This window comes from Domibacillus aminovorans (assembly GCF_001643235.1).
Classification (GTDB): Bacteria; Bacillota; Bacilli; order Bacillales; family Domibacillaceae; genus Domibacillus; species Domibacillus aminovorans.
In genome coordinates, this window is the sequence record NZ_LQWY01000021.1 from 57,672 (window position 1) to 115,342 (window position 57,671).

Consider the following 57,671-nt stretch of genomic DNA (forward strand, 5'->3'; position numbering starts at 1 on the left):
ACAAAGATGAGTGAAAATCCGCTTAACAATATTGTATTTAAGAGGAGGACCAGTAATATTTTATTGCGAAACGGCATTTTCAAAAAGCTCTTATTCATCACATTCTTCCTTATCTCCTACTGTTCAATAGATTGATCTCTGAACGGATATATTGTTTTTCCTTTTCTGTATACATCGGACCAAATGGAGCCAGATTGTATACTCCATCTTTTTCATTCAATACGACTTTCCCCTGAGGGATCCCGTCCTCACTAAAGAAGTCTTTCATCACAGCAATATACGCCTGTGGAACATCATTTAAGACACTCGTTAACACGTGTTCTTCACCCATATAGGATTGATCATCCAAATAACCGATCACAAAAGTGTTTTTCTCTTTTGCATAATCAATCACATTTCGATTATAGCCATTCCCTTTGGTAAAGATCACATCGACACCTTGATCCATCATTTCTTTCATCAATTCCACCGCTTTTTCCCCGTCATCCCTGCTATTCACAACGCTATAGTATAATATGGCTTCCGGTTTATACTGCTTCATCCCTTGTTCAAACCCGGGGAGCCTCTTTCTCGCTTCATATGCATCTAGTATACCGATCTTATTGCTTTTTGTTTTCAGAACGGCTGCCAAAGCCGCCATGTATTCAATCTTATTTTGATCAAACGTGTAAACGGTTTGATTCGGGTGTTTTGAGGTCCCATGAATCGTGACAAAATGAATGTCAGGATAAGTAGTTGCGATTTTTGTAAAAAAGCTTGAAAACTCGCGGCCGTGGCCAATGATCACCTTAGAGTCTGCTGCAACAGCTTTCGTTATTGTGTCCTCCATCTGTTCCTCTGTTTTGATCTCACTAAATAATTCAGCGGATACTGGGAATTGCTCCTCTATTTTCATCTTGCCCTTATAAGCGAGACTTCCCCAGCTTTGATCTTCAATGACATCAGAAGTTATAATCGTCATCTTTGTTTTTTCTATTTGACTATTTGTTTCAGCATTGTCTAAAATCGTCTCTGTTTTAAACAAAATAATAGAGATAAACGTGAATATAACGATTACGGTTACCCATAACAGTAATTTACTCTGATTCTTTTGTGGCATTACAGCTCCCCTATCAAAAAAGTATTTCTACTACACCTTAAAAAAGTATACGTATCGACTAGGATTTCACAAATATCAACCAGCAAGTAATATTATCGATATTTATTAGTATCATTTGCTAAAAAGATAAACAGAAGAATTTGTTTCAATTCTTACAAAATCATACATATGCATCATGAATAAGTGATTGCTTTTGTTGACGTACCAAATCCTTCATTATAAGTATTATACTCTCTATAATATATTAAAAAAAGAGGAGACTAGAAACTGTTCGTTCAAATTAATCAATTATTTACTATCTGTAGTCACTGTGCTGCTGGCAAGGATTCCGTTTCATTACTCATGGACACTTTTTCCTTTTTAGACTGATTTATATACATTACATAATTTTTCACCAATCAATCATGACCCTGACGGTATGCCTAGGACTTTTTTATATAAACAGATGCAGGCTTTACAGCGATTCATCTATTGTTTCACCAGTTCTAGCGCAGTACTTTTCATTCGGAAATTTCTTCCATATGACTCAAACCATTTTTATTGGGTAGCCTATTCTTGTAGCTTTTTTCATTTTTTCTAAAGAGGAAATGAAAAAGACCTTATCAATACGCAAGGTAAAGGACTGAAAAATATGTTAACAGAAGATCAGCTAGCCCATTTTCGTACAGAGTTAATGAACAGGAAGACTGAATTAGCCTCTCATTTTGAGGATAATGATCATTTCGATTTAAAAAGAAGCCTATCTGATTCCATAAGTGAATTATCCGTATACGACAACCACCCGGCGGATGTAGGTTCAGAGTTATTTGAAAGAGGGAAAGATGTAGCGCTCAATGAACACGCTGAGCTAGAACTGCAAAGTATCGATAAAGCATTAGAAGCGATGAAGGATGGAACGTACGGCATATGTGAAACGTGCAAAGAAGAAATACCTGTTGATCGTTTAGAAGCCTTGCCAACAGCCCTGTACTGCATTGATCATTCTCTGGACCAGAAAATTTCCCGCGATCGACCTATTGAAGAAAGCGTATTAACTTCGTTTGGAAAGTTTGATATAGATACAAAAGATGAAAATGTCGCCTATGATGCGGAAGATTCGTGGCAAGATGTTGCACAATATGGAACGTCCGAGTCACCATCTGATTTTGCTAATCCACCGGAAAATTACGACGACATGTACGTCGAATCGGAGGAAAATGTTGGGTACGTGGAAGATTACGAAAACTTTGTCGGGGTGGACATTACCGGGAAAAATATTACGGTCTATCCGAATAAACAACATGAACATTATGAAGATGGATTAGATGAAGAAGGTATAATGACTGAATTTGGTGACTTACCAGCATCGGAGCAAGATCCTTATACGAAGAAGAAATGATGGAATCAGGCAGCTGGAGTCCCTAGGATAATGGAATCCAGCTGTCCCTTTTCTTTTGTAAACGCTAGTCATAACCAAAGTTATTTTTATTTTCCGGAATTTGCGATATCTGATATGTTTTTTCCAGCCAAACGTTCGGCCCTTCTTACATCCATCTTTCGCTGCTGCAAACACTTCGCAATTTGAACGTGTAATCCTCTACTCGGTTGCTTCATTCCGCTTATCCCTCCTTTCCTGTTTTTATTATTTCCACATATGGCGTTGCTACTCTGTCTCAAACCACTCCCAGTAAATTGGATTAAAGGTGCCATACGCCTGGAATTGATCATTTTTGTGAAACTCCATAAACCCATACCGTTCTAACCAGCGGTAGGCACTTTTTCGTTTCTCGTCATCAAAAACGACAAACAAATATTCATTTCGTTTTAAGCGATATCTGAACTGAAGAATGATGTCGATTGCTTTTTTCAGACCTTCCAGCCCACATTCTCCGGTTGACATGTCTTTTTGGCCTTTCAGACTGTGATTTTTCCAATAATTCGCCTTTTTTCGGGTGTCGGTAATGATTATCCCGACATTCCATACATATACGATTTGATTTGAAATACTCTGTTTTTCACGCCAAAAGTAAATATGAAGTGCTTGGCCATTGCTTAATGGTTGGCAATATCGAACTTCACTTTTTCTCTTCTTCACTAGGTCACGCAGCACAATCACCTCTCCGTTATCTACGTTTTTTAAAGCAAAGAAAAAAGTACCCAAAAGAAGAGTACTTTACAAGCATTATTTCCATTTTGACCATTCATCTTTCATTTCTAGTTTGTTTTAAATGTATTTTTCTCTAAAAATTCCATCCCCGGCAATGTGAGGGAGAAGTCGTCATCCGTAAAGTAACCCATTATTTCTTTTCCTGCTTCAGTTCTTTTCACATTAATGCCTGTTGCTAAGTTATTTGAATCGATATACTGAAGAGCTTCCCCGAACTTTTCTAATCCAACTCCATAATCGTTCCAGTCTGGCTTCATTCCCATTTTAATGTTTCCAAGAATGTTGACTGCTAATTTTTCTACTTGCATCACCTGACCTCCTTATCATTTCAAGAAATTTTCACTAAATGCAATAGTCTACTCTACCCTTTTTTCGTCCCCCATATTCAAAAATGATCAGTTTGGTTCCTTTCCTTTCATTCAGCTCATACTAAGAAAAAAATGGGGTGATGAAAATGATTAAGATGGATCAATATGTAGAACATATCCAAAAGCATGCTGTTCGTTTTATCAATGCAGCCGATTTAGAGCCGTTAATAAAAGACGCAAGTCACGCTCAGTATGTCTTGCTTGGAGAGGCTTCTCACGGGACATCCGAGTTTTACACGACCCGTGCTGAAATCACAAAAAAACTGATTGAAGAACATGGTTTTTCTTTTGTTGCGGTGGAAGGAGATTGGCCGGCTTGCTTTGAAGTTAATCGCTATATTAAAGGACATACCCCTGAGTATACGAATGCAGAGGCAGTATTACATTCCTTCAACCGGTGGCCTGCCTGGATGTGGGCCAATGAGGAAGTCGCACATCTTGTTGATTGGCTTCGTGCTTTTAATGAAAACCAAAAAACCGCAGATAAACTCGTCGGATTTTATGGATTGGATGTGTATAGCCTGTGGGAGTCGATGGAAGCCATCATTCATTACTTGGAAAAGACCAAATCTCCTGATGTAGAAAAAGCGAAGCAGGTGTTTGAATGCTTTGAACCGTTTCATCGACAAGCGGAACAGTATGGCATTTCGGCTGCTTTTTATGGCGAAAGTTGTATACAAGAAATCATGGGCCTTCTTCAAACGATCCACCAAAACAAACATTCATATGGCGGCGATCTTGAGTCCGCCCTTAATATGCAGGTAAACGCTCTCGTTGCAAGCAATGCAGAGGCTTACTACCATGCCATGGTTACAAACGGAAATGAGTCATGGAATATTCGGGACCGGCATATGGTCGAAGCCCTTGACTATATCGGACATTATTACGGAAAAGAAGCAAAAGGGATCATTTGGGAACATAACACCCATATTGGAGATGCCCGCGCTACAGATATGGCAAACGACGGAACGGTCAATGTCGGCCAGCTCACCCGTGAAAAATATGGGCAAGAAAACGTGTATGCGATCGGTTTCGGCACGCACCATGGCAACGTGATAGCCGCCCAGAAGTGGGGAGATGCGGCAGAAGTAATGACAGTTCCAAAAGCGGAGAAAGAAAGCTGGGAGGACTTAGTTCATCAAGCAGGGCCTTATAATAAATACATCCTATTTACGGAAGAAAACCAGCATGTGTTTCGAGATACACTAGGACACCGTGCCATTGGCGTCGTGTATCATCCTGAAAGGGAACAGCTTGGTAATTACGTCCCTTCCCGCCTCTCAGAAAGATATAATGCCTTTATCCATATAGAGAAAACAAAAGCATTATCTCCCTTCACCTTTTAACGAAAACGAGCAGAGGCTAAAATGAATGGAATATTTTATTGAAAATATGGGAATCGTAGAGAGAGGTTACAAGGATTCTCCTTGTTTCAAGAAATTGCCGATCTATACTATACTGAGGAGGGCAAATGGTGACAAAAGATCAATCCAATCGTGACAATCAAAAAACGAATGTTGAAAATGAAGACACATTGACAAACAGACAGGGACATCCAGTTACGAATAATCAAAACATCCGAACAGTCGGAAATCGCGGCCCTGCTGCGTTAGAAAACTATGATTTCATCGAAAAAATTAGCCATTTTGATCGAGAGCGTATTCCTGAACGTGTGGTTCATGCACGCGGTGCTGGTGCGCACGGTTATTTCGAAGCCTATGGAACAGCTGGAGACGAGCCTGTTTCGAAATATACACGCGCGAAATTATTTCAGGAAAAAGGGAAACAAACACCTGTTTTCGTTCGTTTTTCATCGGTTATCCACGGTGGTCATTCGCCAGAAACGCTTCGTGACCCGCGTGGATTTGCCGTTAAATTTTATACAGAAGACGGAAACTGGGATTTAGTTGGAAACAACTTAAAAATTTTCTTTATCCGTGATGCAATGAAATTCCCTGACATGATCCATGCCTTTAAACCGGATCCCATTACGAATCTTCAAGATGGAGAACGATTTTTCGACTTTTGCGCAAGTTCCCCTGAATCCTTCCATATGGTGACGTTTGTTTATTCACCGTGGGGCATTCCGGCGAACTACCGCATGATGCAAGGCTCTGGCGTGAATACGTATAAATGGGTCAACAGCAAAGGCGAAGCCGTACTTGTTAAATATCACTGGGAACCAAAGCAAGGCATTAAAAACTTGACGCAAAAAGAAGCGAGCGAAATTCAAGCGACCAATTTTAATCATGCGACTCAAGATTTGTATGATGCCATTGAGCGCGGCGATTATCCGGAATGGGAACTGCTCGTCCAAGTCATGAGCGATGATGAGCATCCGGAACTAGATTTTGATCCGCTTGATGATACGAAACTGTGGCCAGAAGATAAGTTCCCGTGGCTACCTGTCGGTAAAATGACCTTAAATAAAAACCCGGAAGATTACTTTACCGAAGTGGAACAATCCGCATTCGGTACAGGCGTCCTCGTTGACGGTCTCGATTTTTCGGATGACAAAATGCTTCAAGGTCGGACGTTTTCATATTCAGACACGCAGCGCCATCGCGTAGGTGCGAATTATTTGCAGCTGCCGATTAATGCGCCGAAAAAACGGGTTGCGACGAATCAAAGCGGGGGACAAATGCAATATAAAGTAGACCGTGCCCCTGGTCAAAACCCTCATATTAACTATGAGCCATCGATTTTGGGCGGACTAAAAGAAGCAAAACAAGCCGGGAAAGAACATACACCACACGTTGAAGGCAAACTAGTGCGTGAGTCCATCGACCGGCAAAGCAATACGAAACAAGCGGGCGAAACATACCGCAATTTTGAAGACTGGGAAAAAGATGAATTAATTTCAAACCTTGTCGGAGACCTTTCTAAATGCGATCAACGACTTCAAGATAAAATGATCGCTCTGGCAGAAGAAGCAGACGAAGAATATGGCCGCCGCTTAAGAGAAGGCTTGGCGAATGCCTCAAAAGACGGATCTAGCCAAAAACCACTTGGCAACAAAGACGGTGATCAAGCACCGGAAAAAGCAGTGAAAAAAGGGCACGACGCTGAACCATACTGATGTCACATTATACTATTCAAAATAACCGGCAGCGGAATTTCCGCTCCGGTTATTATTTGTTATTTTGCTAAATTTTGCAATCTTGTCATTCGTTTCTTCATCTTTTCCCATCCTTCTATTCCTATTATTTAGTTCAGAAAGAGTATAGCCGATTCATAGAGGCAAAACAATGCATTTTGTCATGTAACTGTCCATGTCAAGCACACATAAAAACTCCGATTGCACATACACACAATCGGAGTTTTTATGATTTTCCAAAAAATGAACAGACGTTATCTATTCGGCAGCGAGAGCGATGCCCATGTGTTTTCAAGCCACTTATTAAAGTCGGCTCCCATTTCCCCTTCGTACGTATCGTACACATCGAGTCTCATTTTTTTAAACTTCTCTTCAAATTCTTTAAACGTATGATCTTCCGGTAAACTTTTCTTAATTCGCACCAAGATTTTCATGACGTCTTTAATCGCGTCACTTTTTTTCTTGGGCGGTAATTGAACATCTTCGCCTAACTTTTTAAGCTGACGGAAAGCAGCCTCTTGCACTTTATACACGGTATCGGTCATCATCATACGCGTTAGCAGCTTAATGGTTTGTTCGTTTTTCCACTGTCCTAACTCTTCAACAGTGTCTAAACGTTCTCTCCAATTAGACGTTCGATTGGCTGATTTTTTTAATTCTTTAAAATGTGGAGGTAACTCACTTTTTGCTTCTTTATTATTCAAACGATTTAATCCCCTTCTATTTCAACATCTTTTTAATAAAATAAAACTTCATTCCAATCCGTATTGTACCATGATCTGTTGAAACACGTACTCTTTTTCAGCGTTTTACACTTCAATGATAATTGGAACAATCATGGGCCGTCTTTTTGTTTCCGTATATAAAAATTTCCCGACCGATTCTTTTACGCTTTTTTTGATGACTTTCCATTGGTTTACTTTTGCGCCTTGTAAGTTGTGAACGGTCGTTGTCACGAGCTGATTCACGTCATTTAAAAGCTCTTCCGAATGGCGAGCATGGACGAACCCACGGGAAATTGTATCCGGACCCGAAACAATTTTGCCTTCCGTTTTGCTAAGATGAATCACGATGATGAGCATCCCTTCCTCAGACAGTTGTTTTCGGTCACGTAATACAATGTTTCCAACATCCCCAATACCCAATCCATCTACAAAAATGTTCCCTGAAGGTATTTTCCGCGTCTGACGGGCCACTGCGTTGTGAATATCGACCACATCCCCATTGTTTACAATAAAAATGTTTTCTTGCTCGACTCCAACAGATTCGGCTAATAAGCGGTGCTGATGCAGCATTCTATATTCACCGTGAATAGGAATAAAGTATTTCGGTTTCATTAACGTAAGCATTAATTTTAATTCTTCTTGACTCGCATGTCCGGAAACGTGCAGACCCGTTACACTTCCCGATCCATAAATCACTTTCGCTCCGAGAAGAAATAAATTATCGATAATCCGTGCCACATTCCGTTCATTCCCTGGTATTGGGCTTGAAGATAATATAACCGTATCTCCCGGCATAATTTCTACTTGCCGATATTTCGAACTAGATAGACGGGATAAAGCGGCCATCGGCTCCCCTTGGCTTCCGGTACAAAGAATCGCCACCCTCTCGGGAGCCATTTGATTCACTTCATTCGCGTCAATTAACATGCCATCAGGGATCGTTAAATAACCAAGTTCCAATGCAACCGATACGACGTTCACCATACTTCGGCCAAGTAAGGCAAGCTTTCGATTGGTCTTTATCGCAGCATCTACGACTTGCTGAACGCGATGAACGTTTGATGCGAAAGTAGAGATAAACACTTTCCCCTGCGCTTTGTTGAACGCTTCTTCAATGTGCTCGCCTACAAATCTTTCAGACGGCGTAAACCCCGGACGTTCCGCATTCGTACTTTCTGATAATAGAGCTAACACACCATTTTTACCGAGGTTGGCCATTTTATGAATATCCGGATATTGATCATTTACCGGCGTTAAATCGAACTTGAAGTCACCCGTATGGACGACTGTCCCTTCAGGTGTATGAAAAGCAACGCCTAGACAATCGGGAATACTATGGTTTGTTTTAAAAAAAGTTAAACGAATCGTTCCTAACTCAATACTCGAATCAGAGTCAATCGTGATAAGCTGCGTTTCCCGAAGAAGCCTATGTTCTTTGAGCTTCACTTCGATTAAACCTAACGTTAATCGTGTTGCATATATCGGCATATCTAATTGTTTTAATATGTATGGGATAGCCCCAATATGATCTTCATGTCCATGCGTCACAACTAAAGCTCGAATCTTCTCCTTGTTTTCCTGTAAGTAGGCAATATCCGGGATAATCAAATCAATGCCTAATAAACTTTCATCTGGAAATTTGGATCCACAGTCGATGACCACAATATCGTCTGCATATTGTACCGCATACATATTTTTCCCAATTTCATTAACGCCACCTAAAGCAACGATCGATAATGTATTTTCTGCTGCGTTCAACATTCGATTCCTCCCACTTTACATCATTATGCAAAGTGTGCCCTTTTAACATCTTTTTATGCTTGACCATAAAGTTTCACATATCGGGCATAAAACATGATGTAAAGTTTTCATCCGTTACTATGCCGGCTGAAGCGTAACGCAAATCAGGGCAGTACAATTTCTGATTTATTCCAATTTTATGTAATTGTATCGTTTAAAGGAGAAAAAAGATTGTCAGCACATTTCACTGACAATTTTGATTAGTCTATGCTCTTAAAAGCTTTGCGTTAATTGCAACAATTAATCAATTTCAATTGTACAAGCACTTGAGGCAAAACTTTCTCCTACAAGAAAGCCGTGTTCATCAGTATAATCAATTTGCGTTTCTATATCTACATAACGTTTTGTAAAATGGTCCATTCGAATGTGAATTCCATCATATTCAATAACCGTATCGTTTCGTCGTGGTTCATCAAAAACAAGCGTAAATTTAACAGACAGCCCGCATCCGCCAGCTACATCGGCGTCAATACGGGGTGACTGTTCCTCCTTGAAGACCATTGCTTTTAGCTTGTCCAATGCCGCTTCTGTTAGTGTGATAACCATTGAACGCTCTCCTTCCCGTCAATATCCTATTATTCATGATCATACATTTGATTTTGCTGCACGGACCTGTTCATCAGCATGGTAGGAAGAGCGAACAAGTGGACCTGATTCACAATGGCTAAACCCTTTGGACAAGGCTATTTCCTTTAATTCGTTAAACTCCTGTGGACTCCAATATTTTTGTACTTTTAAATGGTGTTTCGTTGGCTGTAAATATTGACCGATTGTCATGATATCCACATCATTGTCGCGGAGGTCCACCATCGTTTCTATAATCTCTTCTTTTGTTTCTCCAAGACCAATCATAATACTTGATTTCGTTGGAATGTTGGGATTTAATTCTTTCGCTCGTTTTAAAAACCCAAGGGAACGTTCATATGTTGCTCGTGCACGAACTCTCGGTGTTAAACGTCTCACTGTTTCAATGTTATGGTTTAAAATGTCTGGTCTTGCATCCATTAATGTTTTTAAGTTGTCACATTCCCCATTCATATCGGATGGAAGAACTTCAATGCTGCAAAATGGATTGAGACGCCGCACTGCTCGTACCGTCTCCGCGAATACCCCCGCTCCGCCGTCTTTTAGGTCATCACGAGCAACAGCGGTAATGACGACATGCTTTAAGCCCATTTGCTCCACTGATTCTGCCACACGTACTGGCTCTTCCCAATCAAGCTCTGTCGGAAGCCCTGTTTGAACAGCACAGAATCGGCAGGCACGTGTACATACACTTCCTAAAATCATAAAGGTTGCCGTTTTGCGTACAGCCCAGCATTCATGAATGTTAGGGCATTTCGCTTCTTCACAGACCGTATGAAGTTTTTTTTCGCGCATCATTTTTTTTAAGCCTGTATACTGTTCATTCGTATTTAATTTAATTTTGAGCCATTCTGGTTTACGCACATACTCAATAGTCATATCATTCACTCCTATAAATGGACTGAAACCAGTCACAATCTTGATATATATCCAGTATTGATGTTCATTTATTGAAAACCGCCAAGATTGAAATAGTGAAAAAGTACATGCTCACTTTACTTTCATTCCCGGCGGTTCATTTTCAATCCTGAAATTAATTTATGATTTTACGATTTCTTTATCTATCTCCACCGCTTCCTCTTTTGTATAACGCAATATTGGCTGTCTAGCTGCTTGTACTTCATCCAATCGGCCAATGACCGTTGTATGCGGCGACTCTAATACAACGTCTGGATTGTTTTCTACTTCTTTGGCGATTTGAATCATCACATCAGCAAAGGCATCCATTGTTTCTTTTGACTCTGTTTCTGTCGGCTCAATCATCAAGCATTCTTCTACATTTAGCGGGAAATAGATAGTCGGCGGATGGTAGCCGAAATCCAGCAGACGTTTTGCCATATCAAGTGTTCTTACACCAAGTTTTTTCTGTTTGGATCCTGATAAAACAAATTCATGCTTACAAATTTGTGAATACGGTGCTTCAAAATATGGCTCTAGCTTTTTGCGAAGATAATTCGCGTGAAGAACAGCACTTTCAGATACTTGACGCAATCCTTCCGGCCCCATTGTGCGAATGTACGTGTACGCACGAACAAGAATACCAAAGTTTCCATAATAGCCTTTTACACGGCCAATTGAAAGCGGCTGATTAAAGTCGATCACATATTTATCCTCGTCTTTTTCAATACGCGGCACCGGCAAATACGGAATCAGTTTCTTTTTCACACCGACTGGCCCTGCGCCAGGACCGCCGCCGCCATGAGGCGTTGTAAATGTTTTGTGAAGATTTAAATGGACGATGTCAAAGCCCATTTTACCTGGCGTTGTTTTGCCTAAAATAGCATTGGCATTTGCCCCATCATAATACAATAAGCCGCCTGCTTCATGAACAACTTTGGCGATTTCCACAATTTCTTTTTCAAATAGACCGAGTGTATTAGGATTTGTGAGCATGAGTGCTGCTGTGTCGTGGTCCACGTGCTTCTTTAATTCTTCTACATCTACTAAACCATTTTCATTTGATGGAATGGTCACTGTTTGAAAACCGGCAACCGTCGCGCTTGCTGGATTCGTACCGTGAGCAGAGTCTGGAACAAGTACCTTCGTTCTCGTTTCTCCTTTTTCTTTAAGATACGCCTTCACCATCATGAGCCCTGTCCATTCGCCTTGAGCGCCTGCAGATGGCTGCAGTGTCACAGCATCCATACCTGTAATGACAGCTAATTCCTCTTGCAATTCATATAAAAGCTGAAGTGCTCCCTGTGCCGTTTCAGCTGGCTGGTAAGGATGAATGCGGCTAAAGCCTTCTAAACGTGCTACATCCTCGTTAATTTTTGGATTATACTTCATCGTGCAAGAACCAAGCGGATAAAAACCATTATCGATCCCGTGATTTTTATTGGAGAGTGCAGTATAATGGCGTACTAGCTGAAGCTCCGATACTTCCGGAAGTTCAGCCGGGATATCACGAATTAAATGTTTAGGAAATTTATCTTGCAGATCAACTTTGTTTACGTCGCTTTCCGGAAGACTGGAACCGACACGCCCTGAACGACTAATTTCAAAGATCAAATCATTATATTCAACCATTTACGCTCGCCTCCAATACATTTATAAATTGGTCAATTTCTTCTTTCGTACGCTGTTCTGTTACTGCAATGAGCATTTGATGGTCAAAGCCGTAATCATTTCCTAAATCAAATCCGCCGATGATTCCTTGCTCAAGAAGCTTTGTATTAACTTCCTTAACTGGACGAGGAAGGTCTACAACGAATTCATTAAAGAAAGGTGCTTCATTCGCAACAACAAATCCTTTTTCCTGCAGACGTTTTGCCATATAATCCGCTTTCTCTATATTCAGCTGTGCCATATCGCGGATTCCCTGCTTTCCAAGTGCTGTCATGCAGATGGAAGAAGCAAGAGCATTCAATGCCTGATTAGAACAAATATTAGAGGATGCTTTATCACGACGAATATGCTGCTCACGCGCTTGCAGTGTTAAGACAAATCCACGTTTGCCTTGCTCATCTGCCGTTTGTCCTACAATACGCCCCGGCACTTTGCGCATAAATTTTTTAGTAACCGCAAAATATCCACAGTGCGGACCGCCAAAGGACATCGGTATCCCTAATGGCTGCATATCCCCGACAACGATATCTGCCCCTAGCTTACCTGGTGCCTGTAATTGTGCCAGTGACAATGGATTGGCACTAACAATGAAAAGGGCCCCTGTTGTATCTGCGATATTTTTAATTTCTGCTAGGTCTTCGATCGATCCGAAGAAGTTTGGGTATTGAACAATCACAGCAGCCGTGTCTTTATCAATTTGTGCCTGCAAGCTTTCCAAATCTGTACAGTCACCTGCTAAATTTATCTCTTCGACTGTATAGCCCGGACCTCCCGCAACTGTGTTTAAGATCGCCCGTGACTCAGGATGAACAGCTTTAGAAACAAGTACTTTCGAACGCCGCGTAGACGCAACGGCAAGTGATGCAGCTTCTGCAAGAGAAGTAAAGCCATCGTACATAGAAGAGTTGGCAACATCCATTCCCGTTAGCTCACAAACCATCGTTTGAAATTCAAAAATGGCTTGTAATTCCCCTTGGCTGATTTCCGGCTGGTACGGAGTATAAGCTGTATAAAACTCAGAGCGGGAAATCATATGGTTCACTACACTTGGAATGTAATGATCATACGTGCCAGCACCAAGAAAAATTGGGTATTCGTTAGCATTTTTATTTTGCGATGCAAGCTTATGCATCTTTTTCATCAACTGCGGTTCAGGAATGGCGTCTGGAATATTTAACTCTCCCTTCAGACGAATCTCAGGAGGGATATCTTCAAACAGCTCATCTACTGAAGAAATATCTAAAAAGGCTAACATTTCCTCTTGATCTTGTTTTGTATCTGGGAGATATCGATAGGTTGCTGTCATCTTACACATCTCCTTTACGAACAAATTCCTGGTACGCACCGTCATTTAAAAGCGATTCTAACTCTTCCGGATTGGACATTTCGACTTCTATTAACCAACCTGCTTCATATGGCTGTTCGTTAATCATCTCAGGTTCATCCCCTAACGCCTCGTTGACACTGACAACAGTACCTGATACAGGAGAATAAATTTCAGAAGCTGTTTTAACCGACTCGATTGTTCCCATTGTTTCATTAGCTGTTACCTCATCATCACTGTCCGGGTTTTCGACAAAGACGATATCACCTAATTGATTTTGGGCATAATCTGAAATCCCAATACGCACTCGATTTCCGCCTAGTTGTAGTACCCACTCATGATCCTTGCTATATAGTAAGTTTGTTGTCACTTTTGTCATTGTTTTTTCTTCCTTTCACGCGCTAATATTTTTACGGTTTTGAACAGTTTAGGATATACAAGTTGTATATTGCTTGCCGATTTCACGCTTGCATGCACATTCCCACTTTCGTACGATGCATATCAAGCTATTACTATATGAAAAATTTTATGATCCTTTTTTATAGAACGGTGCTTTTATAACAACGGCGTCAATCTTCTTATGACGGATTTCAACTTTTAACTGCGTCCCCACTTCAGCGTGTTCTGCGAATACCAGCGCAAGGCCTAAGTTTTTCTGTAATGACGGTGAGCGTGTTCCGGATGTAATAAAACCAATTTCATCTTCTCCAGAAAATACTTTGTACCCGTGACGAGGGATGCCCCGTCCTGTTACTTCAATCCCTACTAACTTTCGTTTTAATCCTTCTTCTTTTTGAGCTGTAAGGGCCGCCTTGCCGATAAAATTACTTTCTTTGTTCGTTTTGACAGCAAAACTGATTCCTGCTTCAAGCGGGCTGATTTTATTTGTGAGCTCCTGGCCATATAGTACAAGGCGTGCTTCAAAACGAAGCGTATCACGCGCACCAAGTCCACACGGTTTTAAACCCTCTTCCTTTCCTGTATTTAGAAGTTTCTCCCAAAGTGTCTCCACCTTATCCGCTGCTAAATAAAGTTCAAAACCGTCCTCCCCCGTGTAGCCTGTACGGGATACGAGAACTTCTGTAATACCGTCTACATTGACATGTTGAGCAAATTGGAAAACACCAATTTCAGATAAATTAGTCTCTGTGAGTTTTTGTAAGATGCCTTCTGCTTTTGGACCTTGAATGGCAAGCAAGGCAATGTCACTTGATCTATTTTCTAACTTCACGTCTCCTTCTACATGCTGCTTCATCCACTCAAAATCTTTTTCAATGTTTGATGCATTAATGACGAGTAAATATTTTTCATTTTCTAGCTTATAAACTAACAAATCATCGATCGTTCCACCGTCTGGATAACACATAGCTGTATACTGTGCTTGGTTGATCTGAATCTTTGTTACATCATTCGTTACCAGGTAGTTAAGGTAATTCTCTGCATCTTTTCCTTCTACGAGCACTTCCCCCATATGAGAAACATCAAAAAGCCCAGCTTCCTTTCGAACGGCCTCATGTTCTTCTAAAATGCTTGAAAATTGTACTGGAAGTTCCCAACCACCAAAATCAATGACCTTTGCTCCGTACTTTTTATACACTTCAAAAAGCGCTGTTCGCTTTAACACTGTTTTTGTACTCACTGCTACACCCCCGATTAAGTTTTCCTGCAAAATAACTCTTCTTTTACCCTTTTACCCGTTTCGGTCATAGCAAGGCCGCCAAGTGCTGTTTCTCTAAGTGTTCTCGGCATTTCCTTTCCAATCTTGTACATCGCCTCAATGACTTCATCGCACGGAATGCGGCTTTCGACACCCGCAAGAGCTAAATCCGCAGCTGCAAAGGCAATCGATGTACCAATGACATTTCGCTTAATGCAAGGTACTTCAACAAGTCCCGCAACGGGATCACAAACTAAACCTAAAAGTGATTTCATCGCAATAGCAGTTGCATGCACTACTTGTTTTGGTGTTCCGCCTTTTAATTCAACGATCGTTCCTGCAGCCATGGCCGTAGCAGAACCGACCTCTGCCTGGCACCCTCCTGCAGCCCCTGAAATAAACGAACGATTTGCAATCACATAACCAAGCATACTTGCCGTAAACAATCCCATGACTAAATCTTTATAGAAAGTGCCGTCATTTTTGTGAAGCGAAAACAATACGCCTGGCAAAATTCCTGCGGCACCGGCAGTTGGCGTTGCCACAATAACACCCATTCGAGCATTACTTTCGGAGGTTGCCAGCGAGAAAGTCATCGCGTTACTAATATAATCGCCTGTAAGTGATTTCCCTGAACGTTCATATTCACTCATTTTCACGGCATCACCACCGGAAATACCGCTCGGTGCAGCAGATGTGTCTTTTTTACCGTTATCAACTGCTTCCTTCATTTTGATTAATCGTTCTTCCATCATGCTGATAATGGTTTCTTTATTTCTCCCTGACTTTTCTGCTTCCATCATCAGCATGATTTCACCAATTGTTTTTTGTTCACTCTCACAAGCTTCAATGAGTTCTTTCATTGACTGGATTTCCATCATACATCTCCCATAAGAACTTTTCTCATCCTATATTGTGGATACTTTTTGGCTATCACAGAAAGGTCTTCGCCTGTACTTAAACGTATATCTACCGTCTTGCCATCAATTATAAATACTTTTGATAAGCCTCCCCCAAGAGATGCTCCACCAACTTTCACAACATTTTCTCCCCGCCTTGCTGTCACAATTGTTGTATTTGGATGCTCAAAATGTGCACAATTGTCTTCGAAATTTAAGGTATAGTCAAGCCCTTGTCCGTATGCCAGCTCAAGCGCGTATTTAATTCTCGGATCATCTGTATCCATCCCGAGTAGCCCGCCAAGCAAAGCCTTATCTGTCCCATGCCCTTGGTATGTTTGTGCGAAAGAATCATAGAAAATAATGTTCGCCTCTTTCGGACAACCGCCTAAGAGTTCATGTATAAACCTGCCAATAGATACAACACCGGCTGTATGAGAACTAGATGGTCCTACCATGATTGGTCCGATAATGTCAAAGCAACTTTGAAATTCCATGATGTTTCTCCTTTCTTACACATTAATCGGCTGTTGAAATAAAGGATACACTTCACAAATAGATTTTGTTGTTTCTTTTGCCTTTTCTAGAACAGCTGAATCCCCTTTGCTCTTTAAAACAGCCGAGATGACTCCCGCAATTTGCACCATCTCTTCCTTTTTCATTCCGCGTGTTGTTAATGCCGCTGTGCCCATACGGACTCCGCTTGTCACAAACGGGCTCTCCAGATCATATGGAATCGTATTTTTATTGACAGTAATTCCTGCTTCTTCAAGCAGCTTCTCCGCTACTTTTCCCGTTAAGTTCCATGGGCGTACATCCAGTAACACAATATGATTATCTGTTCCGCCGGAAACAAGGACAGCTCCTTCTTTCTTTAATGCTTCACCAAGTGCTGCAGCATTTTCAATGACTTGTCTGGCGTATTCTTTAAAGCTTGGCTGCAATGCTTCTTTGAAGGCAACGGCTTTGGCTGCAATAATGTGCATCAACGGTCCGCCTTGAATGCCTGGAAATACCGCTTTATTGATCGCTTTTATCATTTCTTCATCATTTGTTAAGATTATGCCGCCGCGCGGCCCTCTCAATGTTTTATGTGTAGTGCTCGTCACAACATCTGCATATGGTACTGGTGATGGATGAAGCCCCGCTGCTACAAGGCCTGCAATATGGGCCATATCCACCATCAATTTTGCCCCAACTTTGTCGGCAATTTCTTTAAATCGTGCAAAATCAATGGTTCTTGGATAAGCGCTTGTACCGGCAATAATTAGTTTTGGTTTTTCTTTTTTAGCGATGGCTTCAAGCTCATCATAGTCAATCAATTGAGTATCTTCCCTCACTCCATAGGAGACAATATCAAACCATCTCCCAGAAATACTGACAGGACTTCCATGAGTTAAATGTCCACCATGTGAAAGGTTCATTCCCATCACTTTATCACCAGGCTGAAGCAGCGCGTAAAAAACAGCGAGATTTGCTTGTGCACCTGAGTGAGGCTGAACATTTGCATACTTGGCATTAAAAAGCTTAGTTAGGCGCTCAATAGCTGCTTGTTCTGCTATATCGACAAATTCACATCCACCATAGTAACGTTTCCCCGGAAGACCTTCTGCATATTTGTTCGTCATCACGCTTCCCATTGCTTCTAATACCTCTTCGCTGACAAAGTTTTCTGATGCGATCAACTCGAGTGTTTGATGCTGGCGATTTTTTTCCTGCTCAATCGCTTCAAAAATCGTTGAATCATTTTTTTGTAAACTCACTCTTATTCCTCCTTATAGTTTCAGTTTTCACTGAATATTTTCATCGTTTTATTTATCCTGATGATCAAACTGGTTTTCTTCAGGCCCTACATCTTTCTCTAGAGTGTTGCAGTAAATAATCATACACTATTCCCTTTTTTGGATATAAAAAAGGACAGAAAAGGGTAGCACTCTCTCCCCATCTCTGTCCTTTTACCTGAGAGTTTGACTCCATTAACAATGGAGTTTTCCCCTTTGGTGGCGTGTTATAAACGCTCTCTCCAGAGGTGCGTCCTGTTGTAGTTCATCTACCTGAGAGATTAGTTCCAAGGGTATTTTTGGAACTTGCTCCTTCGGTGGCAATTACTTCTACACTCTCCCACAACAATCATCCGCGCCATATTGAATTGTCACTATTTCCAAATAAAATAGAAGAATTTTTGTTAAAAAAATTACTTGTAACTGCTCGATTTATCAAATTTGTTCCTTTAGTTTCAGTGTCCCCAATACAGAACGTATAATTGCCTACCCCACTCATTATTCCCTGAGTGGGATGGAGTTGTTATAAATAAGAAGGATTAGCTTCTACATTTTTAAAATAAACAGCTTCCCCATTACTTTCTCCATCAAAAATAACGGTTGTCTTAGGAGAGAAGATTAAAACGTCCCCGACTTCACCTACATATTTATTTCCTTGGACATCACGCACAACCATTTTTCCTTTTGTCACTACTTTAATTTCAATAAAATCAAATTCTGCTGAATAATCTACTGAAGGTTGCAATGCAAAATAACCCAATGTTAATACTTCTTTTTTGTCTGTGAGAGGCACATCAAGAATTTGTCCCTTTAGTTCCGGTGTTCTCCGCAGCTCACTTAACTCATTTAAATTGTACGTACCCGCTTTAAGCAACTGAATTCCTGGCTTTTCACATAATAATTTTGATTCGGTTTGTTTAATGGTTTTTTGGTTCACTTTTTCCACCTCTAACTATTTTTAAAGTTTCCAATTGTTTTAAGTCTATTAACAACCTACAGTTAACTTCAAATTACCTTTGGCCTTACCTTCGATAAACAAACATTCATTTTATTTAGATGGTTGTTTTCTGCTTTAAAGCAGGTCGGTTTATGGAAAAGATCGAAATATCATGTTCCGTTTTACCGGTTGTAGCCAATTGGCTTAATGTTTCACCAACTACGCTTGAGAATTTAAATCCATGGCCAGAGAAGCCAGCAGCAATCACTACATTAGAGTGCTCTGGATGTACATCGATAACGAAGTGCTCATCTGGTGTTTTTGTGTACATGCAGACTGCGCCTCTTTTTAACTCACCATTTGCTCCTTGCATATACTCGCCCAAGAACTCGCGGAGGTTGTTTTCATCCTCTGGATAAACACCAAAATCACGATTAATGGTATCTGGGTCAATTTGCTGACCGTAAGTATGATAGCCTATTTTTAATCCGCAGCCGCCGAAGCTTGGGAATCCATAATAGATGCCTTTTGGCACTTCAACCATGAAAGCCGGGAAGTCGATATCATTGCTGTATTTTGATTCATCGGATTCAAAGAAACCTACAACTTGACGATATGGCTGTAATGGAATATTAATGTTTAGCTTAGAAAGAAGTTTGCTGTTCCAAGCTCCCATGCTGACAACTAGTTTATCAGCTGTATAAGATCCTTTTGCTGTTTGGATTTTAACTAAGTCCGGTGAAATGTCAAAATCCTCAACTGGTGTGTAAGTTAAAACTTTGGCACCGTGCGCTTCAGCCAACTCACGGTAAGCACGAATACAGTTTTCGCTGAACAATACGCCTGAGTTTGGTTCAAAGATTGCATTGTAGTTTTCAGGAACAACGACACCTGGCCAGCGCTTATTGATCTCATCACCTTCAAGTAAATCAACAGTCAATGAATGTTCCTTTGCAGCTTCCATCGTTTCTGCAACGAAATCTGATTCACCTTTAGGTCCGAATACTAGCACGCCTGTTTTCGTAAATATCTTATGATGTGTTGCATTTTCTAGTTCATACCATAACTCTTGTGATCTTAAAGCAAATGGCACATACTCTCTTCCTTCACCGTAAGCATGGCGGATAATGCGTGTGTCGCCGTGATGGCTGCCATTTGTATGCGGCGGGTCAAATGAATCCACCAACAATGTTTTAACTCCTTGTTTTGCTAAGTAGTAACCTGCGGCCATCCCCATTGATCCAGCACCAACAACAATCACATCAAAATGTGTGTTCATAACAGTCCCCCCAGAGTTTGTTAGTATAGTTATTAATTTTTTTACATGCAGAACCCCTGCATTAAATGCAACTCATTTTACTGTTCAAACAGCTATTTTTTTTAATCGGTTATTAATATTAAATTTTAAATATTTAGATAATTTATGGTATACATGTAGCATACAGCCTTTCATGATGTGTAACAATTGTGTATTGTTGCTTAATATTTTCTCCAAAAAAAAGAATTATTGTGCATAGTGAACAAATACAAAAATGAAGAAATGATATACTGTTCCTTTCTTATATGATTCGGCCCTAAATCATCCTATATCAAAGTACACGTTCTTTCTTTCCATTCTGTACCCCTATAGGCTTCTGCAATCCCCCGCTGACGAATATTTTCTTTCTTTACTTCCCTTACTTTAACGGATACAACGGCAGGTGAAGATAAAGGAAAGGGACGCAGAGACACCTGCTCTAGGTTGATCCACTTTGCGATGATCTTATGACCATCTGTAAACGGAAAGTTTTCCCGAAATCCATCTTTAAACCAAGGGAGTTCTTCCGTCTTGGGGGTTCCTGGTTCTTGCATGCACAAATATAAAGAGAGAGCATCACAAAATTGGATAATTGGAAGGTGAATGTTTAATAGGTCTTCTTTATGAGCTCCAAAGAGGTTTAATTGTTCCATCAAACGGTGCTGCCTGGCATTTTCCTGTCTGGAGAATTCGATGGCGTCCATCTCCTTGGCCCCGACTAAAAAGAAACAGTAGTGCAGACTGCACAGCAATCCGGCATATGGGGACTGCCTTTCAACTTCATCAATTCCTTTTTTATAAAAGGTAAGCCGAGGAACTAGAGGAAAATCGATAAAAGAATACGGTGCCTTGACTCGATCATTCCAAAAAGGCGTTTCATCCAGATCGGTCCATCCACGGTCATGTTGAGCTATAGCAAACGTTACCTCACTCCATCGCTCGGTTTCTTTAATATAAGCAGAATTCCACTGCCTGGAGATGTCCCCTGAAAGCAGGCCGTGATGATGTTGTGGTATCATTACCCAATCGTGTTCTCTCTCATAGATGATCAAGCTATCACTCCATTTTCTGCAGTATTTTGTGTTTTTTCCTTTACCATATTTTATATATTTACAAAGTTAACACTAACATAAGCTTTTTATTCGCAAACATTTTTTCCTCCTATCCCAAAGAAAAAATTCTTACTTCTATCTGTATAACCATACTTGTATAATTGAAAATAGCTGTCTTAAATTGACAGGTTTACTAATATAATCAGAAGCACCTGCCTCGATACATTGCTGTCGATCATTTTTCATTGCTTTAGCTGTAAGGGCAATGATCGGAAGACTTTGGAATTCAGGTAATTGACGGATTACTCGAATCGTCTCAAATCCATCCATTTCAGGCATCATAATATCCATAATAACGAGATCGATGTCTGGGTTTCCTTGCAAAACGGTAATCCCATCTCTTCCGTTTTCTGCAAACATTACTTCAACTTGATAGCTTTCAAGCGCTGTTGTCAAAGCAAACACGTTACGCATATCGTCATCGACTACGAGTATTTTCTTACCTTCGAGCAATGCTTTTCTTCCATTTATCTGTTTCCAAGAATCCTCCGCCTGGAATGGATACTCAGCCGAAACAACAGGTACGGTGCTTGAATTTTCGAGATGCGTTGTGGCTGCCTCTGCTTCAAAAATGGCTATTTCCTTCCTTGCTATGTTTTGATCTTCCTCCTTTACGATGTTTTGGTAATGAGGCAAATATAACGTAAATGTGCTTCCATAGCCTTCTGTGCTTTCGACTTCAATGAAACCGCCTAATAAATGAGCGAGTTCTCTGCTAATGGAAAGCCCTAATCCCGTTCCACCATATTTTCGGCTGATTGTCCCATCCGCTTGTTTAAACGCGTCGAAAATGATGTCCTGATTTTCTGTTGCAATCCCAATTCCTGTATCTTTAACGGAAAAGACAAACTCTATATTTGAATGAGTAAAAGCATCCTCTTTCTCTTTTGAAAACATCCCTTTTTCTGCTTTTTCTATTGTTAATGTTACAGCACCATGTTCGGTGAATTTAAATGCATTTGATAATAAATTTTTCAATATTTGCTGTAGTCGCTGTTTATCCGTATGAATAACCTCTGACAAATCAGAAGCGATCTGAACATGTAATTGAATATTTTTCTTACGGGCGACAGGAGTAAATTGCGCCTCCACAAATTCTTTCACGTTATTCAGTTCCACTTGCTCTTCAAGTTGTTCATTAACGCTTCTTAACTCCTCTTGCTGAGATTGAAGCTCTTGCGATTGGCTCTGTAATTCTTCCGTTAAAGCCTGTGATTCTTGAAGCAGCTTTTCTACTTGCATATGCCCTAAAATACTTTGTATGTTGATACCAAGATTACTCATTACCTCTTGTAGCAACACTTCTTCTAGATGACTAAATGATTCAAATGAGGCTAATTCAATAACAGCCAATACCTCTTCTTGGAATTCTGCTGGAATAACTGTTACATAGGATGGTCGCGCCGAACCTAGACCAGACGTAATTTTTATATAGTCTTCTGGAATTTGATTAAGTGAAATCATGCGATTCTCTAGTGCACACTGTCCAGCGATCCCTTCCCCTAAACGAAAGCTTTTAGCACCGACATCTTGTTGGTTATCGGCATAAGCAGCAAGCTTCTGAAAGCCTCCCTTATCTACCTTTACATAGATGGCGCCATACGTTGCCCGTACCATAGGAGTAATCTTTGTGATAAGTTGACGGGCTAACGTCTCTACATTATCTATTCCGGGATACATAGTCGCAATTTCAACAATTTTCGTTTTTAACCAGCTTTGTTCCTCTGCACCATCTTTTAAATCCATTAGTTGAAGCTGTACAATTTCTAGTTCTTCCGTTCTCTCTTTGAGTTTACGAACTAATATGTCATTTTCAAAAATTGTAATTACTTGTCGAATAATAATTAAACACAGAAGAACTGCTCCACCGATAAAAAAACTTAAAATGGCTTCTTTTTTGGTCAATGCAAGAAAAAGTAAAATTATTAAGCTTAAAAATGGTAATATAGTCTGATTAATGTAAAATAGTTTTGATAACTTATTTTCTTTTTGAGGTACATTGTTAACTTTATCACTAAAAAAACTGGAAAGGCCTATTAACAAAAGACAAACGTTCCATATCGGAGTTAAATATGTAATATCCCCATTATACGTGTGATATATAGACTGATATACATAATAGGTTTCGGCAATTGTATAAACAGTTATTCCTGTCGTATTTAATATTAATAAAACATGTGGAAATAATGACTTAGAAGAGAGGAATAGCAAAATAACACCAAGTAATAAGCCTAAAATAGCTACTGGATAACTTATGAAATTGCAAGTTTAAACATTGAGGATGCTTTATCTAATAGCGGATTTAAGAAATAAACCCAGCTAATGGTTGTTAATACAGTCATCATTATAAAGCAGTCAAAAAAGACTTGAATCGTACGATATTTTTTCCCTGTTACATATACTTTGTAAAAAACAGCAATGCTGTATATGAATACAAATAAATTATAAAACAAATTTGCCCATCCAGGAAATGGATCATCTATTCCCAAATAATATTCACGGTATCTCCATATTAACTCACCAATAAAATAACTAAAACACCCTATAAAAACAATACGCCAAAAGTTTTTCTCCTCTTTTTCCTTTATCCGTTGTAAAGAGCAGCTTATAAATAGAAGTGTAAGCACAGGACCTATAATAGCTATAATACTCCCAACTAATTTCAAATCGGGCCATAGTAAAATCCATGTATAGTAAATAAACGCATAAATTACAACGATCATAATTGACTGTTTTTTTTGCAATGGAATCATGAGATATCACCTTTCTATAAAGCTTTGCTCTGACAAACATTCGTTTAATTAATTAAGACATCACGCGTGTTGATTATGAATAGTCTTCCATAGACAAACGACAAAAAGGGACGCACTCTTGTAAAATGTAAGTACCACCAAACATTTAAGATAAGAGGCGTCCCCGATGAAACAGAATACTATGTTCCCGGTCTTAATTTAAAAGTCTCTTCATAATACTTTATTAACAAGAATGACACTTAAATCTAAACCTTAAGCAAGCATTGTTCCTCTATTTTTGCTCTTACCAATTGAGCATTTTCTATCCATCTTTCTCTCTTTGTTTTTTGTAAATTTATTTAAAGCATGTGGAAGTTCTCTTATAAATTCACAAACGTTTATTCAAATTTATTTGCGTCACCATCAAACGGCTCTTCAGCAACTTTGATAGAGTCCGTTGGACATCCTTCAAATGCATCGATCATGTCTTCATGCAACATCTCAGGAACTTCAACCACTCCTTCATTGTCATCTAATTTTACGAAAGCAATCCCCTCATCATCATAATCATAAATGTCAGGAGCAGCTGCTCCACAAGCTCCACAGGCGATGCATGTTTCTTTGTCGATCATTGTGTACTTTGCCATAACCGTTCTCCCCCTAAATATTGAAAAGCTTTATCTGATTTAACTCGTTGTAGTTAAATTCGCTGTTTCCAAATTCATGGATGAACTGTGACCTGGCTGTAATTTAGCTTCAGGATCGATATAGGCTTTTGCGTTATTAACCGCTGTAGGAGCTTCTCCGAATCCAACGGCAATTAACTTCACTTTCCCCGGATATGTCGTAATGTCTCCTGCCGCGTAAATACCAGGAATTGTTGTTTCCATTTTTGAGTTGACAACGATGCTTCCTTTTTGGATTTCTAATCCCCACTCTTTAATAGGACCAAGAGACGATTTAAAACCAAAATTAACGATGACCGCATCCACATCAATGATTTTTTCTTCTTGCGTTTTACTATTAGAGATAACTAGCTTCTCTATACGTTCACTCCCTATAAGATCCTTTACTTCATAAGGTGTTAACATGTTCACATTCGAATTTCTAAGGTTCTCCACACTGTGCTCATGAGCACGAAACTTATCCCGGCGATGAATAATATGGACTTCTTCAGCAATGGATTCTAACATAAGTGCCCAATCAACAGCCGAATCTCCGCCTCCAATCACCACTACTTTTTGATTGGCAAACTTATTCATGTCATCAACAAAATAATGAAGGTTCTTGCCTTCAAATGTTGCTGCTTTAGGATGTTCGAGTCGTGTCGCTTCAAAGGCACCTACACCAGCTGTTAGAATGATCGCTTTTGAAAAGTGAATCCCTTTGTCTGTTATCATTTCAAAATGATCGTCGAGTTTTTTAATATGTTGAACACGTTCCTCTAAACAAACAGTCGGATTAAATTGAAAGGCTTGTTCTTTTAAAGCGCTTATCATTTCTTTAGCACGTACTTTTGGATACCCAGCTATGTCGTATATAAATTTCTCCGGATAAAGTGCAGCTAATTGTCCACCCAACTGTGGAAGACTCTCTATTATTTTTACCTTACATTGACGCATCCCTCCATAAAAGGCGGTGAATAAACCGGTAGGACCTCCGCCGACAATCGTAAGATCAAAAATTTGTTCATTCTTGTACATTTAATTCCCTCCTTATAAAGTGCTGTATTCAGTATTGCCATGTAAAGTACAAATCTGCATAGCATGATAGGTAGCTTTTATTGCTATAAACAATCAGCCAAGAAGCCTGTATGCTCAGGCTCTTGGCTGTACCGACTAGGATAAAGTTATTTAGATTTTTTCTACAAAACTCTGCTCATTTATTTAATTATTTCCTACTGAATGATACTTCCATTTAAAGGGTATAACGTATTCAATTGGATTTTTTGGTTATTCGTTTTTCATACCGATGGATTCTAAAACATAGTTATAAAATTTAGAAACATGATTTTCAATTGGAACTAAGATTCCACCATTTTTATATGCTTTTGATCCCATGTTATCTTGGCACCATTGACAAGCTTCGAAATCCTGTTCATTCACGCGATGGAATAGTTCAACCGCGTCCATTGGTTCAAAATCTGGTTTTGCCATTTCTTCGGGATCAAATAGCCAGTCACAAATTACAATTGATCTGTCCGTATCAATCGGAATGATATGGTGGACAATGACATGATCCGGTGTTAAGTTAATGAATACATGAGGAGTCATCGTCATGCCGTAATAGATACGGTCATCTTCTGGAAGTAATCCTTTTAACATCGGACGAACGCCTTTCCCACTTATGGAGAAAGAATCTAGGCCTTCATTTAAATTCGCCCCTAGACCCACTTGATTTTGCGTACCGACACCTGATTTAAATTCAGGAAAGGCCGCTGTTAATTCAGGATGAATCGCCGAACAATGGTAACATTCCTGGAAGTTTTCTACAATAAGCTTCCAGTTTGCTTTCACATCATACTCTTTGCGATGAGCGACTCTTAGATCTTGAATTTGGTATCTAGCCAATGTCTCAAGCTCACCAAAACGCTCCATAATTTGTGTATCTAATTGTTCCTCAAGGGGCTCTGGATTTTCTGAAAAGTTCAACCAAATCATTCCATGCCACGTTTGAAGGTGTACTTTTTCTAAGCCGTAAGTATCATTATTAACTAACTCTTCACGGCATCCACTCGATTTTGGAACTCCAGCTAAGGAACCATCAAGCCCATAACTCCAAGAGTGATAAGGACAGCGGAATACCCCTGCCTTCCCAGAAGACTCGCTGCAGAGTGTTGCTCCACGATGACGGCAAACATTTAAGAACGCACGCAGCACACGGTCTTTGCCTCTAGTAATCAGAATATTTTCGTTATTAATCCTAGTTGTGATATACCGGCCTGGCTCTGCTGCCTCATATTCATAGTGGCCAACAAAAAGCCATGATTCCCCAAAAATATTCTTTTTCTCTAACTCAAAGATCTCAGGAGATGTATATAATTCTCCTTTTAATGTAGATTTGATTCCACCTTTTTCAGTTACAACACTTTGATCCATTGCCATCTATAATTCCTCCTCCGTTTTTTAAAAAATTTAACCAAAACATGTATAAGCGGACTTGATATGCAAAACGCTGCTGGCTAAAGAAATCAATTGGATGGTGTTCACTAAGCCTGCTAAAATTTCTCCTATAACTTAACCCCATGTTAGCCTCTACTCCCCATCGCTTCTAAACCTATGACAATAACATTATTGTCGGCATATCAGTCCTTCTAGCTCTATTGCCTTTATTAGTTAGTCATCGCAGTGGATTTGGTCATAATTTTGGCTGTGTAACGTTGTCCAAAGTATTCAATACTTAATTCGCTCTCTTTATTTACAGACTTAGGTGATAACAGCGCATACACCATTCCTTTACCTATGCTGTATTCATATCCAGCGCTTGTCACAAATCCAGCAACCTTCCCTTCATCAAACACCGGTTCATACCCCATCACAACGATTGACGGATCATCCAGCAGTAATGTAGTTAACAATCGTTTAGGGCCCTTTTCTTTACGGTCAATCAATGCTTTTTTCCCGATGAACGTTTGTTTATTAAGGTCGACCATATGATCAAGTCCCACTTCATACGGATCATGTTCACTCCAGAAGTCTTTACCGTTTCTTAATGAAAGAGATTCGATCCGGAGATTTTCAAGAGCTCGGTCACCTACAGGAATGAGCTGATATTCGCGTCCTGCTTCAAATAGTGCATCCCAAAGCTGTAATCCTTGATCGGAAGTTGTGAAAAACTCCCATCTCTCTGTACCCGCATAAGAATCGTACACAGCGAGGACTGGAACATTTCCAATAAATACTTCTTTGGCTCGCCCGATCTCCCACTCACTTCTTACAAATATCTGGGGATCAAGGGAATACATAATCTCGCTCGCTTTTGCACCCATTACACCAAGGCCGCACATTCCAGCTGTTAGATCTTGGATCACAATCCGGCTTGATACTGGTAAATGTTTTTTTATCCAGCTTGCTTCAACTGCCCCTGTACAAAGAACAAAGAATGTTGAAGCTGCTGTACGAATGACCTTTATTTCATCTTTTATACCTGCTAACTCATGCAGCATCAATGTACTCGTCACATGCCCGATCGGAACATCCATATTGCTGGTTGTCAGTTGTTGTAAAAACTCAAGCGCTCCTTCACCACGGACTTCCAACCGCTTTTTCACTGCTGTCCCATCATAAAGTCCAGCATGTTGACGTGTATGAAGTTGCTCAGCCTCGATAATTGGTGACCAATATTCGGCTGCCCATCCTTCCCGCTTTAAAATGGTTTTTTCATATTTTGCAACGAGCCAATCATTTGCTTCATACCATTGCGGCTGCTCCCAGCCAGATTTTTCGTTAAAATAAGCCCCTAATGTTTTTTGACGTATATAATATGGACTCACACGCATGTCGCGCGATGTTTCCGGTGGCATGAACGGATGATGAACATCGTATACTTTTTCATAATTTTCAATCGAACGCTTTTTATAATAAGCAGGGCTCTGTGCGTAAGTGTCAAAACGATTAATATCACACAACTCTAAATCAAGGGTCGGCGCTCCATTTATAATCCATTCAGCCATTTGTTTGCCCACACCAGCGGAATGGGTTACCCAAATAGCTTCTGCCACCCAAAATCCGCGTACTTTTTGTGATTCTCCCAGTAAGGGCATTCCATCAGGTGTAAATGAGAAGATCCCATTTATTCCTCTTTTCACACCTGCTTGTTTTAACCCTGGAATAAGTTTTTGAGCATCTTGCCAAGGCTTTTCAAAAAAATCTTCAGGTGTAAACTGCTTTACAGATGGCATCTCTTTTGCTTCACCATATTTTGTGATTTCACTGACCTCGACAGGCAATGGGCGATGCTGATAAGATCCAATGCCTATCCCATTGAATACTTGGCGGAAATACATAGCATTGTCTTGATCTCGGATAAGCGGCGCTGTTACTTCTTCAGTTTCATCAGCTAATTCTTGTAAATCATTCGAAAAAACATATTGATGAGCGATTGGTTGAAGAGGAATAGTGACTCCTACCATTTCTCCAATGCGCGGTCCCCAGAATCCGGCACAGCAAATAATCAAGTCCACTTCAAATCTTCCAGCACTTGTTTCCACTGCTTTTACCTGACCATCCACAACCTCGATGTCCGTTACTTCTGTATGGCCGTAAAACTTAGTCCCACATGATTCCGCAAAACTAGCCATTTCATCTATTGCACGAAGTGGTTTGGCAATTCCATCTGACGCTACATACAGTCCACCTAAAATTTCATCTGGATTGATTAGTGAATTTTTTTGAGCACATTCTTCTGGGGTAAGAATATTTGCCTCCATTCCCCATGATCTTCCTACACCTGCTTTTCGTTTCAAATCTTCCAACCGTTCCTCTGTATTGGCAACTTCAAGACTCCCTACAGAATAGAAAGAAGGTTGATCTTTATTACTTAATTCTTTGAAAGTCTCTACTGTTTGATTAGCTAACGTTGTCAACACTTTAGAAAAGCCAAGTTGAAACACAAGCCCTGGAGCATGCGATGTGGATCCCCCTGTTTCAAATAACGGACCTTGTTCAATAACTGTGATGTTTCGTTGCCCCATTTTGTTCAAATAATAAGCGGTACTACATCCAACAACACCGGCGCCAATGATGATAATTTTCTTTTGCTCCATAACTTTTCATCCCACTTCCTTTGGATAACTATAGTAAATAGTGTCGTTATCCTTATTATTTTTTATGGGTCATCAATTCCATTTACATCTACAATTACTCCTTTAAGATCAGCAGCTTGTTATTCATCTCCCATCTATAAACTTGTTTAATGTAACCGTTTTCAAAAATTGTGTTTGAAATTCGAGGAGACTGTTAGATCTTTTGGATTAATAATTAAAACTCCCTTTTTAAAAAAGATTTTTTTCAAATTCATCAACCCCTTTTGTAATCGTGATTATTTTATAATTAAGATAATAACAGGCTTGGGCAATATTGTAAACATAGTTTTTGTAATTTTTTAAATATTTAAAAATTATTTACATTACAATCGCAATTATGTTATAGTCATGATTATTATTTGGCAAAAAAATCAAGAAAGGAGCATTGGAAGCGCTTACTAAATGAACAGGAGGGAATTAGATGAAAGTGAAAACCTTTTGAAAAAGAAGTGACAGATTATTAGATTCCGGTACGACAAATGAGCAAAAGCTCAATTTCGGTAATAGAAAAGGAGGAGATTTTTTGAATACCAACAGTATTTATAAAAATAGCGTTTTTTATGTTTCTATTCTGATAACCGGTGTTTTTATTATTTGGGGAATCTTTTTTACTGAAAACCTCACAAAGGTCACCACTGCTTTTTTCAATGGAACGATTAATCACTTTGGATGGGTTTATCTCAGTTCTGCCCTGTTCTTTGTGCTGTTTGCTTTTTATCTATTATTCTCTAAATATGGTCGTATTAGGCTTGGAAAGGAATCAGACAGACCAGAATTTAAGACGGGTTCCTGGCTGGCGATGTTATTTGGTGCCGGAATGGGGATAGGAATTGTATATTATGCTGTTGCGGAGCCTGTACTTCATTACACGAGTCCGCCTATCGGAAAAGGGTATACCGATACTGCAGCTGCTGAAGCAATGAAGTATACATTTTTCCATTGGGGCTTACAACCCTGGGGTATTTACGCAGTTATTGGTTTAGCATTTGCGTTTTTTCAATTTAACAGAGGCCTGCCTGCATCAGTCAGTTCCGTTTTTTATCCTGTTTTGAAGGATAAAATTTATGGTCCCATCGGAAAAACGATCGATATCCTTGCTGTTGTTGCCACTGTATTTGGTATAGCGACATCTTTGGGTTTAGGTACAATGCAAATTACAGCTGGTCTTAACCACTTATTTAACGTGCCAGATACCCTAACAATTCAAATCATCGTTATAGCTGTAGCAACCGTTCTTTTTTTAATCTCTATAACTACAGGATTAAAGCGTGGTATTAAATATTTATCAAATACCGCCATAATCCTATCGTTTACAATGATGGCATTGATCATGATAGTCGGTCCCACATCTTCCATTTTTAAAGTACTGTTCGATACGACGGGCAGCTATTTTAATGATTGGCTTGACATGAGTTTAAGTCTACAACCATTCGGTGAAGGTGAATGGATTAATGGCTGGACCTTGTTCTACTGGGCTTGGTGGATCGCATGGGCACCATTTGTGGGAATGTTTATTGCCCGGATTTCAAAAGGAAGAACAATAAGCCAGTTTATAACTGGGGTACTCATCGTACCGGCACTTGGTACATTCGTTTGGCTTTCCATCTTTGGTGGATCGGCTCTTCATATCATTCATAACTTGGGAAACCCTGAATTAGCCACCCAAATTACTTCCAATCTTTCATTGTCAATCTTTAGTTTTTTCGATTATCTTCCACTAAGTTCACTGTTAAGTATCCTAGGTTTTACAGTCGTGGCAGTTTATTATATTACAGTAGCAGATACAGCCACTTATGTACTAGGCATGCTTTGTGAGGGAGGAAAATTAAATCCTTCCAATAAAATTAAAATTACATGGGGCGTTATTCAGTCATTGGTTGCCGTGGTACTGCTATTAGCTGGTGGTCTAGAGGTACTGCAAAAAGTCTCTATTGCTGCTGCATTCCCATTCGCTATTGTTATGCTTCTCATGTGTTGGTCCTTGATAAGGGAACTAAGAAATGAAGTTGATATTAACAAGAAAAGTGTAAAAGAAGAAAAAGCCAGTTAAAGTATAGGAAATGTAATCCTAATTGGGAATAAAATGGACACAAAAAGGTTCTAAGATAAGTGTCAGGACAATTGCAGTTAGATAACAAAAACGGAGGGTTCGCCCTCCGTTTTTGTTTTTGGTGCGCTCTAGCATGGGCGCAGTCTATAAGGTGCATGTCCCGAACCGTGAAGGCAGTAGTAGCCATTACTTAACGCAAGGGTGTCTATGGTGATATGGTATATAATGGAATCAAGGAGGGATTCTTATAGGGATTGCAGTCTTGGGGCATCTATACATTTCTTGGTCTTAGCTTCGCGTATTTCCGATACTGCAAAATCTACCTGGATTAATTAGCTCTATTTTTTATCCCATCCTTGGGAAGCGGATTCACGGTCCTATGGGTAAAACGATTGATGTATTAGCTATTGTAGCTACTATTTTTGGCGTTGCTACCTCTTTGGGATTAGGAGCTTTACAAATTTCCAGCGGCGTTAACTATCTCTTTGATATACCTAACAATATTATCAACCAAATTATCATTATTATTTACCGGTTCCGCTTTTGTCGGCATTGACCGGGTGATGATAGTGTTATCTAACATCAATATTTTACTAGCCGTTTTGCTCATGACTCTTGTTGTAATATTAGGACCAACCGCTCAAATGGTTATTAAAAAATAACTTTTTAGGGTAACCAGAGTGAACCTCGTTGGATTTTAACGAGGTCTTTTTACAAACTTAAAATAAAATTTTGTTGAAATAATACCCGGACTTCAAAATGTTTCATTAAATTTGTTTGCTTTTTTAGAAAATTAAATCCATCACGACCTATTAGGAGAATATGGAGATCCCTTATCTCTCACATCAAATGATCTTTTAATGGCGTGGTATTACGAATATGATTGACCGTTGCTTCTGTTGCTTCATCGACTGTATAGGCAGTTCTGTTATTAATCAGCATCGTAAGCATACCTTGCCAAATTAAATAATGACATTCTGCGATTCGTTCAGTATGCGCTTCTTGAATATATCCTTCTTTGATACACTCATTCAAGGCAATAACTGTTCTCTTTGATAAATTGGCTTCTAAAAGCATCTCCTTTACACCATCTGGAAATTCTACCAAATCAGTTGGGGAGTATGCATAATACTGTGTCATGTTAATCGGATGCGTACCTAAATTAGCTGAAAATACAGCATAGTAGATTTTGGGCGATTCAAAAGAATATTTACAAAAGCATTCCCAAATCAAAAAATACCTTTCCAAAGGGTTTTTTGATTTCTCAATGTATTTTGGTAAAGCATCCGTATATTTTTTTACAAAGCTCATAGAAGCAAAGAAAATGAGATGGGATAAGTCTTCAAAGTAGTTATAAATGGTTGCACTGTTATACCCAGCTAAATCAGCAATCTTCCTTATTGTAACTTTATCAACCCCTTCTTTTTCGATAATGTCAGCAGTTGCGTTAATGAAGTAAGACATCATGCGAGCAGTTTGCTTTTCCTTGTTTTTTTCTGTTTGTTTTTTCAATCTTTAACACCTCGAAATCACCATAATTAATTTTGAATGTAACATAAAATAATTAGTGTGTAGTCTATAATCATGAATTGTTCTGGGATGATTACCGCTAATCTCCCTTTACCTTGTAATGATCTCTAACGCTTTTTAATAATTGATTGTATTCTTTTGATTTGGCACACCCTGTGACGTATTAGACAACAATAAGCGTACATCTAAGTTAATATTCATTAAACCTTTCCTCTTTATCACAACAAAAAACACCTTCACCAATTCTCTGTAAGTCTCAATAGTGATTTCTTAATCGGCTATTGACCGTTACTCTAAACGAGTGAAAGTGTTTAGTTTACGCTGTCAATTTGCATTATGTATGACGGATTTGAGTCCTCGACCGCATAGAAACAAAACATGTCTATACATATAAAAGCATTTGTTTATATCACTGTTCATTTCGTTAGCTGAGGAAGCGGTCACTTTTCGCACTTAGACCGTTATTAACTTACTTCTATTATAATGGCCTAATGTTAATTAAACAACAAACTAAATCAAACGTCTCTTTTAAAAGAAGGCTGTTCCCCATCTTTAAAAGACATTGAGTGATGATTGAAAGAAGCATTAGAACATTTAATTATCACATAGGAAAATGCTACTAATAGTAGATCCTTATCATTTTCTGCTGCCAATTTCCGTACATCAACATTTATATCAAATAGCTCTTTTTTCTTAGTCTTTATAAAAAATACCTCCATTTTACTTCAACTAATCTTTTCTCCTCAACATACTGAATAGTTACAAGATTTGATAAAAGTTGGTAATTTTATGTATAGCTTTAATGTAATCGCCAACTTATAATAGAAACATTAGTATTCTATTAATTCTGATGACAATTAGATATTGCGCTCAAATTTACATGAATTTTTGTGCTTTTTGCATACATAAAGGAGGAACTTTAATGATTACAGTAAGAGAAGCAATACTTCTAACAGAATTAAATAATGTAACAGTTCGTGCCGGAAAAAGAGGGTTGTTCCGGAAAATACGCTGGGCACATGTTATTGATCATGATGATATGAGGCACTTCCTTGAAGGGGGTGAATTACTTTTAACCTCCGGACAAGTATGGCCTCAAGATAAACCTTCCGAAGACAGGCTTCTTAAAGGGTTTTTACAGCATCAAATTTCCGGTATTTTGTTTGCAACAGGCCGTTATCTAGATGAATGTCCCCCATCTGTTTTGGAATTTGGGGAAAAATATGCTATCCCTATTTTAGAAGTACCCTTTCACGTGCAATTCGTTAAACTAACCCATTCTATTCACCAAGAAATTGTAAAGCGGGAGTATAGAAAAAAAGAATTAACCGCAAAGCTTCCTTTGAAGTTAACCGAAAAATTAGGATCTTCAAACAGCAGTATGGATGTGTGTCGCAACCTTGCCAATCATTTTAATTGTCCCGCTGTAATTACTGATCCTATGAACAAAGTTTTGGATAAAATCATTCCAGCTGAAGAAAAACGTATAAATCTTCCTCAAACAATGGATCATCTCATCAAGCTATTAAATGAACGTTCGGTTGATCATCTACATGAAAACGAACCAATCATAGCAGAGGGACAGCCTATAAATGTATCAACTAAAACTTCTCCTTATGCAATGGCTGTACCACTTCAAATTGAAGGAAACTATTCGAGAACTCTTTGGCTTCTCAACTTTTATCAGCCGTTAAATGAAACACATGCGCTTGCCCTTAAGTATGCGGCCACTGTTCTTTTAGATATCCACCTAAATCAACAAATCGTAGGGGTTACAAATAAACAATTTAGAACAGAGTTAATGGAATTACTATTTGAAAATCCAAAAACAGCCTCTATATTAATGAAAGATAGAATGCATAAACTTGGATTGACCGCGAATGAGAATTGGATGGCAGGGTTTGTACTTCCTGGAATAAAGAAGATACCGCTCAGCTTATCCATAGAGTTGGATTTTTTGAGCAATGAATGTACAAATTGGATTCAGCAAACAGAAGGGATTGACGGCTTCTGTGCGGTATATGAAGGACGACTGACATTATTGATATCCTCTAGTCTTGAGTATTCGGAAATTAAAAACCATTTAAAAAATCTATATAGCCATGTGCAAACGATTTATAAGCAAATAGTTCCTGTTCTTGTGTTTGGCGAAATGAAGGCAGATTGGCTTTCTTTGGTTGAAAGCTATCAGGAGGCAAAGTCTCTAACTCCACTTGTTCAGTTTTCAGATCCTGCAGGAGGGGCCTACTTTGCAGAGGAATCACGGGGGGAGTTGCTTCTTTATGGAGGCATGGATTCAGCTAAAGCCCAGGAATTTCGAAACCTTATCTTACCAGAGGAGCTTCTTTCTGAACGAGGTTCAGTACTCTATGAAACGCTAAAATGTCTCGCAGCCCATAACTATAATCGCGAAATCGTGGCTAAAGCTTTACATATTCACCGGAATACTCTTCGATATCGAATTGATCGGATCGAACATTATTTAGAGGATAGTTTATCTTCCTCAAAATGCCAATTTTGGATCCAAATCGCTTTAGCTCTTGAGTCGCTTGCGGATCATATCCACGGATATTCTTTGGAAACAGATGATGATAAACTCATAGAGGGAGCATCTCCCCCCACTATCTTATAATTTTCTATTCATCCCATCAACAGAGCTTCGTGGAGTAAAGTGATTAACCCCTTTAAATACTCATAGTTACTGTCAAAAACCTTAAGCTGATTGTGAGTTTTTCACATGAGGTTCAATGAAAGAGCCTGTTTTGAAAAAAGAGTAAACAAAACAGGCCTTAATTGTATTTAACTGTATTCCTTTTTTAACTATTAATACCCATTAAATAGGAAGGTTTATTCATTCAGCATCAGATTCCAAACACCTTAATCACGAATGATCACTGTCAATTTTCATTCATATCTTTTTAATATAATAGCTGAATTGTGACCCCCAAAGCCGAATGAGTTGGAAATACCAATGTTTAGTGGAACACTCCGCGCACCCTCCGAGACATAATCCAAATCACACTCCGGATCAGCCGTCTCTAAATTGATAGTTGGAGGTACTATACCTTGTTGAAGACTTTTCACTAGAGCAATTGCCTCAACCCCACCAGCGGCGCCGAGCATATGACCGAGCATCGATTTGTTAGCTGTAGTTGGAATTTGATAGGCATGATCTCCAAACAACCTCTTTATAGCTAGTGTTTCAGAAATGTCACCTACTTGTGTACTTGTTGCGTGAGCGCTAATAACGTCTACCTCACTTGCAGATATATTTGCCTTTACCAGAGCATTTTTCATCGCCGAATAAGCCCCTCTTCCTTCTGGGTGCGATGCTACCATATGATAAGCATCCGAACCTGCTCCATACCCGATCACTTCACCATAAATAGGAGCTTCCCGTCGTACCGCGTGTTCCATTGATTCCAACACCAATATACCGGCTCCTTCGCTCATTACAAACCCATCTCGATTTACATCAAACGGCCGACTCGCTAAAGTTGGTTCCTCATTTCTCATCGATAAAGCTGTCGCATTTCCGAAACTTGCCAAGGATAATCTCGTAATGGCCGCTTCCGTTCCACCAGCAAAAATAACATCTGCTTCACCGTTTCGAATGACACTGAACGCTTCACCAATAGACGTGTTACCAATAGAACATGCGGTAACGGGAGACAATGATGGACCAAATGCACCTAATCTAATACTTATTTGGGCAGCGGCCGCATTCGATATCATCATAGGCACCATACTAGGACTTACTCTTCCCGGTCCTCGTTCGTTTAACAAATTGACATTATCAATAAAGGCATTGATTCCTCCAATACCGGAACCGACATATACGCCAAATCGTTCTCGATCAATCTTGTCCAATTGTAATTGTGAATTTTCCAAAGCTTGTTCAGCTGCAGCTAAAGCAAACTGGCAAAAACGATCCATATGTCTTGCTTCCTTGCGGCCCCATCGACCTTCTGCATCGAAGTCACGAATAATACCAGCTATTTTTGTTTTAGTATCGGATACATCAAAAGTATCAATCAACGTAATTCCAGACTTACCTTTCGTTAATTGGTGCCAGAAAGTATCAAGATCATTCCCTAACGGTGAAATAACGCCCATTCCAGTAATTACAACTCTCTTCATTTAAACTCCTCCTAACATCGTCTTTATTCTAATTTTACCTCATTGTTATCCTATTACAATTTGTTGTTTATCATGGTATAATTTACACTACATTAAAAAAGGGGAATAAAAATGAATTCGGAAACTAGACTTCAGGCGCTATCGGAGTTTTTAAAAACACGTCGTTCTAAAATTCATCCCCATATGGTCGGACTGCCAATGGGTAAACGAAGAAGAACACCTGGTCTCCGAAGGGAAGAAGTGGCTCATTTAGCTGCTGTAAGTACAACCTGGTATACGTGGTTAGAACAAGGGAGAGATATTAAAGTATCTGCTTCGGTTTTAGACGCTATTTCCAACGCGTTACTATTAAAACCAGATGAAAAAAAATATTTATTCGCGTTAGCTTTGGAAGAAGGAGTAAAAAACGAGTTTTCACTTGAAGAAGAAACATTAATCAACCCTTCCTTAAATAAAATATTGCAGGAGCTTCAATATTGCCCTACGATTATTTCGGATAGACACTGCCATATTGTTGGATGGAATAAGGCAGCAGCACATGTATTTTTGGATTTTGACCACATTCCGTTAGAAGAGCGGAATCTTATCCGTTTATTATTTGCAAGAAAAGAATTTAGGAGTTTAGCGGTTAATTGGGCCCATTTTGTAAAAGGATTTCTTGCCATTTTCCGAACGTATTATGGGCAATATTTTGCCGACAAATGGTATTCGCAATTCATTGAAGAAATGGAACAAAATTATCCGGAATTTCAACAACTGTGGAACCAAGGCGAAGTAAGTTCTGCTCCAGAGGTGTTAATCGAATTTCGCCATGCTAAAGCGGGTAAAATGGTCTTTAGCCTCACTTCTTTACAAGTACAAGGAGATACTGATTTAAGATGCAGTGTCTATACTCCGGTTGATGATACCCGAACTGAAGATAAGTTAAAGCGCTTAATTGAAAATAATATTTAAGCAGGGGTATACGTCTAACAAATTTTGCACGAAGCAGTTAAGTGAATATACTTTTTCTAAACGGCAATATTTATTTTGAAAACAAATAGATCTCTTTTAAAAGAAACGAATAAGTAAAGTGCACAATAGGAAAAGCAGCCAAGTCTTTCTTAAAAAAGCACTTGGCTGCTTGTTTATGTGTTAATTGATTTGATAAAGTGAATCTTCCATCAGCGGGGATTTTAGGCCCACAGGATGTGGGTCATGCAGGCGTTGTCACAGAAAGTGACGATCTTAGTCTGCATTCCGCTATCCCCCTATAATAAAAGTTGCTTTGCCCATTGACATGTTATAACAGTGAGTATTATTCGGAATAAACGGGCAGTTTCCCTCTTATTCTTCTTATTTCTTCTCTTCTTTTCTCCGTAGCCACTACATCCAGCTTCTGATCCTTAATCACGACCGCATAATCACGGTAGGCCGTTTCAACCGAGACAATCTCATCTAGTACATCTTCAAATACTTGCTCGGCGGATCGTTGGAGCGGATCCCCGTATCCTCCAGATGATGGGACTAGAATTTGCACAGATTCTCCGGCTTGGAAGCGATGGCCATTGATCTTAGACGGGAGTTCTTCAGAAACGCTATCCGGGTTTTTAATCAGATTTGCGCTTGTTCCAGGAAGTCCGCCTTTGTATCCCCATGGACGTACAGTGTGTTTGTCCCCTTCCATCGTCATAAATCCATCCGTTAAGAAGCGGTTCCATCTCACGATCCCTAAACCACCCCGCCATTGTCCAGCACCTCCTGTATCTTCCCGGAGTTCATACTGTTCACAAACGAGAGGAATGTGCATATCAAGATCTTCGATTGGATTGTTCATCGTGTTCCATGAACTGAAGTCTACAGCGTCCATTCCATCTTTACCCGGACGTCCTCCGTAAGATCCTTCATTTACCTCAATATAAACCCAGTACTCATTGTTTTCGTCTAGCCCGGCATAAGAAGCAAATTGCAGGTTGGCTGCGCTGCCTGCGCAAGTCTGATTAGGGAGAACAGGTGTTAACGCTTTGATAATCAGATCTGCTACAGTGTTCACCTGATTACCACGGCTAAACAGAGCGGCTGGTTTAATTGGATTAAAGATACATCCCTTACGTGCTTTAATTTTAATTGGACGAAACGCTCCCTCATTCGCCGGGACATCTTCTTCGGTAGTAAATGTATCTAAAAATATGGACCGCAGCACACTATGAACACTTACGCAAAGAGCCCCAGAATACGCCACATTAAATGCAGTGGATACTTGATCAGCAGAGCCGGAAACATCTACTTCCAGTTCCTCTCCTTGTTTCGTCATTTTCACGTGTACTTTCAGTGGCGTATCCAGATTACGGCCATCGTTATCAAGCCATGACTCAGCCTCATATACGCCATCGGGAATTTTGGCAATTTCTCTTCGCATCATTCGCTCAGAATAGTTCATTAACTCTTCGCAAGCTAAAATAACAGCGTCTTTTCCATACTTATCCATCAGCTCAACGAACCGCTTGACTCCCATCCGGCAGGCTGCAACCTGTGCCTCTAAATCCCCGATTACCTGTACAGGCGTACGAACATTTTGACGAATGACTTCAAACAAAGTTTCGTTCCGTACCCCTTTGTCATAAAGCTTCACTCCATTTAGAATCAAGCCTTCTGCAAACACATCGGGCACATCAATCATGAGTCCAGGCTGGGCTCCTCCCATATCTAAATGGTGGGCGGTAGCACCTGCGTATCCAACTAATTCACCTTTATAAAATATAGGTTGACACAAAGCAACGTCTGGGGAGTGAGAGGCACCCGCATAAGGGTCATTATTCCAAATGATATCGTCGGGATGTTGGTTATCTCCCAGTTTTCCTTGGAACCCCCTAATGTATCCCGGTAAACAACCGAGTTGCATAGGTGTAGAATCTGCTTCGGCCAATGTGTTACCAAAAACATCAAAGATCCCTGCCCCAAGGTCTTCCGATTCGCGAATAAGTGAAGAGTACGCCATCCGGTACATGACGTGTGCCATCTCTTTCGCTATCGTCTTTAGTGCTCCACCGATCACTTGCAAAGTTACAGGATCAACTTTATTTTGAATGATAGTTTGGTTCGTTTGATTGGTCATCATATTCAATTACCTCACCTTCGTGAAAAGTTTTTCAACTGACTCTGCTGCGCCGCCCTGTACAACCTTTGATGCTACAAATAAAGTTCCATTTTCCGAAACAGTGGCTTGCCAATGTGGTGGTACCGAAGTTGTCGAGTCGCGCTGCACGATAATCGCAGGTCCCATGATTAAATCGTGAGCCAGCAATTTACTTCGATCGTAACGAGGAGTCGGGAAACGTTTAATCTCACCATCCACTTCAAATACTGTTTCACGCTCATACATGAGTGCTTCGTTCGGATTAATCCGATCCCCAATCTCTAACTTTGGCATATTTAATGAAGGTGTTTTTCCTGTCGCTACGATGCGCAAAGTAATTAATTCCACTACATTTTCCGGAAAATGATGACCATACTCTTCCTCGTGTGCCTCATGGAATCTTTGACTAATAATCGCCATGGATTGCTCAGTAAGTAGCCCCTCTGGGATGGATGCACGTAATTCAAATCCTTGACCTGCATACCTGCACTCTGCTATCCGCTCTATCAAGATATCCTCCGGTTTAACACCATCCTTAATCAATTGAGCGTAGGCAGTATTGGATAGTTCCTCAAGATCAGAGTTAATTGATTGAATGGCTTCATCATTAATTTTGTCGATACGATTAATATGAGATTTAATAAAGTCGTATTTAATGTCTCCAACCAATAAACCAGTCGCTGCGCTAATTCCAGGATAAGCGGGGACGATAACTAAGTTACAGCCTATCGTTTCAGCCAGCTCGACGGAATGAAGCGGACCAGCACCACCTGCTGCAAACAGGGCATATTCACGTGGATCTATCCCTTTACTTACAGACTTTGCACGGATGCAAAGAGCCATATGGTTGTTAATAATTTTAAGAATGCCTAGAGCGGCCTCTTCTACAGACATTCCCAGTTGACGACAAAGCGTTTCTTCAACCGCTTTATAGCTTAACTCAGGATGCAATTGGAGATCTCCTCCAAGAAATTGTTCAGGATCGAGGCGTCCAAGTATGACATTGGCATCGGTCACACACGGAGATTCTCCCCCTCGACCATAACAAGCCGGACCTGGATTGGCGCCTGCACTTCTAGGTCCTACTCGGAATGCCCCACCGGCGTCAATGTAGGCAATCGATCCGCCGCCTGCACCAATAACTTCTACATCAATCATCGGAACAAGTACCGGGTAGCCGTTCGCCTCAGCATCACGAGGATTGATAATTTTCGGTGTGTTATTTGGAATCACGGAAATATCCGCTGAAGTGCCACCAATATCCACACTAATGAGATTAGGAACTCCCTCCAACTCACCGCACCAAGCAGTGGCCAATACGGCTCCAGATGGACCTGACTTTAGCAATGTGACTGGTTTTTCCGTTGCCATGTCACTAGTAGCCATGCCGCCTGAAGACTGCATTATGTGAAGTTCTCCTTGTAATCCGGCGTTATCAAGAGCACTAACTAGATGATCTAAGTATCGGCTGACGCGCGGTGCTACATAGGCATTCATCGCTGCTGTACTAAACCTCTCATACTCTCGCATTTGAGGAGCAATTTCACTAGAGGTAAAGCATTGTACTTCCGGCCACAATTCTTTCACGATTTCCTTCGCCCGTTGTTCGTGTACATCATTTAAAAATGAAAAGAGGAAAGAAACGACTACAACATCTACCTTAGACTCTTTAAGCCGCTGCACCGCTTCGCGAACTTCTTCTTCATTCATCGGTACTTTTACGTGACCATCCGGAGCGGCCAGTTTCTCTGTAATAGGAATACGGTTTCTGCGCAATACTAAAGGATCTGCTTGCCAAGGAAGATCTTGCTGAATAGAGAAATTTTCTGCCTTTTTGTGACGGGCAATGTGTAAAATATCCCGGTAATTTTTCGTAGTCAGCATTCCGACTGCAGCACCGTCACGCTCAATAATAATGTTAGTGGCGACCGTTGTTCCATGAAGAACATAGTCTACATCTGTTACAGGAACGTCAGCGTTTTTACATAGTTCTTGAATGCCATTGATCACCCCGATAGACTGATCCTCAATCGTACTTGGAACTTTGTGTACATGAATTTTATTCGTCAATTCATCAACTAGTATTAGGTCGGTAAACGTACCTCCAACGTCAACACCTATTCGAATCATATGAACATCTCCTTTTTTCTAGTTCTCTATTAGAGTAATCAAACGCTTTCATTCTTTTCCATGGAATCAAACGTATTTCCAAATCCACTTATAACCAATAACTTCCTATTATATTTATTATCAGGGGATCCTTTCAATTCTAGAGCCCATATTCGCCATACTTTGCCCCCCTTATTTTCTATTATTCCTGTTAAACTTATAGATTCCTCTAGTAAATACACTGAATATTTTAATAATTCAGAGCATAAAAGTGACTTCTTCCTTTTATCACTCATTTAAATAACGCAATAATTCATGTTAAAATTGGTTAATAATCAAGCCTTTATAACATATTTTATATTTACTGTAAACTTCCAAATCAATTTACTTTTTCAATTTCAGTATTGGTTACCTCTTTCAATTGATCTTTCTGCTCTTGAACAGATACCGGAGGGTGTAGGCGCATCAAACCAATATAAACGAAAAAGGAAAGAACGACTCCTAAAAACCAAGAGATATCATATAGCCCTTTCAAAGAAGGCACAAATGCCCCGATTAAAGCGATCCCAGCAGCAAATGCAGTAGCAGCAAACGCTCTATAGTTATAGCCTTTAAAATAAGTGTACTCTCCTTTTAAAGAGTAGATATCGTTCATATTGAGTTGGCGCTTGCGGATAATGTAATAATCAGCAATCATCACACCAGCGATTGGACCAAGCGCACCTCCAATCAAGTTGAGAAGAGTAAAGATTGTATCAGCATTCTCCATTAACTTCCAAGGGAATGTAAAGAGAGCTGCAAACATTGTAATGTAAAAGCCTCGTTGGAAAGTGATCCACTTTGGAAACAAATTGGCTAAATCATAAGCCGGTGAAACCAGATTGGCAATAACATTTACCGTGATCGTTGCTGCTGCTAGCATAAGAGCTGCAATGGCGATGATAACCGGTCTATCAAACTGTTGGAGAAGGATGATGATATCCCCTACCGGTTTCCCAAAGACGACTGTTGTGGCAGCTGTTGCTGTAACTGTGACAAACGTAAAGATAGTAAATGTTACTGGGAGTCCATATAATTGGCCTTTTATTTGATCTTTCTGCGATCTTGCAAATCTAGTAAAGTCAGGGATATTCAGAATCAAGGTCGACCATATTCCAATGATACCTGCTACTGCACTAATGAAAGGGAAAAATGCCGTTCCAAACGTTTCATACTTCCCAGTTTGAGAGAATATCGCACTCAGTCCGCCCCCTGCATCAATCGCCCACCAAAGCAAGCCGATTAATACAATGTATACTAAAGGACCTGTGAACGCCTGGAATTTTTTCAGCGACTCCATCCCCCGCTTTAACACTAAGAAGTGCAGCGACCAAAAGATTAAAAAAGACAGCAATCCTGGCAGGCCGATTCCTAAAATCGTCCAGTCTCCCCCTAGATTAGCCCAACCCGGCCAAAGGAGTGTGAACGCTATATTAAACGCTGCGCTCCCTGCATACGCCTGTATGCCTAACCACATAATCGCAACGATCCCGCGCAATACGGCTGGAACATTTGCCCCCAACGTTCCATAAGAGGTTCGGATCAACACCGGGAATGGTATTCCATATTTAGATCCGGCATGACCATTAAGCGCTAAAGCCCCGTAAAGGATAAGCGAGGCAGTAAGTACAATCGCAATAACTTGCCATGGAGAAAACCCTAAAACAACTAATCCCCCAATCGTTGCATATGTGGGAATATTATTGATAACACCCATCCACATAGAAGCAAAGTTTTGTGTTTTCCAAGTCCGATCCTCCCTCTGTACAGGCAACAAGTCCGGGTTACTAAGTGAACTTGCCTTTTCTTTTTGAAGATTAGGTTGGTTCATAGCCATCTAATCAAAGCTCCTTTGATTTTTATATTATTATGGAACGTCTCATATAAAAGTTTTACACCTATATTAAGCGCTTACATTTAAAGTGAAAATCTTAGGCTTACATGCGGAAGTGCTTGGTTCATTCTTTTTTCTGAAGTGAAGTTAATTACTATCTAAAGGAGACTAACTCGGCGTTTATTACAATACTATAGGCAGCAGTGTCATCGGGTTTGGGGGCTATATTGTTTTTGTTTTACCTAATTGAGAGTTTTAAAAACGACTTCACTCCTCCATTCAATATTGCTTGCTTTTTGGAGTGAAGTCTTGTTCTACCGTGAAATTTTTTTGAACTTAGATCTATAAAAATGCAGGCACAGCATTGAGTAATTTTTCAAAATTATCTTTCCGCTGTGCTCTTCATTAAATTTAAACTTAATTTTTTACAGGTAATTACTGTTGCTTTTTACTTATTGATCTCTTCGTATCCAGACCATTCCAATATGTTTAGAACATTTGTTTCGACACATTCTAACCAATCTTGTACATTGACCCATTCATCAGATCCATGGAGATTTCCGCCTTTTGGACCGTAGATGATTGCAGGCATATTCATGTAAATAAGCGGGAAACGAATATCACTAAATGTAGGCATTCCATAGATTTCCGTTTCTCTGCCTACGACTTCATCAATGTTTGACTTTACCATCTGAACAAAAGAATGATCAGGGCTTATTTCAGCTGGGCTTGTGTGCCATTCATAAGTAATTTCCGGTGGATTTTCAGATAGCCACGCATCTTGGGCAGCAACTTGGTTAACAACTTCCTCAATTTGTGCTTTCACTTCTTCAAGAGTTTCATTTGGTGGATAGCCAATTGTACCAGTTAGTTCACATTCAGCTGGCACTTTATATGCCCATTGACCAGCATTGATCATCGCTGGAGTTAAGTTACTTGAACGAACTTGCATATCGGAAGCAGCGAAATAACGTTCAAATGGTGCATAGCTGACAGTACCTACCCGCTTATTGTCTAACTCGATTAAAGCATCATATATTTTCATGGCCTTGCCGATTGCATTAATTCCCACTTGACCGTTTAAGTTGTGAGCAGCTACTCCTGTCACTCTTATTTTGAAAATTAATCCACCTGCACAGGCAATTTGAGGACCCGCTCCAGTTGTTAGTGGATGTGGGTAAATACATGCATCCGCCTTAAAGTTCTGTTCTTCAAGATATTGAGTCATCGCAACTGCACCGCCGGCTCCTCCTACTTCCTCATCAACGACAGATATTGCGGTGATATTCCCTTTTGGTTTTAATCCCAATCCCTTAATGACTTCTAATGCCGCAAGGATCGAACCAAAGCCACCTTTATTATCAGCCGTTCCCCGACCATACATTAATCCATCTTCAATCACTCCATCGTGGGCCGGATATTTCCAGTGCACTAAGTCTCCTACCGGAACTGTATCTACGTGAGTAAACAATAGAAGTGATTTTTCATCTTCTGATCCAGCCCACTTACCGACTACATTCGGACGGCCATCGAATCCTACAAGACGCTCTACTTCTGACTCTGTATATTCAGGGTGACGTCTCACTTTTTCTGCGTCGGCAACAAATGTATCAGTTTCAAGCTCTAGGTTTTTCATCACTTTTTTGATGTGTTCCTGAACAGGTCCTTCATACCCTGTTTCACTAGGAATCTGGATTAACTTTTGTAATCCTTCAATCAAACTTTCACGATTCTCTTGCATATAAGCATTCACTTTTTGACGTACTCCACTAGATAACAATGTCTCCATTTTCAACACTCCTATATTCATTTTTTTAAATGTTGCGTCGAAAGCTTGTGCAATTAGCCTTCGATGATAATTGGGTCTTAAAACATATGTCTCAAATTGAAAAAGCTACTTGCTTTTTCGGTTAAAAATATAAAACTATATTTTTAGTGTATCCCCCTTACAATTTATTGTTGTAAGCTTAAAACATATGGAGGGATGCACTGCAGAAACTAATCGTTTGAATATTCACATCCTTCCGAATATTTGTTAAACTGATCATACAACGACTAACCAGTTATTTCTAATACTTGTTTGTTTACTAGTTAATACTTTATAAATATGAAGAGGTGCATGTATGGAATTAAGACATTTAAAATACTTTATAGCTGTGGCAGAAGAGCTTCACTTTGGGAGAGCAGCACAACGCTTACAAATGGCACAGCCACCTTTAAGTCAACAAATTAAGCAACTAGAAGCTGAATTAGATTTGCTTTTGTTTACCCGAACGAAACAACGCGTTGAATTAACACCAGCCGGAGAAGTTTTTCTAAAGAGGGCATATGAAATTCTAAATCGTGTACACTTGGCGTGTGAAGAGGCACGAAGTATCGATCGAGGAGAAGCTGGCCAATTAATATTAGCCTTTACAGGATCAATCGCTTTTGAACTTCTTCCCTTATTACTTCGAAGTTATCAAGTAAAATACCCAAATATAAATATTGTCTTGCGGCAATTGTCAACAACTGAGCAAATGGAATCTCTCAATGAAAGCACCATTCATGTCGGTTTATTGGTTCTACCTGTTGAAAGCGCATCAATACACGTGGAAATGCTGCGTGAAGAACCATTTATTGTTGCCTTGCCAAAAACACATCCATTAGCTGCAGAAACAGAGCCTATCGATGTATCCCGCCTTGCTAACGAACATTTCATCATGACCCCAAGAATTGCAGGACAGAGTTATTATGATGCTGTCATTAGTCTTTGTCAGCATGCTGGCTTCAGCCCTAAAAAGACCCAAGAAGCGCAAGAGTTACACACTGCTTTAGCATTTGTTGCTTCCGGAATAGGTATAGCCTTACTGCCATCTTCCATTCAATTTGTAAAAAACGATGAAATTGTCTACTTACAACTAAAAAAAAGTTTTACTACATGTAAAGTTGGGGCAGCATGGAACAAGGATGAAACTTCTCCGGTTGTACATTCATTTATTTCATTTTTAAAAGAATCAATTATTACTAGCTTTACAGAAGACAATTTTTAGATGTTGCCATAAAAGTCGTTCTAGTTCAAACCATTCGTTGCATGGATCGGTTTCCATGCAGAGAAATTCCCCGTTTTAAACGTTAACGCAAACAAACGGACAGCCGCATGGTGTCCGTAAGTAGGAATTTGTTTCTGTTTTTCTTTAGGGCTCCAAGTGGAACGCAAAGTCTGGTAATCACGGATATGGCTTTCATCTTCATATAAGAAGACTAACTCGTCCGTCGTGTTTTTTTATCCTATCCAGTTCCTTTTGAAAGGCTTCCTGTTTCTTGTGGTCCGCGCGTTTTAAGGTGTAAGCCGGTCCTGTATAGCTGAACCCCCTGAGTTTTAGAATATCGCGCGAGACACTTAATGAGTTCAAATACGTTTAATAATGTTATTTAACAATAAAGACTTCGCACTTCGCTTTTTGAACGACATGATGGCTCACACTGCCTAAGAACAGCTCTTTTATGCCACCCAATCCCCGGCTGCCCATGACAATAAGGTCTACATTATTATTTTCTGCAAATTCCTCAATCGCCTGTGCTGGATTTCCGTCTAGAATATATGTTTCCGTCTTATTCGGAATCACGTTCAACGTTTCTTCTACTTCAAGCATGATTTCCTTTGCATTCTTGAGCTTCGCTTCATGTTCTGTAACAGCTGTCACACCATAATTATAAACGGCTGGGATTAATCTAGGGATAGCTGTGATCACGTTTAATTCCAATTTTTCATCTCGTTTTGCTAGATAAATCGCTCTTTCCAATGCTTTTTTGCTCAATTCAGATCCATCATAAGCAACGACAATTTTTGACATATCCTTTACCATCTCCTTTTATAAATGAGCACTCTGTTTATAGTGAAATTCATGCATTTATTTAAAATACCTTTTATTCATTATTTAACAATAATGACTTCACAAGACGCTTTTTGCACGACATGATGGCTCACACTGCCTAAGAATAGCTCTTTGAGTCCGCCTAATCCCCGGCTGCCCATAATAATAAGGTCCGCATTATTGTTTTTTGCAAATTCTTCAATCTTCTGTGCAGGGTGTCCTTCTACAATATATGTTTCCGTCTTATTCGGAATTGCTTTCAATGTTTCTTCTACTTCTTTCATCATTTCCCTTGCCGCTTCGAGATTCGCTTCATGTGCTGCATCAACAGCGCCATAATTATAAATCGAGGCTATAGGATGAAGAATAGCTGTGATGACGTTTAATTCCACTTTTTCATCTTGTTTTGCTAGATTAATCGCTCTTTCCAATGCTTTTTTGCTCAATTCAGATCCATCATAAGCAACGACAATTTTTGACATATCCTTTACCATCTCCTTTTATAAATGAGCACTCTGTTTATAGTAAACTTCATGCATTTATTTAAAATACCTTTTATTCATTATTTGACAATAATGACTTCACAAGACGCTTTTTGCACGACATGATGGCTCACGCTGCCTAAAAATAGCTCTTTAAGTCCACCTAATCCCCGGCTGCCCATAATAATAAGATCTGCATTATTGTTTTCTACAAATTCTTCAATTACTTGTGCCGGGTGTCCTTCTACAATAAATGTTTCCGTCTTATTTGGAACCGCTTTCATTTTTTCCTTTACTTCAAGCATTACTTCCTTCGCTTTTTCAATATTTGCCTCCGGTGTTGCAATATTGTTGCCCGAATACGCCCCGTAGTAAATTACCGGTGTAGGCTGCTCAATAACGGTGATGACATTTAGTTCTATTCTTTCATCCTGCTTTGCTAAAATGATTGCTCTGTCCAATGCTTTTTTGCCCAATTCAGATCCATCATAAGCAACGACAACTTTTGATATAGCCCGTAACATAGAAAACACTCCTTTTAAGTGAACGATGTATTCATGTTTATATTAAACGTAATGATAGATTCAAGTCAATGAATTAATCAGATTATTAAGTTATTTAGAACTATTAACTATATTCCTAGATACAATAAGCGATCGCTTCGTTGCCAATTGTCTGCAAAGTCGATCGTCATTATGCATGCATATCGTCCATTTTTAGTTCAGCCATCTACATATGCAAAACATAAAAAGGGCCACTGCACTGAGCAGTGAACCCATACTTATTTTTAAAAATTAAGAAGAGATAATGAACTCGACTGCGAGGTTAAGGTAAAATATCGTATGGACCGCCACAAAAATAAGTCCTTGTTTATTTAAACGCTTCGTCAATACTCGATCCACACCAATCACTCCTTAAGTAGTTTGTAATGTTATCACACTACACGTTCACAAAAATTTAAATTTTTTACATATTTGTCATAAAAAATTAAAAAAGAAGTGATTGTCTCTTCTTTTAGCCTATCCAGATTTGATAGTGAAGAATTGTCTCCGTTGTCTTTTATATTCACTTTTACTAGTAGAACAAACTATACCAGTTACTTCCTAAATCATACTATATATTGCAAGGGGTAGTTTTAACCTCGCAATTTTACGAAAGGGGGAAATAATTATGAGTTCCAGATGTAAAAACCGCGATCATAGAAAGAAAAAATGTTGGAGATGGAGCGGTACAAACGATTGTAAAACCATTTGGTTCAATCCAGATTATGGTGATATCCGCAGAAAAGATTGTGATGATGACCGACGCCGCAGAGACGACCGCGATGATGACCGACACCGCAAAAACGACCACGATGACAACAACAAAAGACTTTGGAACAGTATTAAATGGTAAAGAATTGCCTTGATCTAGTACTGATCAAGGCTTTTTTAAGTGACAGCTAAACTTATTATATGCACGGCTGAAGAAGATCTGACTAAAAAATGAATATAGGCCACAGTCTTTTTACGTTAAAACGCACAGACGTTCAAAACTGAACCTCCATCATCTTCCCAACAACATATTTCACATATTTCATCAGTGTCTATCAATTCTTCGCCACAACATGAACAAACATATTTCACAACGTCACCCCCACTAATAAGATATTCTAACCTGCTCCCTTAGTTGAAGGAGAAGATCAATATGATTCATTAACAGAACCCTAAGATTCGTTTTGTGTAGGGTTAAAAAACAGCTATACTATCACGTGTGTTAAGATAGGTTCATTTGTTTCTATCGTTATACTTGTATAATTAGCTAAAATCATGGATAATAGTTGGCTAGAGAGGTGTAAAAATGAATAACGTAATGCAAAAAGGTCAAAGTTTTTTCAATAATTATGTTGGCTTTTTCTTTGTGGCTGTAGTTCTTTTTTGGATGAAAACATATATCGTTCAATTAACACAGTTTGACTTAGGGATTGAAAATTCTATTCAAAAGTTTTTATTATTCCTAAATCCTTTAGGGTCTTCCATATTATTTTTAGGTTTTGCTTTCTTCTTTAAAGGACGAAAAAAGTATATTTGGCTGATTGTGATTGATTTCCTTTTATCATTCCTTTTATATGCCAATGTTTTATATTACCGATTTTTTAATGATTTCATTACATTACCGACTGTAACTCAGACACAAAATTTTGGTGATGTAAGTAGCAGTGTGGTTTCCCTTTTAAAACCATATGACTTTTTATTCTTCACTGACATGATTCTTTTGATCGTATTGCTTTCTTTTAAATTTGTAAAAATTGAAGTTAAAGACATGAATCGACGGAAAGTTGCTGCTATCTTTTCATTGGGTCTAGTTATTTCAGGAGCCAATCTAGCTTTAGCTGAGATAGATCGTCCTCAATTATTAACAAGGGGATTTGATCGAAACTATATCGTGAAATATTTAGGTATGTACAATTACACCATTTATGATGCTGTTCAAAGTACGAAAGCTTCTGCAAAAAGGGTATTAGCAGATAGCGATGACATTACAGAAGTCATTAACTTCACAAAATCTAACTATGCTGAGCCAAATCCGGCTTACTTTGGTGCCGGAAAAGGAATGAATGTAATTTATCTCCATCTCGAATCCATGCAAAACTTTCTTATAGATTACAAGTTACATGGAGAAGAAGTAACACCGTTTTTAAATTCATTGACGAAAGAAGAAAATACACTTTATTTTGATAATTTCTTTCATCAAACAGGACAAGGTAAAACGGCCGATGCTGAATTTATGCTAGAAAATTCATTGTATGGATTACCACAAGGTGCAGCCTTTACAACAAAAGGGTTAAACACTTATCAGGCTGCTCCTGCTATTTTAGGTCAGGAAGGTTATACGTCTGCGGTTTTCCATCCGAATTCACGGACATTTTGGAATCGCAATGAAATTTATAAATCATTTGGATATGACAAGTTTTTTGATTCAAGCTACTATGAATTAAAACGTGAAGACTTAGCGGATTATGGGCTAATGGACAAGCCGTTCTATGAGGAGTCCATCCCACTCTTGGAATCGTTACCTCAACCATTTTATTCAAAGTTTATAACAGTTACGAATCATTATCCGTATCCGATTGATGAAGAAGATACTTCAATTGCCCCGCATACAACGGGTGATAAATCTGTCGATACGTACTTCCAAACAGCTCGTTATGCAGATGAAGCGTTAGAGCAGTTCTTTACTTATCTAAAGGAATCTGGTTTATATGATAATTCCATTATTATTATGTACGGTGACCATTATGGAATTTCAGAAAACCATAATAAAGCGATGGAACAAGTTCTTGGAAAAGAAATTACACCCTTTGAAAGTGCTGGCCTCCAACGAGTACCATTATTCATTCGTGTGCCTAATGTAGAAGGTGGAGTTAACCACGAATACGGAGGACAAATAGATATTCTTCCAACCCTTCTTCACTTGCTAGGCATTGATACAAAAGATAATGTACAATTTGGAACAGATTTATTATCTAAAAATCATGATCCACTTGTTCCATTCCGAAATGGTGACTTTGTAAGTCCAACGGTTACATCTGTTGATGGTGAATTTTATGATTCAAATACAGGACTGCAACTGGAAGAAGATCAATTAGCTGAAGCGGAAAAATATCGGGAAATCGTAGAACATAAATTAGCGCTTTCAGATCGAGTCGTGAATGGAGATTTATTACGATTCTACACCCCTGAAAACTTTACGCCTGTAGACCGTTCACAATATAACTATAATAACTCAGAAGATGAAGATTCCAATGAGTAAGAAAAATATACTTTGTATAGTTTAAAGTTGATGGGAATGTGTGTTTACTAAAAAAATAGTATACAAAAAAACCTGTAGACAATGTTTACAGGTTTTTTTGTATACTATTAAGATAATCCTAAAAGCTTCATAATACTCAAGATCAATATGCCAACTACTCCAAAGTCTGAATCACCAAATGTGGCTCCTTCAAATCCAATATCCCCTAGCAAAATCAATAAGATGGCTGGTATGAAACTGATGATAAGTCCATTTGCAAATGATCCAAACATGGCTCCACGTTTACCACCCGTCACATTTCCGAATACTCCTGCTGCCGCACCCGTAAAGAAGTGAGGAACGAGTCCTGGTACAATTACTTTTAATCCTAATACAGGAAGAATGAACATAGATAAAAGTCCTGCTAAAAAGCTAAATAGAAAACCGAGAATAACTGCGTTAGGCGCGAATGGGAAGATTGTCGGACAATCTAACGCAGGCTTCGTGTTTGGCGCCACTTTATCCGCAATTCCTTTAAATGCAGGAACAATTTCGGCAATTAACATCCGGACACCTGCTAAAATAATGTACACACCTGCCGCAAACGTGAGCGCTTGGATAAATGAGAATACAATGAAATTCGAACCGCCAGAAAGTGTTGTTTCAATATAGTCTTGTCCAGCAAACAAAGCGACAATAATAAAGAAGATCGTCATTGTGAGTGAGACAGCTACGGACGTATCGCGTAAAAACCCTAGTGATTTTGGTACTTTAATCTCTTCTGTTGTTTTTTCCTTATTTCCAAACCATCCTCCGACTTTTGCAGAAACAAAATACCCTATGGTGCCAAAATGGCCAATCGCGAAATCATCACTGCCCGTAATTTGTCGCACGTACGGTTGAAGCAGAGCTGGGAAAAGGACCATACATAATCCTAATATAATCGATCCCGCCACGATAAGTGGAACGCCCTTCAAACCGCCAACCGATAAAGTAACGGCAATCAAGCAGGCCATAAATAATGTGTGGTGGCCCGTTAAGAAAATATACTTAAAACGAGTAAAGCGAGCGAGTAAAATGTTCACCATCATCCCAAATACCATAATCAGCGCCGTTGGGGTACCAAAATCGCTTTGTGCAGCGGCGACAATGGCTTCATTATTTGGAATAATCCCTTCAACATTAAAAGCATGATCAAACATTTGACTAAATATGTTAAGGGAACCAATGAGAACCGCTGCACCAGCGTTAATGATAATAAAGCCCATTACTGTTTTTAATGTTCCAGACACAACATCCGCGCTCGATTTTCGCTGCAATAATAACCCAATTAAAGCGAACAGTCCGACTAATATAGACGGTGTTCCTAAAATATCCTTCATAATAACATCTAACATTACGTTTGCCCTCCTTTACCCGAAAGACATTAATTCAGGTGTGACTCTAATTTAGATTTAATTTCTGGGATGCTCATCATGTTTTCCAACGTTACAATCGTACGGCTTCCATCATCCAGCTGCCCGACAATGTCCGCCGCTCCTAGGAAAATATCGGCTTGGACTGTTTTAGCTGACGTTAAGTCTGTATGATCGACTTCTGCTGTTTTTCCCATTTCTGTTAATGCTTTCTTCACATTTAGCTCCATAATAAAACTGCTGCCTAATCCATTTCCACAAACGACCATGATTTTCATGCTGTTTCCTCCTTTGAATATTTATGAACGTAATCGAGCAGTACGGATTTGTCTAAACTCTGTAAAATATCATCAATATTAGATGGTTCACTCAATAATTGTGTCAACTGAATTAATGCACGTAAATGGGAGTCACTGTCTACCGCGGCCAAGACAATAATCAGTCGAACCGGTTTATCTGGTGCGAAGTTAACGGGTTCATCCAGTCTTAACAGGCTCATGGATAAAGACCGTACTCCTTGTTCAGGCCGTGCGTGTGGAATCGCTACACCTGGCGTGATCACGACATAGGGTCCATTCGCCTCAATCGAATTAATCATCGCTTCTACATAGCCTTCTTCTATCGTTCCTAATTGGACAAGAGGCTCCGCTGCCACTTTTATTCCTTCTTTCCAATCCGAAACACGCGATTGTAGTTGAATCGTTTGTAAAGTGAGTAATTCTTCTAACACCGGTTTCTTTGCCTCCTTTAATGAATGCTTGTTTATTTTTTCTGTATGCGTATAAATAGTGGACTGCAACGCTTTTTCAAGTTCACCTCGGTCATGGATGGTCGCATATTTAGAAATCACTTTTAACAAAGCCGTCACATCTACATTTTGCACAGTATATCCATACAACTCCTGCATGACTTGCTGACGCAGCGTGTGCTTATCTTGTATTTCTAAAATAGGCGGGACGACAAACAAAGTGGCATCTGTTCGAAGGTGCACTGTCGAAAACACTAAATCATAAGATAAGTTATAACTAGCCGCATCCCGAACGGACAAAACATCCAAGAATAAAATATCTGGAAACAATTCTCGTAACGTATAGATTAAGATGTTACTAATGCCGATTCCATTCGGGCACACAACAATCGCACGCTTTCGATCGTCAAGTGTTGTGCCTTGCTTCCGAAGCCACCCGCCAAAATGGATGGTAAAATACGCTGCTTCATCTTCAGGTACAGGATAACCGATCACTTTTTCGAGCGGTCCCAATGATTTTTTTGTGAGATGATAGAGCTCTGGATACACTTTTTGGACTCTTTCAGTCATTGGATTTGTTAAAGATATTTGATACTTCATTCGGTAATAAGCAGGCTTGAAATGAACGTACAATTGTTTATAGAACTGTTCTTTATCATATAAGTGCAGACAAGCTAATCGTTCAAACTCTTCGACAATTTCACTTAGGAAATCTTGAATGACCGTATCTTCTTCCAATGGAGATACATCTTTTGTCCGATTCATACTTAATAGGTGCAATGTTGCATATAACTGTTCTGTTTGACTCCAAACAGAATGAATGGCATCCGTTTGAGTCATTTGCTCAATGATGTTGAATTCTTCCGTTGAGATCAACGGTTCCCAGCTAAGTGTAGAATGTAAACTTTCTCCCTTTCCAATGAGCTGGTCGGTACATAAAAAAAGATAGGTTAATTCTTGCAGCCGCTCATCCGTAAAGGTGATCCCTAATGCTCGTTCGATTTGTTCCAGCTGCACCCGCAACGCGTTTATTTGTTCCCGTTGATCTCCCCATATACATTCCATAATGAGATGACTATTCGTGCTGTGCAATACATCATGGATAAGCTGTTCGATGACGTACCTTTTCTTGTTGCTATCCCCTTTTATCACGTAGCCGTCCTGCTTCGAATAGTGAATGTGCAGTTGCAGTGATTGTGCATGTTTCTTGAGCCGCTGCAGATCCTTCAATACTGTATTGCGTGAAAGCCCCGTAATCGACTGAAAGTGATAAACAGACAAAGGCTCTCGGCTAAGTAAAAGCATCAAATAAAAGACCTTTTCTCGATCTGTTTCAGAAAACACATACGTGCGTTTCGTCAGTTTTCCTTGTAATTCTTCATCTTGAATTTTATCAGACAAGTAATACCCTACTTGCCGGTCATACCCAATAGGTTGATAGTTATGATATTGAAGCCAGTCATTCGCTTTTCCAATACTATATTGTATTTGTCTGCGGGTCAGACCTGTTTGTGACTGTAATTGATTCATTTTTAAATTGGAAGACTGTTGTAAAGCTTGCAGTAAATTAACACTTCGTTCATCTAACAACATCTCACTGCCCTCCCCTATTTCTACAATATCTTAATTCTCGTGGGATAAACATTGTTTCTAAGACCTATTATTGTCCTCTAGTCTGCACAACAATATACTCTCTAGTTGAATGAGGAGCAATTTTCAATCATTAAGAGGTTTTCATTTTAATTTAAAAAGCCCCATTTAGCTCTTCAATTAAAAGAGACAATTAGGCTTTTTTCTTTTTTTTAGGCTCTGTTAAACTTCATTGTTGATATTTGAACAAAGTCTACACCAATGTAGGTTTTTTTTCATACTATATGTTGGGGGTGTAAAAATGCCAAGAGTACCTTACCGAAGTTCGGACGTTGACTTAATGGCAAGGATGATGAGAGCAGAAGCCGAAGGCGAAGGAAAACAGGGAATGTTATATGTTGGAAATGTAATTGTTAATCGTCTTGTAGCAGATTGTTTAGACTTTAAAGATTTAAGAACAATTTCCGATGTTATTTTTCAAGTACAAGGAGGAAATTATTCCTTTGAAGCTGTTCAAAAAGGGAATCTATTTTATCAAAGAGCGAGAGGTACTGAAAAAAGATTAGCAAAACAGAATTTGGATTATTGGAGACAACACCCAGGGAAATATGCTCTTTGGTATTTTAATCCATATGCTCCATGCCCTCCAACATGGTACGATCAACCTTTTTCTGGTCAATATAAAAATCATTGTTATTATGAACCAAAAGCTGGAACATGTGCTAGTGTTTATATCGGATAAGCTTACTCTTTGAGTAAGCTTTTAACTTTTCCAGCACAACATCAGGACCGAGTACCTGGTCTGGAGTCGCAGATGCATCCAAGGCCTATTTTCGATTATGCAGGATATATAGGGAGCGGCAAGCTTAAATGGAGAGCAGCCATTATAACAGGCAGAGATAGCGGAATTGGTCGGGCGGTAGCCGTGGCTTTTGCGAAGAAAGGCGCTGATTAAATCATAAAGCTCTGGTTAGTGATATTGATGATTTTTTTCACACTTAGCTTGATATCTAGGGCTTTCCGATAACAGGAAAGATAGCCAAAATAGCATCCAGTTCTTT

General features: G+C 39.5%; 47 protein-coding genes, 3 pseudogenes and 1 riboswitch (2 of these 51 cut by a window edge). Of the genes and pseudogenes, 12 read left to right on the forward strand and 38 right to left on the reverse strand.

Annotation, left to right across the window (positions count from 1 at the left end; genetic code table 11):
* Both AWH49_RS09035 and AWH49_RS09040 read right to left on the reverse strand, forming a co-directional pair.
* A protein-coding gene (locus AWH49_RS09035; protein ID WP_063965419.1) for a sensor histidine kinase crosses the window boundary here: on the reverse strand, nucleotides 1-98 show its 5' portion. The gene continues 1,711 nt to the left of window position 1, outside the view; only the first 98 of its 1,809 coding nucleotides appear in the window; it begins with the start codon at nucleotides 96-98; its stop codon lies off the left edge, out of view.
* An 11-nt stretch (nucleotides 99-109) separates the two neighbouring features.
* Nucleotides 110-1,099, reverse strand: a complete 990-nt coding sequence (locus tag AWH49_RS09040; protein WP_063965420.1) for a BMP family ABC transporter substrate-binding protein — start codon at nucleotides 1,097-1,099, stop codon at nucleotides 110-112.
* A gap of 631 nt (nucleotides 1,100-1,730) precedes the next feature.
* Between AWH49_RS09040 and AWH49_RS09045 the strand changes: the two genes are divergently transcribed.
* A complete protein-coding gene (locus AWH49_RS09045; protein ID WP_063965421.1) occupies nucleotides 1,731-2,477 on the forward strand; it encodes a TraR/DksA C4-type zinc finger protein in 747 nt (248 codons plus the stop codon).
* An 86-nt stretch (nucleotides 2,478-2,563) separates the two neighbouring features.
* Here the strand turns inward: AWH49_RS09045 and AWH49_RS20965 are convergent, their stop codons facing one another.
* The 3 genes from AWH49_RS20965 to AWH49_RS09055 all read right to left on the reverse strand — a co-directional run bounded on the left by AWH49_RS20965 (nucleotide 2,564) and on the right by AWH49_RS09055 (nucleotide 3,553).
* Entirely contained in the window at nucleotides 2,564-2,692 is a 129-nt protein-coding gene (locus tag AWH49_RS20965) for a hypothetical protein (protein ID WP_018392076.1), read from the reverse strand.
* 49 nt (nucleotides 2,693-2,741) lie between these two features.
* The gene (locus AWH49_RS09050) at nucleotides 2,742-3,188 is read right to left on the reverse strand and encodes a hypothetical protein (RefSeq protein WP_063965422.1); all 447 of its coding nucleotides are present in this window, start codon (nucleotides 3,186-3,188) and stop codon (nucleotides 2,742-2,744) included.
* Between the two features lie 104 nt (nucleotides 3,189-3,292).
* Nucleotides 3,293-3,553 (reverse strand): YjcQ family protein, encoded by a 261-nt coding sequence (locus AWH49_RS09055; protein ID WP_063965423.1) that lies wholly within the window; start codon nucleotides 3,551-3,553, stop codon nucleotides 3,293-3,295.
* A gap of 146 nt (nucleotides 3,554-3,699) precedes the next feature.
* Between AWH49_RS09055 and AWH49_RS09060 the strand changes: the two genes are divergently transcribed.
* Nucleotides 3,700-4,959 carry an erythromycin esterase family protein gene (locus tag AWH49_RS09060; protein WP_063965424.1) on the forward strand — a complete coding sequence of 420 codons (1,260 nt, stop codon included), beginning with the start codon at nucleotides 3,700-3,702 and terminating at the stop codon, nucleotides 4,957-4,959.
* Between the two features lie 125 nt (nucleotides 4,960-5,084).
* Nucleotides 5,085-6,692: a catalase gene (locus AWH49_RS09065; protein ID WP_063965425.1), complete on the forward strand. Its 1,608-nt coding sequence runs from the start codon at nucleotides 5,085-5,087 to the stop codon at nucleotides 6,690-6,692.
* 272 nt (nucleotides 6,693-6,964) lie between these two features.
* On the opposite strand, the gene AWH49_RS09070 is transcribed toward AWH49_RS09065, so the two are convergent.
* The 20 genes and pseudogenes from AWH49_RS09070 to AWH49_RS09165 all read right to left on the reverse strand — a co-directional run bounded on the left by AWH49_RS09070 (nucleotide 6,965) and on the right by AWH49_RS09165 (nucleotide 29,891).
* Nucleotides 6,965-7,414 (reverse strand): HEAT repeat domain-containing protein, encoded by a 450-nt coding sequence (locus AWH49_RS09070; RefSeq protein ID WP_063965426.1) that lies wholly within the window; start codon nucleotides 7,412-7,414, stop codon nucleotides 6,965-6,967.
* A 105-nt stretch (nucleotides 7,415-7,519) separates the two neighbouring features.
* Complete coding sequence (locus AWH49_RS09075; protein WP_211268389.1) at nucleotides 7,520-9,196, reverse strand: ribonuclease J; 1,677 nt, start codon at nucleotides 9,194-9,196, stop codon at nucleotides 7,520-7,522.
* A 279-nt stretch (nucleotides 9,197-9,475) separates the two neighbouring features.
* Nucleotides 9,476-9,781: a HesB/IscA family protein gene (locus AWH49_RS09080; protein ID WP_063965427.1), complete on the reverse strand. Its 306-nt coding sequence runs from the start codon at nucleotides 9,779-9,781 to the stop codon at nucleotides 9,476-9,478.
* 39 nt (nucleotides 9,782-9,820) lie between these two features.
* Complete coding sequence (lipA, locus tag AWH49_RS09085; protein WP_063965428.1) at nucleotides 9,821-10,699, reverse strand: lipoyl synthase; 879 nt, start codon at nucleotides 10,697-10,699, stop codon at nucleotides 9,821-9,823.
* Nucleotides 10,700-10,858: 159 nt separating this feature from the next.
* Nucleotides 10,859-12,349: an aminomethyl-transferring glycine dehydrogenase subunit GcvPB gene (gene gcvPB, locus AWH49_RS09090; protein ID WP_063965429.1), complete on the reverse strand. Its 1,491-nt coding sequence runs from the start codon at nucleotides 12,347-12,349 to the stop codon at nucleotides 10,859-10,861.
* Entirely contained in the window at nucleotides 12,342-13,694 is a 1,353-nt protein-coding gene (gcvPA, locus tag AWH49_RS09095; RefSeq protein WP_063965430.1) for an aminomethyl-transferring glycine dehydrogenase subunit GcvPA, read from the reverse strand. The genes gcvPB and gcvPA overlap by 8 nt, the downstream gene beginning before the upstream one ends.
* A gap of 1 nt (nucleotide 13,695) precedes the next feature.
* Entirely contained in the window at nucleotides 13,696-14,091 is a 396-nt protein-coding gene (gene gcvH, locus AWH49_RS09100) for a glycine cleavage system protein GcvH (RefSeq protein ID WP_063965431.1), read from the reverse strand.
* A 147-nt stretch (nucleotides 14,092-14,238) separates the two neighbouring features.
* Nucleotides 14,239-15,336, reverse strand: a complete 1,098-nt coding sequence (gcvT, locus tag AWH49_RS09105; protein WP_483294783.1) for a glycine cleavage system aminomethyltransferase GcvT — start codon at nucleotides 15,334-15,336, stop codon at nucleotides 14,239-14,241.
* A gap of 29 nt (nucleotides 15,337-15,365) precedes the next feature.
* Nucleotides 15,366-16,247, reverse strand: coding sequence for an L-serine ammonia-lyase, iron-sulfur-dependent, subunit alpha (sdaAA, locus tag AWH49_RS09110; RefSeq protein ID WP_063965432.1), 882 nt, complete (start codon nucleotides 16,245-16,247; stop codon nucleotides 15,366-15,368).
* Nucleotides 16,247-16,765: a serine dehydratase beta chain gene (locus tag AWH49_RS09115; RefSeq protein WP_063965433.1), complete on the reverse strand. Its 519-nt coding sequence runs from the start codon at nucleotides 16,763-16,765 to the stop codon at nucleotides 16,247-16,249. The genes sdaAA and AWH49_RS09115 overlap by 1 nt, the downstream gene beginning before the upstream one ends.
* 15 nt (nucleotides 16,766-16,780) lie before the next feature.
* Nucleotides 16,781-18,031, reverse strand: coding sequence for a serine hydroxymethyltransferase (gene glyA, locus AWH49_RS09120; RefSeq protein WP_063965434.1), 1,251 nt, complete (start codon nucleotides 18,029-18,031; stop codon nucleotides 16,781-16,783).
* Nucleotides 18,032-18,205: 174 nt separating this feature from the next.
* Nucleotides 18,206-18,305, reverse strand: a riboswitch (glycine riboswitch).
* Nucleotides 18,306-18,572: 267 nt separating this feature from the next.
* A complete protein-coding gene (locus AWH49_RS09125) occupies nucleotides 18,573-18,986 on the reverse strand; it encodes a cupin domain-containing protein (protein WP_063965435.1) in 414 nt (137 codons plus the stop codon).
* A gap of 115 nt (nucleotides 18,987-19,101) precedes the next feature.
* Nucleotides 19,102-20,265, reverse strand: coding sequence for an N-methyl-L-tryptophan oxidase (solA, locus tag AWH49_RS09130; RefSeq protein WP_063965436.1), 1,164 nt, complete (start codon nucleotides 20,263-20,265; stop codon nucleotides 19,102-19,104).
* Between the two features lie 305 nt (nucleotides 20,266-20,570).
* Nucleotides 20,571-21,335 carry a DUF3891 family protein gene (locus tag AWH49_RS09135; RefSeq protein ID WP_063965437.1) on the reverse strand — a complete coding sequence of 255 codons (765 nt, stop codon included), beginning with the start codon at nucleotides 21,333-21,335 and terminating at the stop codon, nucleotides 20,571-20,573.
* 135 nt (nucleotides 21,336-21,470) lie between these two features.
* A pseudogene (locus AWH49_RS09140) lies at nucleotides 21,471-23,180 on the reverse strand (GAF domain-containing protein); the annotation flags it as partial.
* Nucleotides 23,181-23,647: 467 nt separating this feature from the next.
* Nucleotides 23,648-24,148, reverse strand: coding sequence for a hypothetical protein (locus AWH49_RS09145; RefSeq protein WP_063965439.1), 501 nt, complete (start codon nucleotides 24,146-24,148; stop codon nucleotides 23,648-23,650).
* 377 nt (nucleotides 24,149-24,525) lie between these two features.
* Complete coding sequence (locus tag AWH49_RS09150; protein WP_063965440.1) at nucleotides 24,526-24,774, reverse strand: ferredoxin; 249 nt, start codon at nucleotides 24,772-24,774, stop codon at nucleotides 24,526-24,528.
* 39 nt (nucleotides 24,775-24,813) lie between these two features.
* A complete protein-coding gene (locus tag AWH49_RS09155; protein WP_063965441.1) occupies nucleotides 24,814-25,830 on the reverse strand; it encodes an NAD(P)/FAD-dependent oxidoreductase in 1,017 nt (338 codons plus the stop codon).
* 249 nt (nucleotides 25,831-26,079) lie between these two features.
* Nucleotides 26,080-27,231: an aromatic ring-hydroxylating oxygenase subunit alpha gene (locus tag AWH49_RS09160; protein WP_063965442.1), complete on the reverse strand. Its 1,152-nt coding sequence runs from the start codon at nucleotides 27,229-27,231 to the stop codon at nucleotides 26,080-26,082.
* A gap of 227 nt (nucleotides 27,232-27,458) precedes the next feature.
* Complete coding sequence (locus AWH49_RS09165; RefSeq protein WP_063965443.1) at nucleotides 27,459-29,891, reverse strand: GcvT family protein; 2,433 nt, start codon at nucleotides 29,889-29,891, stop codon at nucleotides 27,459-27,461.
* A 562-nt stretch (nucleotides 29,892-30,453) separates the two neighbouring features.
* Here AWH49_RS09165 and AWH49_RS09170 point away from each other — a divergent pair.
* Entirely contained in the window at nucleotides 30,454-31,980 is a 1,527-nt protein-coding gene (locus tag AWH49_RS09170) for a glycine betaine uptake BCCT transporter (RefSeq protein ID WP_063965444.1), read from the forward strand.
* A gap of 367 nt (nucleotides 31,981-32,347) precedes the next feature.
* Nucleotides 32,348-32,642 (forward strand): annotated as a pseudogene (locus AWH49_RS21230) (BCCT family transporter).
* Between the two features lie 178 nt (nucleotides 32,643-32,820).
* On the opposite strand, the gene AWH49_RS09175 reads toward AWH49_RS21230, so the two are convergent.
* On the reverse strand, nucleotides 32,821-33,492 hold the full coding sequence (locus AWH49_RS09175; protein WP_082862749.1) for a TetR family transcriptional regulator: 672 nt from the start codon (nucleotides 33,490-33,492) through the stop codon (nucleotides 32,821-32,823).
* Between the two features lie 940 nt (nucleotides 33,493-34,432).
* Between AWH49_RS09175 and AWH49_RS09185 the strand changes: the two genes are divergently transcribed.
* Nucleotides 34,433-36,142, forward strand: a complete 1,710-nt coding sequence (locus tag AWH49_RS09185; protein ID WP_063965446.1) for a PucR family transcriptional regulator — start codon at nucleotides 34,433-34,435, stop codon at nucleotides 36,140-36,142.
* 272 nt (nucleotides 36,143-36,414) lie between these two features.
* On the opposite strand, the gene fabF is transcribed toward AWH49_RS09185, so the two are convergent.
* Nucleotides 36,415-37,650, reverse strand: a complete 1,236-nt coding sequence (gene fabF, locus AWH49_RS09190; protein ID WP_063965447.1) for a beta-ketoacyl-ACP synthase II — start codon at nucleotides 37,648-37,650, stop codon at nucleotides 36,415-36,417.
* Between the two features lie 111 nt (nucleotides 37,651-37,761).
* Between fabF and AWH49_RS09195 the strand changes: the two genes are divergently transcribed.
* The gene (locus tag AWH49_RS09195; protein WP_063965448.1) at nucleotides 37,762-38,604 is read left to right on the forward strand and encodes a helix-turn-helix transcriptional regulator; all 843 of its coding nucleotides are present in this window, start codon (nucleotides 37,762-37,764) and stop codon (nucleotides 38,602-38,604) included.
* A 343-nt stretch (nucleotides 38,605-38,947) separates the two neighbouring features.
* On the opposite strand, the gene AWH49_RS09200 is transcribed toward AWH49_RS09195, so the two are convergent.
* From AWH49_RS09200 to AWH49_RS09215, 4 genes are all read right to left on the reverse strand, one after another.
* A complete protein-coding gene (locus tag AWH49_RS09200; RefSeq protein WP_244886794.1) occupies nucleotides 38,948-40,747 on the reverse strand; it encodes a hydantoinase B/oxoprolinase family protein in 1,800 nt (599 codons plus the stop codon).
* A 6-nt stretch (nucleotides 40,748-40,753) separates the two neighbouring features.
* Nucleotides 40,754-42,895 (reverse strand): hydantoinase/oxoprolinase family protein, encoded by a 2,142-nt coding sequence (locus AWH49_RS09205; protein WP_063965449.1) that lies wholly within the window; start codon nucleotides 42,893-42,895, stop codon nucleotides 40,754-40,756.
* A gap of 358 nt (nucleotides 42,896-43,253) precedes the next feature.
* A complete protein-coding gene (locus tag AWH49_RS09210; protein WP_063965450.1) occupies nucleotides 43,254-44,750 on the reverse strand; it encodes an NCS1 family nucleobase:cation symporter-1 in 1,497 nt (498 codons plus the stop codon).
* Nucleotides 44,751-45,195: 445 nt separating this feature from the next.
* The gene (locus AWH49_RS09215) at nucleotides 45,196-46,536 is read right to left on the reverse strand and encodes an ArgE/DapE family deacylase (protein WP_063965451.1); all 1,341 of its coding nucleotides are present in this window, start codon (nucleotides 46,534-46,536) and stop codon (nucleotides 45,196-45,198) included.
* Between the two features lie 334 nt (nucleotides 46,537-46,870).
* Here AWH49_RS09215 and AWH49_RS09220 point away from each other — a divergent pair, with 334 nt between their 5' ends.
* The gene (locus AWH49_RS09220; protein ID WP_063965452.1) at nucleotides 46,871-47,779 is read left to right on the forward strand and encodes a LysR family transcriptional regulator; all 909 of its coding nucleotides are present in this window, start codon (nucleotides 46,871-46,873) and stop codon (nucleotides 47,777-47,779) included.
* A gap of 378 nt (nucleotides 47,780-48,157) precedes the next feature.
* Here AWH49_RS09220 and AWH49_RS09225 read toward each other — a convergent pair whose 3' ends face one another.
* The 3 genes from AWH49_RS09225 to AWH49_RS09235 all read right to left on the reverse strand — a co-directional run bounded on the left by AWH49_RS09225 (nucleotide 48,158) and on the right by AWH49_RS09235 (nucleotide 49,610).
* Nucleotides 48,158-48,583 (reverse strand): universal stress protein, encoded by a 426-nt coding sequence (locus AWH49_RS09225; RefSeq protein WP_063965453.1) that lies wholly within the window; start codon nucleotides 48,581-48,583, stop codon nucleotides 48,158-48,160.
* An 80-nt stretch (nucleotides 48,584-48,663) separates the two neighbouring features.
* Nucleotides 48,664-49,086 carry a universal stress protein gene (locus tag AWH49_RS09230; protein ID WP_082862753.1) on the reverse strand — a complete coding sequence of 141 codons (423 nt, stop codon included), beginning with the start codon at nucleotides 49,084-49,086 and terminating at the stop codon, nucleotides 48,664-48,666.
* Nucleotides 49,087-49,166: 80 nt separating this feature from the next.
* Nucleotides 49,167-49,610: a universal stress protein gene (locus AWH49_RS09235; RefSeq protein WP_063965455.1), complete on the reverse strand. Its 444-nt coding sequence runs from the start codon at nucleotides 49,608-49,610 to the stop codon at nucleotides 49,167-49,169.
* Nucleotides 49,611-50,353: 743 nt separating this feature from the next.
* On the opposite strand from AWH49_RS09235, the gene AWH49_RS19990 reads away from it, so the two are divergent.
* Entirely contained in the window at nucleotides 50,354-50,494 is a 141-nt protein-coding gene (locus AWH49_RS19990) for a hypothetical protein (protein WP_157723698.1), read from the forward strand.
* A 431-nt stretch (nucleotides 50,495-50,925) separates the two neighbouring features.
* On the forward strand, nucleotides 50,926-52,878 hold the full coding sequence (gene ltaS, locus AWH49_RS09245) for a lipoteichoic acid synthase (RefSeq protein WP_063965457.1): 1,953 nt from the start codon (nucleotides 50,926-50,928) through the stop codon (nucleotides 52,876-52,878).
* Nucleotides 52,879-52,985: 107 nt separating this feature from the next.
* Here the strand turns inward: ltaS and AWH49_RS09250 are convergent, their stop codons facing one another.
* Genes AWH49_RS09250 through AWH49_RS09260 form a run of 3 tightly spaced genes read right to left on the reverse strand, consistent with a single transcriptional unit; the run spans nucleotide 52,986 to nucleotide 56,613 of the window.
* A complete protein-coding gene (locus AWH49_RS09250; protein WP_063965458.1) occupies nucleotides 52,986-54,254 on the reverse strand; it encodes a PTS ascorbate transporter subunit IIC in 1,269 nt (422 codons plus the stop codon).
* A gap of 29 nt (nucleotides 54,255-54,283) precedes the next feature.
* Complete coding sequence (locus AWH49_RS09255; protein WP_018392034.1) at nucleotides 54,284-54,550, reverse strand: PTS sugar transporter subunit IIB; 267 nt, start codon at nucleotides 54,548-54,550, stop codon at nucleotides 54,284-54,286.
* Nucleotides 54,547-56,613 carry a BglG family transcription antiterminator gene (locus AWH49_RS09260; protein ID WP_063965459.1) on the reverse strand — a complete coding sequence of 689 codons (2,067 nt, stop codon included), beginning with the start codon at nucleotides 56,611-56,613 and terminating at the stop codon, nucleotides 54,547-54,549. Before AWH49_RS09260 ends, AWH49_RS09255 begins: the two co-directional genes overlap by 4 nt.
* A 298-nt stretch (nucleotides 56,614-56,911) precedes the next feature.
* Between AWH49_RS09260 and AWH49_RS09265 the strand changes: the two genes are divergently transcribed.
* Nucleotides 56,912-57,352 carry a cell wall hydrolase gene (locus AWH49_RS09265; protein WP_034290050.1) on the forward strand — a complete coding sequence of 147 codons (441 nt, stop codon included), beginning with the start codon at nucleotides 56,912-56,914 and terminating at the stop codon, nucleotides 57,350-57,352.
* Nucleotides 57,353-57,361: 9 nt separating this feature from the next.
* A pseudogene (locus AWH49_RS20720) lies at nucleotides 57,362-57,562 on the forward strand (NAD(P)-dependent oxidoreductase); the annotation flags it as partial.
* A gap of 58 nt (nucleotides 57,563-57,620) precedes the next feature.
* Here AWH49_RS20720 and AWH49_RS21235 read toward each other — a convergent pair.
* On the reverse strand, nucleotides 57,621-57,671 hold the 3' portion of the coding sequence (locus tag AWH49_RS21235) for a WapI family immunity protein (RefSeq protein ID WP_425305703.1). The gene runs 123 nt beyond the window's last position; the window shows 51 of its 174 coding nt (coding positions 124-174); its start codon lies off the right edge, out of view — the gene reads right to left on this strand; it ends in the stop codon at nucleotides 57,621-57,623.

Coding starts and splice junctions, on each gene's coding strand:
- AWH49_RS09040 (WP_063965420.1), bottom strand. CDS start 1,099: ATGCCACAAAAGAATCAGAGTAAATTACTGTTATGGGTAACCGTAATC.
- AWH49_RS09185 (WP_063965446.1), top strand. CDS start 34,433: ATGATTACAGTAAGAGAAGCAATACTTCTAACAGAATTAAATAATGTA.
- fabF (WP_063965447.1), bottom strand. CDS start 37,650: ATGAAGAGAGTTGTAATTACTGGAATGGGCGTTATTTCACCGTTAGGG.
- AWH49_RS09265 (WP_034290050.1), top strand. CDS start 56,912: ATGCCAAGAGTACCTTACCGAAGTTCGGACGTTGACTTAATGGCAAGG.
- AWH49_RS09205 (WP_063965449.1), bottom strand. CDS start 42,895: ATGATTCGAATAGGTGTTGACGTTGGAGGTACGTTTACCGACCTAATA.
- AWH49_RS09115 (WP_063965433.1), bottom strand. CDS start 16,765: ATGGAATTTCAAAGTTGCTTTGACATTATCGGACCAATCATGGTAGGA.
- AWH49_RS09255 (WP_018392034.1), bottom strand. CDS start 54,550: ATGAAAATCATGGTCGTTTGTGGAAATGGATTAGGCAGCAGTTTTATT.
- AWH49_RS09195 (WP_063965448.1), top strand. CDS start 37,762: ATGAATTCGGAAACTAGACTTCAGGCGCTATCGGAGTTTTTAAAAACA.
- ltaS (WP_063965457.1), top strand. CDS start 50,926: ATGAATAACGTAATGCAAAAAGGTCAAAGTTTTTTCAATAATTATGTT.
- AWH49_RS09235 (WP_063965455.1), bottom strand. CDS start 49,610: ATGTTACGGGCTATATCAAAAGTTGTCGTTGCTTATGATGGATCTGAA.
- AWH49_RS09055 (WP_063965423.1), bottom strand. CDS start 3,553: ATGCAAGTAGAAAAATTAGCAGTCAACATTCTTGGAAACATTAAAATG.
- AWH49_RS09230 (WP_082862753.1), bottom strand. CDS start 49,086: ATGTCAAAAATTGTCGTTGCTTATGATGGATCTGAATTGAGCAAAAAA.
- lipA (WP_063965428.1), bottom strand. CDS start 10,699: ATGACTATTGAGTATGTGCGTAAACCAGAATGGCTCAAAATTAAATTA.
- AWH49_RS09080 (WP_063965427.1), bottom strand. CDS start 9,781: ATGGTTATCACACTAACAGAAGCGGCATTGGACAAGCTAAAAGCAATG.
- AWH49_RS09155 (WP_063965441.1), bottom strand. CDS start 25,830: ATGTACAAGAATGAACAAATTTTTGATCTTACGATTGTCGGCGGAGGT.
- AWH49_RS09215 (WP_063965451.1), bottom strand. CDS start 46,536: ATGGAGACATTGTTATCTAGTGGAGTACGTCAAAAAGTGAATGCTTAT.
- AWH49_RS09065 (WP_063965425.1), top strand. CDS start 5,085: ATGGTGACAAAAGATCAATCCAATCGTGACAATCAAAAAACGAATGTT.
- AWH49_RS09165 (WP_063965443.1), bottom strand. CDS start 29,891: ATGGAGCAAAAGAAAATTATCATCATTGGCGCCGGTGTTGTTGGATGT.
- gcvPA (WP_063965430.1), bottom strand. CDS start 13,694: ATGACAGCAACCTATCGATATCTCCCAGATACAAAACAAGATCAAGAG.
- gcvH (WP_063965431.1), bottom strand. CDS start 14,091: ATGACAAAAGTGACAACAAACTTACTATATAGCAAGGATCATGAGTGG.
- AWH49_RS09075 (WP_211268389.1), bottom strand. CDS start 9,196: ATGTTGAACGCAGCAGAAAATACATTATCGATCGTTGCTTTAGGTGGC.
- AWH49_RS09225 (WP_063965453.1), bottom strand. CDS start 48,583: ATGTCAAAAATTGTCGTTGCTTATGATGGATCTGAATTGAGCAAAAAA.
- sdaAA (WP_063965432.1), bottom strand. CDS start 16,247: ATGGAAATCCAGTCAATGAAAGAACTCATTGAAGCTTGTGAGAGTGAA.
- AWH49_RS09260 (WP_063965459.1), bottom strand. CDS start 56,613: ATGTTGTTAGATGAACGAAGTGTTAATTTACTGCAAGCTTTACAACAG.
- AWH49_RS09250 (WP_063965458.1), bottom strand. CDS start 54,254: ATGTTAGATGTTATTATGAAGGATATTTTAGGAACACCGTCTATATTA.
- AWH49_RS09160 (WP_063965442.1), bottom strand. CDS start 27,231: ATGGCAATGGATCAAAGTGTTGTAACTGAAAAAGGTGGAATCAAATCT.
- AWH49_RS09210 (WP_063965450.1), bottom strand. CDS start 44,750: ATGGCTATGAACCAACCTAATCTTCAAAAAGAAAAGGCAAGTTCACTT.
- AWH49_RS09200 (WP_244886794.1), bottom strand. CDS start 40,747: ATGATGACCAATCAAACGAACCAAACTATCATTCAAAATAAAGTTGAT.
- AWH49_RS09060 (WP_063965424.1), top strand. CDS start 3,700: ATGATTAAGATGGATCAATATGTAGAACATATCCAAAAGCATGCTGTT.
- AWH49_RS09220 (WP_063965452.1), top strand. CDS start 46,871: ATGGAATTAAGACATTTAAAATACTTTATAGCTGTGGCAGAAGAGCTT.
- AWH49_RS20965 (WP_018392076.1), bottom strand. CDS start 2,692: ATGAAGCAACCGAGTAGAGGATTACACGTTCAAATTGCGAAGTGTTTG.
- gcvPB (WP_063965429.1), bottom strand. CDS start 12,349: ATGGTTGAATATAATGATTTGATCTTTGAAATTAGTCGTTCAGGGCGT.
- AWH49_RS09045 (WP_063965421.1), top strand. CDS start 1,731: ATGTTAACAGAAGATCAGCTAGCCCATTTTCGTACAGAGTTAATGAAC.
- AWH49_RS09145 (WP_063965439.1), bottom strand. CDS start 24,148: ATGATTCCATTGCAAAAAAAACAGTCAATTATGATCGTTGTAATTTAT.
- solA (WP_063965436.1), bottom strand. CDS start 20,265: ATGAACACACATTTTGATGTGATTGTTGTTGGTGCTGGATCAATGGGG.
- AWH49_RS19990 (WP_157723698.1), top strand. CDS start 50,354: ATGGTGATATCCGCAGAAAAGATTGTGATGATGACCGACGCCGCAGAG.
- AWH49_RS09150 (WP_063965440.1), bottom strand. CDS start 24,774: ATGGCAAAGTACACAATGATCGACAAAGAAACATGCATCGCCTGTGGA.